A 47,749-nucleotide genomic window follows, 5' to 3' on the forward strand; every position below is an offset into this window, starting at 1 on the left:
AGCGCGCTGTGCATCATGAAGCTCGGCGGCCCGACCGTGTTCTTCTCCAGCCGTCAGGGCATCAGCGAATCGGTGCAGGCCAGCGGTCTCGCGGGCAGCGGCGGCGACAGCCATGTCGGCTCGGCCTTCATCCGCGGCTTCGGCACCGTACCGGCGCTGCTGGCCATGCTCTTCCTGATCCGCTGGATGATCACGTCCCGGATCGCCCGCCGCAGGCCGCTGGCCATCGCCGCGCTCACCGGCCTGGTGCTGATCAACGTGATCGTGAACAACCCGATCTCCAACCCGCGGTACTGGTTCCTGACCGTCGTGTTCTCGCTGCTGTTCACGGCCTTCCCCAAGAGCCCGGTGATGTACCGCACGGCCCTGGTGACGGGCGTGGTGGCGGCGCTGCTGCTCTTCCCGTTCCTCGACCGCTTCCGGTACGACTCGGGCGGCTACCACCCGGTGGAGACGACGTCGGCGCTGGAGCCGCTGACGCTCAAGGACTACGACCAGATCGGGATGTTCGCGAACACCATCACCTTCGTGCAGTCCGGCGAGGGCCACTCCCACGGGCGGCAGCTCGCGGCGGACGTCTTCTTCTTCGTGCCGCGTTCGATCTGGCACGGCAAGCCGCTGGACTCCGGTGTGCAGGTCGGCCAGTGGATGGGCATGACCAACACCAACCTGTCGTCGCCGCTGTGGGCGGAGCTGTGGCTGGACTTCGGCCCGGTCGGCATGACCGGCGGCTTCCTGCTGCTGGGCTACTTCTGCGCCCGCGGCGACCGCAGATACGCCCAGCGCACGCTGGAGGACGGCCGCCCCGGCACGGTGATGGCCGTGGTGATCCCGCTGGTGTGCGGCTACTCCTTCATCCTGCTGCGCGGCCCGCTGCTCCAGGCGTCGGGCCGGATCGGCATCGCGGCGGTGTGCCTGCTGCTGGTGACGACCTTCAGCGCGGACCGGCGGAAGATCCTGCGGTGACGCCCTCGGCGGAGGCGTCCGGCGCCTGAGGGTCGGTGGCGGCGGCGGGCGCGCGCTTGACGGCGACGATCCGCAGCCACAGCGCCACCGCCTTGAGCGCGGAGCCCAGGGCCAGGCCCCAGGCGGCGCCCATCACGCCGTCCCACTGGTAGCCGGCGAGCATGAAGACCACGGACGCGAGCGAGAAGACCACCTGGATCGGCAGCGTGGCGCGGGGCCGCAGCACGCGCAGCGTCAGCAGGGCGCTGGTGCCCAGCGCGATGCACGCGTACTGGCTGCCGGAGGCGGCCAGCAGCGCGGACGACGACGCCCAGGTGTCACCGAGCAGTTGGCGGCCCACATGGGCGGGCAGCAGCATCAGCACGACCGTCCAGGACACCGCGATCCAGGCGAGGACGGTGGCGAGGACGGCGGTCGCGCGCACCTTGTCGTCGGAGCCGCGGACCCGGTTGAGCAGCGGCGGCCCGAAGGCGGTCGCGGAGTTGAAGAGCACGTTCATCGGGCCGAAGAGCGTGGTGGCGCCGCGCAGGGCGCCGACGGCCAGCGGCGCGGCGAACAGGCCGAGGCCGACGACCGCGAGCTGACTGGTGGCGTTGCCGACGCCGAACTCGATGACGAAGCGCTGCCCGAGGTGCCCGCGGCGGACGAATTTGCGCAGGTCCACGGGCGCGCCCTTGACCTTCGGCCACAGCAGGGCGGCGCCCACGAGCAGCGCGGGCACGGCGGACACGCCCCAGACGGCGACGAGCCGGACCGCGCCCGCGCCGTGCGGCTGCATGGCCAGCGCCGGTACGGCGACGGCCAGTCGTACGGTGTCGGCGGCGAGCGCGTAGTGCGGCAGCCGCAGGGCGGAGAAGCAGTACCGCATGCCGTCCTGGGTGAGCACGATCGGCAGCACCAGGCCGAGGACCGCGAGGCCGCGCGCGGTGCCGCCGGGCACGAAGGCGAGCCCCGCGGCCATCGAGAAGCCGATCACGGTGGACGCCACGGCGGTGAAGGTGGCCGCGCTGCGGCAGGCCGCCCGCACCTGCGCGGCGCCGCGCTCCAGCACCAGCGCCTGTCCCACGTAGGAGACGCCGACGCCCAGCAGCACCGTGAACACCATGTAGACCATGGAGAACACGGAGAATCCGGCGGCGCTGGACAGCCGGGCGGCCACGACGAGCACGATGATGTTGGTGAAGGCGGCGACGCCCTGGTCGGCCACCGAGCTGATGATGGCGGCCTTGGTGCCGGGCCCGCCCTTGGACGTGCCGGACCCGGCCGGGTCGCCGGACTCGTCCTCGCCGTCCGCCGACGCGTCGGTCGGGGCGGACGGCGCTGAGCCGCCCGGGGGATCGGGCGGGCCGCCGTACGCGAACTCGGCCCCGGGGCCCACGGCCGCCGTCGTGACCGGGTGGGTGACGGGGCGCCGCGGGTCGGGGCCCGTCAAGGGACCGGGTGTCGTTCCGGAGCGGCCGGGCTGTGGGCCTGGGCGGACGGCTCCCCGTCGTGGTGCCGGGGCTGCTGCGGTATCCCGCCGCCACCGCCGGAACCGCCGCTCCCGGTGCGGCCGGTGGCGGCCCTGCGGCGGCCGAGGCGGAAGCGGCGCCCGCCGCCGGTCTCCGCGGCCGAGTGCAGGACCACGCCGAGCACGGCGCCGCCCGCCGCGTTGACCAGCTCGCGGACGCGGACGAGGTCGGCGCGGTGCACCTCGCGCGGGTCGCAGACCACGACCACGCCGTCGACCCGGTCGGCGAGCGCCAGCGCGTCGGCGTAGGCGAGGACCGCGGGGGCCAGTACGACCACGGCGGCGCCGGGGGTGTCGGCCTCGGAGAAGAGCCTGGTGGCCGGGGCCGAGGTGAGCGCGCGGGCCACATTGCGCACCCGGCGGCCGGGCACGAGGTCGAAGGAGCCGGACTCGCCCGCGTCGATGGAGACTTGCAGCCCGGCGGGCCAGCCGCCCTCGCCGAGGCCCGGCGAGCGGGCCCAGCCGGGGCGCGCGCCGCCGTCGGCGGTGCGCAGCCGGGCCGACAGCGACGGGGTGCGCAGGTCGGCCTCGACCAGCAGCACCTCCATGCCCATCTCGGCGAAGGACGCGGACAGGTTGACCGCGACGCCCGCCGCGGTGTCGCTGCTGCCGCGCGGCGCGACGACCAGCAGCCGCCGCCGGTCGGCGAAGCGCTTGTCGTGGGCGAGCCGGAAGCCGACCGCGCGGTACTCCTCGGCGAGCCGTCCGCCGCTCTGCCCCTCGGCGAGCAGCGACGCGGGGCCGCTGCCGCGCCGGCGGCGGCCGCGCGGCAGCGTGCCGAGCACCGGGGCGCCGAGCGTGCGCGTGACCTCGCCCTCGGAGCGGACGGTCGGGTCGAAGACCAGCCTGACCCAGGCGCCCAGCAGGCCGAGCGCGATACCGACGCCGCCGCCGAGGCCGAGCATCATCGGCAGTCCGGGACCCGCGGGGGCCTTGGGCGCCACACCGGGCCTGATGATCGAGCCGGGCGTGGTGTCCAGGGCGCGCAGGCCGCTGATGTTGCCGTTGAGTTCGAGGATGCGCGAGAGCAGGTTGGTCTGCTGGGTGGTCAGGGCGCTGATCACCTGGGCGTTGACGGTGTTGTCGATCTGCTTGAGCAGGTCGTCGCGCTGCTTGTTGAGCGGGTCGAGCTGGGCCTTGTAGCCGTTGACCATCGTGTTGATGGTGGATTTGGTCTGCGCCTGCCGGTTCTCCAGATACGCCTTGGTGAAGGCGTTGACCCACAGCGCGGACTTGGCCGCGTTCCCGGTGCTGCACGTGAAGCGCAGGACGAGGGTGTTGGGCGGGTTGGTGACTTGGAGGCAGTGCTCCATGGCGTCGGCCGGCGCCTTGACGATCTTCGCCGCCGCGTCGGAGACGGTGCTGCTGACCGCGGTCTGCCGCTCGGAGCCGATGTCGATGCCCTTGTCGGCGGAGGCGCCGGTGGCGAACGGGTCGACGGTGGCGGCCCTGATCCGTACCTCGCTGGTGGCCGCGTAGGAGTCGGCACCGGTCAGCGCGAGCCAGGCGCCGCCGAGGAGGCCGACCAGCACACCGGCCACGATCAGCGCCCGGTAGCGGATGAGCTGGCGGAACTGGTCGCGGAGCAGATCCGGTTCGTCCTGCGCCTCGGTGGCGCGCGTCGTGTCGCTCACTTGCCCACTGCCCCCTCGATCTCCCCGGTTCCCCCGGCCGTCCCGGGCTCCCGGGCCTCCCCGTCCTCAGGAGGCGTCTCGCGGGGCGCCCCCAGCGCCTCCGCGAGCAGTGCGTCGATCCGCGCGAGACCCGCCTCGCGGCTGAGATGCGCGTCCACGTACTCGGGCCCGCGCGCCCCCAGCGCGTCGGCCCTACCAGGATCATCGGCCAGAGCGCGTACTACGTCCAGCAGTGCACGCGGATCCTCCGGCGGGACGACGATTCCCGCCTCCGAGCGTTCCACTTCCTGGGCGGTGCCGCCCTCGGCCGCGACGGAGGCGACGACCGGCCGCCCGGCGGCGAAGTAGGAGGTGAGCTTGGAGGGGATGCTCATGTCGAGCACGGAGGCGCGCTGGGTGACCGCGAGCGCGTCGGCGGCGGCCAGCATGTCGGGGAAGTCGTCGTCATCGGCGGGGGGCGCGAATTCCAGGTTGGGCAGGCCGCCAGCCAGCGAGCGCAGGTGCTCGCGCTGGTTGCCGTCGCCCATCAGCACCACGCGCAGCGCCGGGTCGAGGCGCGCGGCCTCGACGAGCACTTCGAGGCCCTGTTTGAGGCCCATGTTCCCGGAGTGCAGCAGCACCGTCTGGCCCGGACGCCAGCCCAGCCTGGCGCGCATCTCCTCGCGCGGCCTGCTCGGGCGCTTGACGTGCGACCAGTTGGGCACCAGCCGTATTCGCTCCTCGGGCACGCCCATCGCGGCGACCTTGGCGACGAAGCTCTCGTGGATGACGCCGACCAGCGTGGCGCGCTTGAGCGCGTACGCCTCGACCGCGCCGGCCGCGGAGGCCGCCCTGCTGCCGCCGCGTATGCCGCTCTGCGCCGCCGCCGCGCCCATCAGGTCCTGCACGACGGGGATGTACGGGACGCCGTGCCGCCGGGCGATCCGGGCGCCGACCAGGCCCCCGCCGAGGCTGGGCATCTGGGCGATCACCGCGTCGGGGCGGTTCATCGCGGGCGGCGCGAGCAGGCCGTGGCCGAGCACGGTGGCCTCGAACAGGGCGCGGGTGACGGCGCTCTGGCGCGGCGGCACGAGGTGCTTGCGGCGGTGCACGCTGACCCCGGCGCGCCGCTCCTCGGTGCGCCACACCCGGGCGTACTCCGGGTCGAGCCGCCAGGCCGGGTAGTGCGGCATACCGGCCAGGACGTGCACCTCGTCGCCGTTCGCCGCCCAGTGCTCGGCGATCTGTGTCGCGTACGGACCGATCCCGGCGTGCTCAGGCGCGTAATTCGTGGAGACCAGCAGCAGACGGCGGCGCGCGCCGGACTCAGCCACGGAGTGTTCCCTTCCCCCGGCGTCCCCAGACCCCCCAGAGACCGCCAATGACGAACAAGTGCCCACCCTAGCTGTTCACCAGGAGAGCACACGCCCGCTTACCATCGGTTGTACTTTCGCTAATCGCCGCTTGACCGCAACACGGCACGGCTATCGTCTGAGACTCCGCGACGCTGGGGAGCGTCGCACAGCTCACCGTACGACCGGGGGGTCGTTTTATGTCACATCGGGTCGGTTACGCGCCTGGGGTCTACGACCTCTTCCACGTGGGGCATCTCAACATCCTGCGGCACGCCCGCAGCCAGTGCGACTACCTGGTCGCGGGCGTCGTCTCGGACGAGATGGCGCAGCTCGCCAAGGGCCGCAGTCCTGTGGTGCCGCTGGTGGAGCGGCTGGAGATCGTCCGCAGTGTGCGCTTCGTGGACGCGGCCTTCGTCGAGACGGTGCCGGACAAGCTGGAGACCTGGCAGCAGGTCCGCTTCGACGTGCTGTTCAAGGGCGACGACTGGCGCGGTACGGACAAGGGGCGCCGTCTGGAGCGGGACTTCGCGACGGTGGGCGTGGAGATCGTCTACTTCCCGTACACCGTGCACACGTCGAGCACCCAGCTCCGCAAGGCGCTCGACGTGCTGACCGAGCCGGCGCAGCCCTCGGTCAGACCCTCCGAAGCTCTCTGAACCACTTGGTGAGGAAGGCCGCGAGGAAGAGCGCGTGCACGGCGAAGAGGACCAGGTATCCGGTCCTGAAGGCGCTCTGGCTGCCGAGCAGCAGGAAGACCAGGCAGAAGACGCCGTAGTCGACGGGCAGCAGGGCGACCGCGCGCAGCCGTGAGGGCGGGGGTGACGGCGCGGGGGCCGCCCCCTGGCTCTTCGGCTCCTTCGGCTTGAGCTTGTCGGTGAGCAGGCCGCCGAAGAAGATCAGGACGGCGGCGAGCTGGAAGCCCAGCGGCAGCAGCAGCCAGCCGTCGCCCGGCAGGTCGAAGTGCCGGTAGAAGGTGATCAGCACGGCCGCGTGCACGGCGGTGATCTTCGCGCAGTCGACGACGTGGTCGAGCCACTCCCCCGCCGGGCTGCCCGCGCCGAGCAGCCGGGCGAGCTGTCCGTCGGCGGAGTCGAAGGCGAAGCCGACCACCAGGCCCGCCCACACGGCGAGGGCCAGCGGCCACGAGGGGCGGCCGAGCGCGAGCGCGGCGACGGCCACGCCGCTGAACACGGCGCTGACCAGGGTCACCTGATTGGGCGTCAGTCCGATCCGGTACGCCCCCGCGGCGAGCACCCGGCCGACCGGCCGGTTCACGTAACGGGAGTAGAGCGACACGCCCTTGGCGGTCTTCTGCGCGGCGCGCAGCCGCCGGACGGCGGTCAGGAATCCGGCGTCGCGGACAGGCGCGGTACGCGTGCCGCGCGCCACCACCGGGCCCCCCGCACCGTCGTCCGTCGCGGCGGCCGGACCTTCGCCCGCACCGCCGTATGTCCCCGGCGCGGTCCCGGCACTCGCGGCGCTGCCCGCGTCCATGCCCACGCCGCTACCGGCGCCCGTGTCGGCGCCGTCGCCCGCACGGGCATCCGTGCCGTCGTCCGTCCCGGCACCCGTCCCCGCCGTTGTCCCGGCCACGCAGCCCCCCACGCACCTCTTCGCGGTCACCCGCGGTCCACCCCCCGGTCACCGCGGCGCGGTGCCTTCGTCGGCCCATGATGGCAGGCGGCCCAGCGGACTGACTCATCCGTGCGACTCCGCGCGACGCGGGCCCGGCGACATGGGCCGAAAGTGGCGTTACGTCATAAGGTGATGCCCGATGTCCATCTCCCGCCGAAATCTGCTGCAAGTGACCGCGTCCGGGGCGCTGCTGGCCGGGTGCTCCGACGGCCGTCCGTCCGGCGCCGCACCCGCCCCCGCGCCCGGCACGTCGTCCTCGCCCACGTCCCCCGCCCCCACCGGCGCGCCCTCGTCCCCGCCGCACGCGCCCGCGGGGGAGCCCGCCACGTCCGCGCCGCCGCTGCCGCCCGGCCTGCCCGACCAGATCGAGCACGGCCCGCGCGACCGCGAGCGGCTCGCCCTCACCTTCCACGGCCAGGGCGAACCGGCGCTGGCCACCGCGCTGCTGGCCGAGGCGGAGAAGGCCGGGGCGCGGGTGACCGTGCTGGCGGTCGGCGCCTGGCTCGACACGTATCCGCGGCTCGCCCGCCGGATTCTGGACGGCGGTCACGAACTGGGCAACCACACCCAGACGCACGGCGACATCGGCGCGATGGACGCCGCCGCGGCCACCGCGGAGATCGAGGGCTGCGCCCGGCGGCTGACCGAGCTCACGGGCTCGCGGGGCCGCTGGTTCCGCCCGTCCCAGGCGCGGATGGCGACCCCGCTGGTGGTGAGACTCGCCCGCGAGGCGGGCTACCCGCACGTGCTGTCGTACGACGTCGACCCGCTCGACTACACCGACCCGGGGGCCGACCGGGTGCGCGCCGCGGTGGCCGCCCAGGCCCGCGCGGGCTCGGTGGTCTCCCTGCACTTCGGGCACTCCGGCACGGTCGCCGCGCTGCCCGGGATCCTCGACGACCTGCACCGCCGGGGCCTCCGCGCGGTCACGACCTCGGAGCTGCTGACCTGATGCGCCGCATCCCGTTCCGTTCCCCGCACCCGGCCCCCGGCCACTCCCGGCCGCCCGCGGTCTCCGCCCGCACGCTCCTCGTGGCGGGCGCCGCCACCGTCGCCGTACTCGCGGGCGGTGTGCTCACCGCGGGCTGCGGTACGACGGCCACCGGCGGGCACCCGCACGCGACCGCCTCCGCCAAGGCCGCCAAAGCCGCCGCCGGGGCGACACCGCAGTCCGCGCCGCGCGTCCCGGCCGCCGGGCAGGGCCTGCCGGGCATGCCGCCGCCGCTCGACCCGAAGGACGTCTACGCCGCCGACCGGCCGAACGCGCTGTCCCCCGTGGTGCGGAACTTCCCTTCGCGGGTCTACGTGCCGAACACCGACTCCAACACGGTCTCGGTCATCGACCCGAAGACGTACAAGGTCATCGAGACGATCCCGGTCGGCGAGCAGCCGCAGCACGTGGTGCCGTCGTGGGACCTGAAGACGCTGTGGGTCAACAACGACGTCGGCAACACCCTCACCCCGCTCGACCCGGCCACCGGCAAGGCGGGTCCGACGGTCGACGTGCACGACCCGTACAACCTGTACTTCACGCCGGACGGCAAGTACGCGGTGGTGATGGCGTCGCTCGACCGCGAGCTGGTCTTCCGTGACGCGCACACGATGGCGGTCAAGAAGACCGTGCCGGTGAGCTGTTACGGCGTGAACCACGCGGACTTCTCGCCCGACGGCCGGTACTTCATCGTGTCCTGCGAGTTCTCCGGCGAACTGCTGAAGGTCGACACGGCGGAGATGAAGGTCGTCGGCCAGCAGCGGCTGCCGTTCGAGGGCGCGATGCCGCAGGACGTGAAGATCTCGCCGGACGGCAAGACCTGGTACATCGCCGACATGATGGCCGACGGCGTGTGGGTGATGAACGGCGACACCTTCTCCAAGCCGACGCTGCTGCGCACCGGCAAGGGCGCGCACGGCCTGTACGTCTCGCGCGACTCGAAGGTGATGTACATCTCCAACCGCGGCGAGGGCTCGATCTCGCTGCTCGACTTCGCCACCGGCAAGCTGGTCCGCAAGTGGCACATCGAGGGCGGCGGCAGCCCCGACATGGGCGGGGTGTCCGCGGACGGCAAGGTGCTGTGGCTGTCCGGGCGGTACGACGGCGAGGTGTACGCGATCGACACCGCCGACGGGCGCACCCTGGCGAAGATCCCGGTCGGCTCGGGACCGCACGGCCTGGCCGTCTACCCGCAGCCGGGCCGCTACTCGCTCGGCCACACCGGCATCTTCCGCTGAACGGCCGCACGGGCGTCGTCCGTTGAACGGCCGCACGGGCGCCCCGCATTGAACGGCCGCACGGGCGTCTCATGTTCAACGGCCGCACGGGCGCCCCGCGTCGAACGGGGCCGCTACACGGGCCCCGCGGTTCCGGCCTTGAGGATCGCCCTGGCCAGTCCGGTCGCGGCGGCGGCGCGTGGCGCGCTGCCGTCGCGCCAGGTCCTGGTCGGGTGGACGGAGTTGGCGAGCAGCACGAGAAAGCTGTCGCTCTCCGGGTCGACCACGAGGCTCGTGCCGGTGAAACCGGTGTGCCCGTACGCGCCGCGCCCGGCCAACTCGCCCATGAACCACGCCTGGTCGGTCTCGAAGCCGCCCCAGGGCCCGCCCCGGTCGAGCAGCGCCCGGCAGAACAGCGCCAGGTCCCAGGCCGTCGAGAACAGCCCGGCGTGCCCGCTGACCCCGCCCATCGCGTACGCGTTCTCGTCGTGCACGCTCCCGCGCACCATGCCGCGGTCGAGCCTGCCCCACGGCCGCCGCTGGTCCTCGGTGGCCGCGATCCGCGACAGCGCGGCGGACGGCGGGTTGAAGCCGGTGTCGAGCATGCCGAGGGGGCCGGTGACCTCCTCGCTGATCAGCACCGCGAGCGGGCGGCCCGTGGCGGCCTCCAGCGCGTACTGGACCGCGATGAGGTTCAGGTCGGAGTAGACCCGCAGGGTGCCCGGCGGGTGCACCGGCTCCTCGTCCCACAGCATCCGCGCCCGGCCCTGCGCCGTCGGCCGGTCGTAGAAGGGCAGTTCGGGGCGCAGGCCCGAGGTGTGGTCGAGGAGCTGCCGTACGGTGATCGCGCCCTTGCCCGCCGCGCCGAACTCCGGCACGTACGCGGCGACCTCCCGGTCCTGGTCGAGGTGGGTGGCCGCGACGGTGGCCGTGAAGAGCTTGGTGAGCGAGGCCAGGTCGAAGACGGTGTCCTCGCGCATCGGCACCCACTGCCCCGGCGGCAGCTCCACGCCGACGTCCGCGCTCTCGTCGTACGCGCCGTAGCGCACCGCCCAGCCGACCGCCTCGTGCAACGCGACGGTCCTGCCCCGGCCGGCCAGCACGACGGCGCCCGCGCACCAGGGGTGCGCGGGCGCCGGGCGCGTGTACGCGGCCAGCGCGGGGACGATACGGCTCAGCTCTGCGGCGTCGAGACCCGCCTCAGGGCAGGTACCTCTCGACAGCGGCGGCGCCATGTTCCTCCAGTGCTCTGCGGGCCTTCTCGATCCGTTCCGGCGTGGGCTCACGGCCGGAGAGCAGTACCAGGTCCTCCGGGCTCACCGAGCCGTCGGCCGCCCCCTCCGCGCCCGTGCGCAGGGAGCTGTCGGCGCTCTTGAACGCCCATGTGCGCTCGTCGTCGCCCGGCTCGGCGAGCCGGTCGGTACGCGCGCCCACGCTCTTTCCGGGGCTCTCGTCCGCGGTATCGGACATCGCATCCTCCTGATGGCCCGCGGGCCTCCTGATGGTCCGCGCCGCGAGCCGCCTGATGGCCCGCGTGCCGCCTAGGGTCCCTCCACGGTACGACGCCCGCGCACGCACAGCCCGACGAAACAGGCGACGGCCACGAGTGCGCAGGTCAACTGCACGAGGGCCATCGGCACCGCGGTGCCGTCACCGGCCACTCCGGCCAGCGGCGACGCGAGGGCGCCGATCAGGAAGGACGAGGTGCCCACCAGCGCGGACGCCGAGCCCACGTCCCGCTTGACGCGCAGCAGCGCCAGCGTGTTCGCGGTGGGCAGGGTCAGGCCCATCGACGCCATCAGCACGAAGAGCGCGGCGGAGACGGCGGGCAGTCCCGCCCGGCCGAAGACGCCGGTGGTCAGCAGCACCAGGGCCACCGAGGCGGTGGTGATCAGCGCGAGCCCGATCGTGAGGATCTTCTCCATCGCGACCCGGCCGACCAGCACCTTGCCGTTGAGCTGGCCCACGCCGACGATGCCGATGGAGTTCAGCCCGAACAGCAGGCTGAAGGTCTGCGGCGAGGCGCCGTAGATGTCCTGGATGACGAAGGCGGACGCGGACACGTAGGTGAACAGCGCCGCGAAGGCGAAGCTGCCCGAGAGCACGTACCCGGTGAAGATCCGGTCGCCGAGCAGCCGCTTGACCGCGCCGAAGGTGCCCAGCAGCCCGCCGGAGTGCCGGCGCTCGGGCGGCAGCGTCTCGTGCAGCCAGCGCCACACCACCAGGGTGAGCAGGACGCCGATCACGGTGAGGACGGCGAAGACGCCGCGCCAGTCGGTGATCCGCAAAATCTGGCCGCCGATCACCGGGGCGACGATCGGGGCGACGCCGGAGATCAGCATCAGGGTGGAGAAGAAACGGGCCATCTCCACGCCGTCGTAGAGGTCGCGGACGACCGCGCGGGCGATGACGATGCCCGCCGCGCCCGCCAGGCCCTGGATCAGCCGGAAGGTGATCAGCAGGCCCGCCGAGGGCGCGAAGGCGCAGACGGCGGTGGCGAGGATGTAGATGACCATGCCGGTCAGCAGGGGACGGCGGCGTCCCCAGCGGTCGCTGAGCGGCCCGACCACGAGCTGGCCGAGCGCCATGCCCGCGAGGCAGGCGGTGAGGGTGAGCTGCGCCGTCGCCGCGGTGCTGTGCAGGGCGTCGGTGACCTGGGGCAGCGCGGGCAGATACATGTCCATCGACAACGGCGGCACCGCGGTGAGGCCGCCGAGAACGAGCGTGACGAGCAGGCCGGTACGGCGCTGCGTGCCGATGGTCGGGGTAGGGGTGGTGGTGTGGGTGGTGGTGACATCGGTGATGTCAGCGGTGTGCGCGGGTATGGGCGGCCCGGCGTCCTGCACGGCACTCTCCGTAGGTGGTAGTTGAACCGTTCTCTATCCTTCCAGTGATCGCGCACGACCGAGACCACGTTTTGACCCTGACCGACGAGTGGGAGACCGACCGATGAGCGACGACGGCGTACGGACCATCCGCTGGGGCATCCTGGCGACCGGCGGGATCGCCGCGACCTTCACCGAGGCGTTGCTGACGCTGCCGGACGCGGAGGTCGTCGCCGTGGGCTCGCGCACCCTCGAGGGCGCGAAGGCGTTCGCCGAGCGGTACGGGATCGCGCGCGCGTACGGCTCCTGGGCGGAGCTGGCCGCGGACGACGGGGTCGACGTGGTGTACGTCGCCACGCCGCACTCCGCGCACCGCGAGGCGACCGGGATCTGTCTGGAGGCCGGGCGGGCCGTGCTGTGCGAGAAGGCGTTCACCATCAACGCCCGTGAGGCGCACGAGCTGGTGGACCTCGCCCGCGACCGCGGCCTGTTCCTCATGGAGGCCATGTGGATGTACTGCAACCCGCTGATCCGGCACATGCTCGCGCTCATCGCCGAGGGCCTGATCGGTGAGGTGCGGGACGTCTCGGCCGCCTTCGGTTTCTCCGGGGACTTCCCCGCCACCCACCGGCTGCGCGACCCCGACCAGGGCGGCGGCGCCCTGCTCGACCTCGGCGTCTACCCGGTCTCCTTCGCCCAGCTCCTGCTCGGCGAGCCCGACGAGGTCCGGGCGTGGTCCCACCTCACGCCCGAGCGCGTGGACGACAACACCGGCATCGTCCTGGGCTGGAACGACGGCGCCGTCGCCACTTTGACCTGCTCCATCACCGCCGACACCGGCGCCCGCGCCGTCGTCACCGGCAGCGCCGGCCGCATCGAGCTTCCCGAGGGCTTCTTCAACCCCGAGCGCTTCGTCGTCCACCGCCAGGGCGAGGAGCCCCGCACCGTCCTCTTCTCCGACGTCGTCGCCGACGGCCTCACCCGCGGCACCATGGCCTACGAGGCCGCCGAAGTCATGCGCTGCCTCCGCGCCGACGAACTCGAGTCCCCCCTCGTCCCCCTCGCCGGCTCCCTCTCCATCATGCGAACCCTCGACACCATCCGCGAACACACCGGCGTCACCTACCCCGGCATCGACTAGGGCCTGTCCGGGACGTGCCCCGTCACGGGCGCCGGGGGCGCCTCCCGGCCGAAGGCCGGGGGAGGAACCGCGCGAGCAACCCGCCACCGGCGGGTGGTCCGGAGACCACCGGACTGCCCCGCCGGGGCGGGTGGTGACCCGCGGGAGCGCCGCGGCTCAGGCGGCGGAGTGGGCCGGGGCGATGGCCTCGATGCGGGCGGCGAGGTCGAAGTCCTTGGCGGTGAGGCGCCCACCGGCGGCGTGGGTGGTGAGGGCCACCGTCAAGGTGTCGTAGCCGAGGGTGAGTTCCGAGTGATGGTCGAGCTCGGCTTGGATCCCCGCGATGTGCAGCGCGAAGATCGCGGCGGGAAGGTGCGCCAACCGGTAGACCCGCCGGAGCGAGGCGGCCCCGTCACCACCGGGCAGCACCTCCCAGCCGGGAAGCCCGGCGAGCCGCGCGGCCACCTGGTCGGACGAGAGCGGTTCGGCGTAGGGCATCCGGGGGCCTCCACGGAAAAGGGGCGGGCGGGTGGGCGGGCGGGCGAATTCATCCTCGCACCGCCCAGCGCATAACCTGCGGTGCCATGAGCGAGAACGAGCGAGTCGCGGTCGTCACGGGTGCGGGTTCGGGCATCGGCCGGTCCGTCGCGGTGGAACTGGCGGCGGCGGGCTGGACGGTACTGCTGGCGGGCCGCCGCGAAAAGGCGCTGGCCGAGACGGCGGAGCTGGCGGCGGCCGGCCCCGGACGGACACTGACCGTACCGACCGACGTCACCCGTCCGGAGGACGTGGAGCGGCTGTTCGCGTGGGACACCGCCCCCGGCCGCCTGGACCTGCTGTTCAACAACGCCGGAATGTTCGGCCCGCCGGTCCCGGTCGAGGACCTGTCGTACGACGAGTGGCGCGCCGTCGTGGACGTGAATCTGCACGGCGCGTTCCTGTGCGCGCAGGCGGCGTTCCGGCGGATGAAGGACCAGGACCCGTCCGGCGGCCGGATCATCAACAACGGCTCCGTCTCGGCCCACGTCCCGCGCCCGCACAGCATCGCGTACACCGCGACCAAGCACGCCATGACCGGCCTGACGAAGTCGCTGTCGCTGGACGGCCGCCCGTACCGCATCGCCTGCGGCCAGATCGACATCGGCAACGCGGCGACCGAGATGACGGCCCGGATGCGGACCGGGATTCTCCAGGCGAACGGCACCACGGCCGTCGAGCCGGTGATGGACGTCGCCGACGTGGCCCGTACGGTGCGGCACATGGCCGAGCTGCCGCTGGAGGCCAACGTGCAGTTCGCGACGGTGACGGCGACGGCGATGCCGTTCATCGGACGCGGCTGAGGGCGCGCCGCGCCCGGCGGCGACAGCCACGGGAATACGCGCGGGACGGCGCCGGGTTGGAGCGGTCATGACGACACCCTCGGGGCCCGACATCCTGCGCTACACGGCCTTCTCCGACGACCCCGAAGGCGGCAACCCCGCCGGGGTCGTCCTCGACGCCTCGGCGCTCGACGCCCCCGGCATGCTGGCCGTCGCCGCCGACGTCGGCTACTCCGAGACCGCCTTCGTCACGGCGACGGACGGCCGCACGCTGACCGTGCGGTACTTCAGCCCGAAGGCGGAGGTCTCCTTCTGCGGCCACGCCACCCTCGCCACCGCCGTGGCGGTGGCGGACCGACTCGGCGCGGGCGACCTGCTGTTCCGCACCCGGGCGGGCGACGTCCCGGTCACCGTCTCGACCGGCCCGGACGGTACGCCGCTGGCGACGATGACCAGCGTCGAGCCGTACGTCGAGGACATCGCGCCCGACGCCCTCGCCGAGGCGCTGGCCGCCCTCGACTGGCCCGCCGCCGACCTCGACCCGGCCTTCCCGCCCCGGGTCGCGTACGCGGGCGCCCGCCATCTGGTGCTGGCCGCGGCCACCCGCGAGCGGCTGGCCGACCTCGCCTACGACTTCGACCGGCTCGCCGCGCTGATGACCGCCGTGGACCTGACCACCGTCCAACTCCTGTGGCGCGAGAGCCCGTCGGTCTTCCACGTCCGCGACCCGTTCCCGGTCGGCGGTGTGGTCGAGGACCCGGCGACCGGCGCCGCCGCGCTGGCCCTGGGCGCGTACCTGCGCGACCTCGGCCTGGTCGCCCCGCCGGCCACCCTCACCCTCCACCAGGGCCACGACCTCGGCCGCCCGGCCACCCTCACGGTCACCGTCCCGCCGCCCGCGACCCCGTACATCCAGGTCACGGGCACGGCCGTCCCGATCCCGGCGTAAGGCCACCGTCCCGGCGGGTCAGACCGCTTCCTTCTCCCATACCGAGACGTGCCGGGTGCTGTCCTGCGTGAACGGCTCGCGCGACCAGCCCGCCCACCGCTCCCGCAGCCGCATGCCCGCCAGTTGGGCCATCAGGTCCAGCTCGGCGGGCCAGACGTAGCGGAACGGCGTCGAGGTGACCTGTCCCCTGCCGTCCTCGGTGACCGTCACGTAGTGGCAGGTCGCGTCCTGCGTGACCGTGTCGTAGACGGTGTACGAGCAGCCGTCGGGGCCGGTGTGGAACGGCACGACGTTCTGTCCGTGCGGGATCTTCCGCAGTTCGGGGACCATGACCTCCACGACGAACCGGCCGCCGGGGCGCAGGTGCGCCGCCGCGTTGCGGAAGCAGGCGACCTGTGACTCCTGCGTGGCGAGGTTCATGACGGTGTTGAACACCAGGTAGGCCAGCGCGTATCCGCCGCCGTCACCGTTCCCGTTCCCGTCTGCGGTCCCGTCCGTGCTCGCGTTCCCGCCCGCGATCCCGTCCGTGCTCGCGTTCCCGTCCGCGGTCCCCGCCGCGTACCCTTCCGCCGTCGTCGTCGCGATGTCCCCGATCGTGACGGGGATGTCCCGTCCGCCGGGCTTGGCCCGCAGCCGGGCCACCATCGCGCGCGACATGTCGATGCCCGCCACCGGCACACCGCGCTCGGCGAGCGGCACCGCGATCCGGCCGGTCCCGATGGCCAGTTCCAGCGCCCGCCCGCCGCCGGCCTGGTCCGCGAGGAAGTCCACCGTCCGCCGCACCACGCCCGGATCGAACTCCTCACTCGTGTCCGCGTCGTACCGCCCGGCCACGTCTTCGCCGAAGTACCCGTCGTCATGTCCGTCGTCGTGTCCGTCGTCGTGTCCGTCGTCATTGCTCACGCGCCGGACGCTAACCCGATCCCCGGGACGGCCGCGCCCGATTATTCCCGGCCACCGCGGCCTGCACCGGCCTGCTCCGCCGCCCCGGCCGCCCGCGCTGTCCGGGCCGAGGGGGGCGTGAGGTGGGCGGATACGGCGTGGATAGAGTGCTGGACGGTCCGCGCGAGCGGGCGTCCGTCACGACGAGGGGGAACTCGCGCATGCGCAGCACGACCGGGGCACGCAGGGCCGGAATCGGGGCCGAGGCCGGGCGGCGGGTGCGGCTCGGGGCCGCGGTCGTGGTCACGGCGGCGCTGGGGCTCGGGCTGGCCGGGTGCAACGGGTACCAGAGCACGTCGCCGTCGGCCGCGCGCAAGCATGTGGCGGCGGACGGCACAACGGCCGCCTTCGCGCAGGGTGCGGACGGGCCCGTGGACTGCCGGAAGGCGAAGTGCGTGGCGCTGACCTTCGACGCGGGGCCGAGCGTGCGGGCGCCGCAGATCATGAGCATTCTGCGGAAGTACCACGTGCACGCGACCTTCTTCACGCTCGGCAAGAACCACGTGATGAAGCACCCGCAGATGGTGCGGGACATGGTGGCGCAGGGCGACGAGGTGGAGACGCTGACCTGGTCCCACCAGATCCTCACCAAGATCAGCTCGTCCGAGATCCGCAAGGAGATCACCGAGGGGCGGGACGCGGTGCAGAAGGTGACCGGCGTCCGGCCGATGCTGCTGCGCCCGCCGCAGGGCCGTACGAGCAGCAAGGTGACGGCCATCGCGCGGGACCTGGGCATGGCGGAGGTGGTGTGGAGCGCCAACGGCCAGGACTACCGGACCACCGACTCCGCGCTGATCGCCAAGCGCATCCTCCAGCAGACCAAGCCGGACGGCATCATCCTGCTGCACGATCTGGTCGACCCGACGAACAAGGGCTACAACGGCACGGTCGCCTCGATCGCGCCGATCGTCTCCACGCTCCAGGCCCGCGGCTACACCTTCGTCACCGTCTCCCAACTCCTCGCGCCGGGCACACCGCAGCCCGGCAAGGTCTACAAGTAGCCACGCCCCGAACGACGTTCACAGCGAAGCCCTGACTGACGAAGGCGGACCCGATGGCCCTGTTCGACCTGCCCCTCGACGAACTCCGCGCGTACCGCAGCCGGTCCGCGGAGCCCGCCGACTTCGACGCCTTCTGGTCGCAGACCCTGGAGGAGGCCCGCGCGCACCCGCTCGAGGCGCGGTTCGAGCCGGTACGGACCGGGCTCTCGACGGTCGACGTGTACGACGTCACCTTCGCGGGCTTCGGCGGCCAGCCGGTCAAGGGCTGGTTCGTGGCGCCCGCCCACGCGGCCGAACCCCTGCCGCTGCTGGTCGAGTTCGTCGGCTACGGCGGTGGGCGCGGCCTGCCGCACACCCATCTGCTGTGGGCCTCGGCCGGTTTCGCGCACCTGGTGATGGACACCCGTGGCCAGGGCAGCGGTTGGTCCGTCGGTGACACCCCCGACGAGGCGGGCAGCGGGCCCGCCGTCCCCGGTTTCATGACCCGTGGCATCGAGGACCCGCGATCCTTCTACTACCGCCGGGTGTTCACCGACGCGGTGCGCGCCGTCGAGGCGGGCCGCGCGCACCCGTTGACCGACGCCGCGCGTACGGTCGCGCTCGGCACCAGCCAGGGCGGCGGGATCACGCTGGCCGTCGCGGGCCTCGTACCGGACCTGGCGGCCGTCGCCCCCGACGTCCCCTTCCTGTGCGACTTCCCGCGCGCGATCCGGCTCACCGACCGCGACCCGTACCGCGAGGTGGGCCGCTACCTCAACACCCACCGCGCGAGCGTCGACCGGGTCACCCGGACGCTGTCCTACTTCGACGGCGTCCACTTCGCGGCCCGCGCCAACGCCCCCGCCCTCTTCTCCACCGCGCTCGAAGACCAGACGTGCCCGCCGTCCACCGTCTTCGCCGCCTTCAACGCCTACGCGCACGCCGACAAGCAGATCGAGATCTACGACTTCAACGGTCACGAGGGCGGTGGCCCTCACCAAGAGGCCACCCGCCTCGACTGGCTCCCCAACCACCTCACCCCCCGCCACCCGGCCTCGGAGGACGGGAACCCCGCCCCGTCGGGGCCGTGAACCCTCGCCTCAACTGCGCGCAGGAGGACGACCTGCGCGACGCCCCGGACCTCGGCCCGTTGGAGGAGGAGTAGCCGCTCCACGGAGAAGAGGCAGCGCGACGACGAGCCCGCGCACCGCGGTCGCGGTGGCGCGGGCTCGTCGTCGTCGCCGCTGTCGGCCGCGGTCAGCCCGTGCAGGTCAGGGTCGGATTGACCCAGTCCCCGTGGTCGTTGCCGTTGCCGTCGCCTCCGTCGCCGACGCCCAGGTCGATGACCTGGCCGCCGGTGACCGGCACGTCGATCGCGACCGGGGCCGAACCGCCGTTCAGCACGGGCGTGGTGGTGAGCGCCTTGCCGTCGAGAGTCACGGAGAAGGTGACCGTGCCCGGATCGCCGTTGTCGACGCCGACCAGGGCGGTGAACCTGGTGCAGCGCCCGTCGAGGTAGATCTGCACGTCGCTGGGCGAGTTGATGCCCAGGCCCTTGGCGTAGGTGACGCCGCCCAGCTTCAGCGGGGTGCCGTCGCCGGACGCGGTGTTGCCGACGCTCTGGTCGCGTTCCACCGGTCCCCAGCCGTTGGTCGCGGACAGGAACTCCAGGTCGCTGACCTGGTTGTCCCCGGCCGGCGGCGGCGCGGGCACCGCCCCGACGATCCGTACGTCACGCGGGGCCGTGGTGGACCGGCCCTGCGTCAGACGGGCCTTCACCGTCAGGGAGTTGACCTTGGCGGGGCTCTGCGGCGCGGTGACCTTCCAGGTGAAGGCGGCCGAGGAGCCGCCGTGTATCCGGTCGACGACGGCGGGCGCGGACCGCGGGCTCACGGTCCACCCCGGCGGTACGTCGAGTGCCGCCGTGACCTTGGTGGCGGTCGGGCCGCCCTTGGGCACGGTGACCGTCGCGGTCGCGGTGAACGTCGCGCCGCCGCCCACCGATCCGGGGACCTGGAGGGAGACCGCGGAGGCCGGGGCGCCCGGCATCGCGTAACGGGCCTTGTCGTAGCGGGGGCTCTGGTTCCGGGCGACGGTCAGCGAGGAGGCGTAGCTGCCGTAGTCGGTCAGCGCGACCTTGCCGAGTCCGCCGGTCGTGCCGTCGAGATTCCACACGGCGAGGCTGACGGTGTTCCTGCCGTGCGGGTCGATGACGCCGTTGGGCAGCGGGAAACTGTGCTGCGGGCCCACGTAGTTGACGTAGTTGCCCATGTTCCAGCCGTTGACGTAGATCTCGACGCGGTACTTGCGGGACGGGTCGTCGGTGAAGGTGAGGCCGAGCGAGGTGTCCTGGCCCTTGGGAAGGTCGAGGTTGACGTCGGTGGTGTACCAGGAGACGCCGGGCGTGGTGTCGGTGGTCGGCAGGGTGACCGGCGTCCAGCCGTCGGTGGGGTGGCCGGGTAGCGGGTATCCGGCACGCTCGCCGTACAGGCCGCCGGAGTTGAGCGGGCCGCGCACGGTGTCGACGGGGGTCTCGCCGCCGCGTACGCCCTGGAGCCGCCAGGTGATCGTGTCCAGCGGCGCGCCGGCCAGTGAGGCGCCGGTCAGGCCGCGGGCGGCCTTGTTGCCGTTGGGCGGGTTGTAGTCCTCCTCGTGGCCCATGTTGACGGTGAGCACCGAGACGACGTTGTCGCCGGTCGTCTTGAGCACTCCGGCCGGGAACGCGTACGTCTTCTGGCCGTCCGCGGTCGCGCTGCCGAGGAAGGTGCCGTTGAGCCAGACCGAGGAGGCCGCGGCGCCGCCGCCGCTCTGCGCGGACAGCGTGATGCCGGTCTCCTTGCCCGTGGCGGTGAACCGGCCGCGGTACCAGGTGCTTCCGGTGTGGAAGCCGTAGTCGTCGGCGAACAGCACCGGCAAGGTGGCGGGCGTGGTGCGGCTGTTCGAGGTGGTCTTGTCGGCCACCTGCCAGGTCGAGTCGTCGAAGCCGGCGGCCGACTCGGGCGACTCCTGGATGTGCTTCCAGCCGGTCAGCGCGGGCAGGCTGACGGCCGCCGCGGTCGGTACGGTGCCGGTCCTGCTGCCGGTGGCCGTGGTGGCGGTACGGACGCTCCTGCCGTTCCACGTCACGGAGTCGGCGGTGCTGAAGACCTCGATCGCGCCGTCGGTGGCGACGTCGCCGGTCAGGGCGAGCGCCGAGCCGTTCGAGACCGCGCCGCGCAGCAGGTGGGTGCCGCGCACCAGCACGGGTCCTGCGGCGGTGTCCTGCCGCCAGAAGGTCTTGGCGGTGTCGGTGTCGGCGAGCAGCAGGAGCAGCGGGTGCGCGCCGCCGCTGATCCGCACGCGGGTCAGGCCGGTGTGGGCGTAGTTGAGCCGCAGGTCGCCGGTGGCCGGGTCCCAGGCGGAGGTGACGGCGCCGCCGGTGGCGGTGACCGTCGGGCGGGTCGCGTAGTGCAGGACGGTCTCGCCGTCGGAGCCGTGGTCGCCGTAGAGCACCGCGACATCACGGCCGCCGATGGTGGCGTTCGTCATGATCTCCGAGGTGCTGTACTGGAGTTGGTTACCGCCGAGGCTGTAGTCTGCGACGATGATCTTGCTCTGGCGGCCGTTGAGGGTCAGCGCCGTGCCGGGCTGCTGCGGGACGGTGTAGACGGGGGCGGTGGAGCCCTGGCCGTTGTCGACGTCGATCGCGTCGATGGTGACGAACTGCCCTGACGCGGCGGTGTTCTTGGTGCCGGTGGCCACGATCTTCAGGGTGTGCGCCCCGGCGGCGAGCCCGGTCGCCCGGTAGGCCACGTACTGGTTCTGCTTGGTCGCGCCGTACAGGTCGACGGTCTTGACCTTGGCGCCGTCGAGGTAGACGTCCGCGATGCCGTGGTTGCCGTCGAGGTTGGTGACCCACTTCACGCCGGTGCCGGTGAAGCCGACCGAGACGCTGTCGCCCGCGGTGTCGGAGAACGACTCGGTGTGCTGGTAGTCGCCGCCGGTGTAGTTCTGTTCCGCGCCGACGTGCGACCAGGCGCCGGTGTACGCGAGCGCCGGGTCGACGTCGTCGTACGTGTAGCCGGGGTGCGCGCCGAGGTCGATCGTCACGTGCCCGCTGTCGGTGGTCGTCGCGGTGGAGTCGGAGTGCCGCAGCACGTGGAACTGCGTGCCGGTGTCGGGGTTGCGGCGCGCGGTGTCGACGATCTTCGCGTTGTCGGTCGGGGTGGCGGGCAGCGCGTCGGTCTTGGTGAGCGGCGCGAGCGCCTGCGTGAAGTAGCCGATCAGCTTGTCCTGGTCGTACTTCGGGTCGAGCTGCCGGTTCTCGCGGATCGCGGCACCGTAGTCGTACGACGTGTAGTTCTGCGGCTCGCCCAGCCAGCCCCAGTTGGTGCCGCCGTAGAGCATGTAGAAGCTCTGCGAGGTGGCGCCGACGGCGATGTTCTGCTTGTAGAACACGTCCGCGAACTGGTCGTTGATGAGCTGCGCGCACTTGTCGTAGCCGGGGCCGCCCCACGGGTCGAAGGCGCCGCCCTGGAACTCGGCGGTGGCCAGCGGCTTGCCCGGGACGTGGTCGTAGCTGATGTCGGGCACGCCGTTCCACCGGGTGGGGTTGGAGCAGTTGAAGCCCTGCGGGTAGGAGTCGGCCGCGTCGACGGCCAGTTCGGCGTCACCGGAGTTGAAGGTGCCGTTGTTGTTGCCGACCAGCGGCACCTTGATGCCGTCCGCGGTGGCCTTGTCCTCCAGGTGCTTCATGTAGGCGCGGCCCGCCGCGCTGCCGTCGTAGTACTCGTTCTCGACCTGGTACTCGATCACCGAGCCCTTGCCGTCGGTGAGTTGGTGCCGGGCGATGATCCGGTCGATCTGCGTCTGCCACTCGTCGCTGTACTTCAGATACGCCGGGTCGCCGGTGCGGGTGTCCCCCGCCTTGGTGGAGAGCCAGCCGGGGAAACCGCCGCCGTCCACCTCGGCGTTGATGTACGGGCCGGGTCGGGCGACCACGTAGATGCCGAGGTCGTCGGCCATGTCGAGGAGCTTGTCCACGTCGCGGACGCCGGTGAAGTCGTAGACGCCCGGGGCGGGCGAGTGGTAGCCCCAGTCGAAGTAGAGGGAGACGGCGTTGAATCCGGCCGCTTTCATCTTCTGGAGCACGTCCAGCCACAGATCCTGGCTCGGCAGCCGGTAGTAGTGGAACTCGCCGCCCCACAGGTAGGTGCGCTTTCCGTCGATCATGAACGAATAGCCGTCGTAGGTGACCGAGTGGGTGGCGTGCGGGGCGCCCGCGTGCGCCGTGCCCGGCGCCCGCGCCGGCGGTTCGGCGGCGGCCCCCACGCCGACGCCGAGACCGACCATGAGCGCGGCGGTGACCCCCAGGGCCAGACAGCGCCGCAGCACCCATCGGTACGTGCGATGAACAGCCATTCCTACCTCCACGTCACGTGCGGGAGTGGTCGCGAGCTTCAGCGGTCGCTCATGAACAGCCAGGAAAGAGCAGATTCCCTGTTGATATATGTGCGAACGAGTCGCATAGCGACGGGAAGTGTCGCAGTCTCCGATGGGTGACGCAACCATTCGGGCCGAAACGATTCAGCCGGATTCGAAGGAGGGCGGCGCCACGCGGCGCGGCCCCCGGACGGCCGTGCGTCCGGGGGCGGAACAGTCCCTGATCGGCGGCTGACCGGCGGGCGGGCGGCCAGTGGCCCGGCGACGGCCGGGCGGCGGTCGGTCAGCGGCGTGGCGGCGGGCGGCCAGTGGCCCGGCGACGGGCGGGCGGCGGCGGGGCGGTGGCCGGTCCGCGGTCGGTTGAATGCCGGGTCAGCCGCGGCGGGCCACGCTTCTCGCCCGCAGCCGGTCGGCGGTGATGGCCAGCCCGAGCACACAACCCAGCACGATATTGGTGTAGTTGGAGTTGATCTGAAGCGTCGTCAGGCCGTTGTTGATCAGTTCGAGCAGGATCGTGCCCGCCACGATGCCGAGAATCCGGCCCTGTCCGCCGACCAGGCTCACCCCGCCGATGACGGCCGCGGCGATGGCCGACAGCTCCCACCCGACTCCGACGCCGCTGGCCGAGCCCACACCCATCCGGCCGAGCACGAAGATCCCGGCGAAGCCGGACAGCAGCGAACTGGTCACGTACATCGAGACGATGCGGCGGTCGCCGCGGATGCCCGCCAGCCGGGCCGCCTCGGGATTGCCGCCGACCGCGTACACCTGGCGGCCGGTGTAGGTGCGTTCCAGGAAGAACCACGCCGCCACGGCCACGACCGCGAAGACGATCAGCGGGAGGGGGATCTGCGCCACGTACGTCTGTCCCAGGTCGCCGAAAGTGCCGTCGATGCCGGTGATGGAGGTGCCGGAGGTGATGGCCAGCGTGACGCCCTGCGCGACGGTGTAGGTGACCAGGGTGACGACGAAGGGCGGCATTCTCAGCCGGGTGACGGCGAGGCCGTGGACGAGGCCGACCGTGCCGGTGACGGCCAGCGTGAGCAGGATCGCGAGCGGCGCGGGCAGTCCCGCGCGGACGTTGAACCAGGACATCAGGATGACGCTGGTGCCCAGCAGCGCGCCCACCGACAGGTCGATGCCGCCGGTCAGGATGACCAGGGACTCGCCGATCGCGATCAGCCCGTACTGGGACAGGTCGAAGCCCATGCCCTGGAGGTTGACGGCGCTGGCGAACGTCGACTTGTCCAGCGCGAGCGCGACGAAGACCACGACGCAGGCCGCGACCACGCCGACCTCGGGCGTCTCGGCCAGGCGGCGGACCGGCGACGTACGGCCGCCGCTGGCGGCGTCCTCCGTGGCCTCGATCGGTGCGGTGCTGGTGGTCATGGCCTCGCCTTCCCGTGAGTGCCGACGCCGACGGCGGTCATCGGCAGGGGCCTGTTGTCGTTCATGCGCGTGCCTTGCCCTGACGGTCGGCGAGGCGGCCGGTGCCGGTCCGCGGCCCGAGCGTCCCGGCCTGTTCCCCGGTTCCGTCCCGCGCCCCGGCCCCGTCCCTCTCGCGCGTGCCGGGCGCGCCGTTCCGCGTACCGGCCGCTGCGGTCATGATCGCTTCCTTGCCGAACCGGTCACGGGGAAGGTCGGCGACCACCCGGCCGTGCGCCATCACCACGATCCGGTGGCAGATCCACAGCAGTTCCTCCAGCTCCGAGGAGGCCACCAGCACCGCGAGGCCGTCCTGCGCCGCGGTGTCGATGAGGCTGTAGATCTCCGCCTTGGCCCCGACGTCCACGCCACGGGTCGGCTCGTCCAGGAGCAGCAGCCGGGGCTCGGTCGCCAGCCAGCGCCCGAACACCACCTTCTGCTGATTGCCGCCCGACAGGTCCGAGATGAGCTGTTCCTGGCTGCGCAGCCGCACCCCGAGGTCCTGGACGATCCGGGCCGCGTGCGCCTTGTCCGCCCTCGGCCGCAGGACTCCACGCGCGCTGATCCGGCGCAGCGTGGCCAGCGTGACGTTCCAGCGCACCGAGTGCGCCGGGAGCAGCGACTGGACCTTGCGGTCCTCGGGCACCAGTCCGATCCCCGCCTCCACCGCGTCGGCGGGGTGGCGCGGGCGGAAGTCGGCGCCGTCGAAGACGACCGTGCCACCGGTACGCGGCTGCGCGCCCATCAGCGTGTGCAGCAGGCGGCTGCGCCCCGAGCCCATGAGCCCGGCCACGCCGACGATCTCCCCCGCCCTCACGTCGAGGTCGACGGGCCCGAGGCCGTCCGCGGTCAGCCCGCGTACCGACAGGGTCGTCGTGCGCTCGACGGAGGACGGCGGGGCCAGGTCGGCGCGGGCCAGCTCACTGCCGACCATCTCCCGGATCATCCGCTCCTCGCTCGCCTCCGCCGGGGCCAGATCGGCCACCATCCGGCCGCTGCGCAGCACGATCACCCGGTCCGCGACGGCCTGGACCTCGTCCAGGCGGTGGCCGATGAACAGCACCGCCCCGCCGGCCGCCGCGTGCGTACGGGCCAGGCCGAGGACCCGCTCGGCCTCGACCGGGCCGAGCGAGGAGGTGGGTTCGTCCAGGATCAGCACCAGCGGATGGTGGCCCCACGCCTTGGCGATCTCGATCATCTGCCGTACGGGGACCGGGAATCGCTCCACCGGCCGGTCCACGTCCACCCCGCTGACGCCGACTTCGGCGAGCAGTGCGCGCGCCTCCGCCCTCGTACCGGCGCGGTCGTAGACGACCCGGCCCAGGGTGCGGGACGCCGCCCGCGCGGGACGGCGGCCCAGCAGCAGGTTCTCCGCCACGCTCAACTGCCCGACGAGCGGGAACTCCTGGGCCACCAGGGCGACGCCCAACTCCTTGGAGTGGTCGGGCCGTCCGGCGTGGAGCGGCGTACCGGCGATCTCGATGCTGCCGGTGGTGGGCGTGACGGTGCCGGACAGTACGCCCATCAAGGTGGACTTGCCCGCGCCGTTCTCCCCCACCACCGCGACGATCTGTCCACGGGCCAGGTCCAGGCTCGGGATGTCGAGCACCTTCACCGGCCCGTACGACTTGCTCACCGACCGCAGCCGGACGGCGACCTCGGGGGCCGGGGCCGCGTCCGGGGCGGAGGCCGGGGTCTGAGCCGGGGCCGGGGACCGCGGGGCCTCGTACGGGGCCGGACCCGAAGCCATCAGCCGATGCCCAGGTCGGTCAGCTTGGTCTGGTACGCGGCCAGGTTCGCCTGGGTGACCAGGCCGACGCCCGAACTGAGCGTGGTGCCGTCCGACTCCAGATACGGCTTGACGATCCGGAGGGTGGCCTCCTTGCCGAGCACCTTGAACGCGGCCAGCAGATAGGCGCCGGTGTAGCCCTGCTGGTAGGGCTGTTGGAGGACGGTGGCCTGGATGACACCGGCCTTGATGAACTTCAGCGTCTGCGGGTCGCTGTCGTCCGAGATGATCTTCACCCGGCCCGACTTCCCCGCGGCCTGCACCGCCTGCCCGGCTGACGGTCCGTCATAGGAGTAGACCCCGTACAGGCCGTTGATGTTCGGGTTGGTCTGGATCGCGGTCTGCGCGTTGGTGAGCGCCTTCGCCGCGTCCATGCCGTCGCTGAGCTTCTGCGCGACCTTGATGCCGGTGCCCTTGAGCGCGTCCTCGAAGCCCTGGATCCGCTCCACCGCGTTCGACGTGGTCAGCGAGCCGACGAGGACGACGACCTGGCCCTTGCCGCCGAGCGCCTGCTTCATGGCCTCACCGGCCTTCTGGCCCGCCTGGTAGTTGGGCGTGCCCAGATACAGGTCGGCGCCGTCCTCCGGCGGCAGCGGGGAGTCGATCGCCAGCACCGGTATCCCGGCGCTCTTCGCGGACGCGATCGGCGCCTTGATCGCCGTCGGGTCGATCGCCGACACGCTCAAGCCCGTGATGCCCTGGCCGCGCAATGTCTGGATGAGGGAGAGCTGCTGGTCCAGACGGCCGTTGGCGGGCGCCTGGTAGACGCCCTTCACGCCGAGGTCGGCGAGGCCCTTGGTGAAGCCGGACTTGCCCGCGTTCCAGTAGTCGACCGCCACGTTGACCACCATGGCCTCGTGCAGCTTCGACAGGTCCTTCCCGGCCAGCGCGGCCTTCAGCGCCGCGTCCAGCTTCGCGAGATTCGCGTCGTTGAACGCGATGTCGCCCTTGATCGTCACCGCCGCGGGGCTCCCGCCGCTCGCCGCGTCCGCCGCGGACGAGTCACCGGCACCGCTCTTACTGCACGCCGTCGCGGAGAGGGCCACCGCAAGCGTCACCGCTGCGGCTCCCCATCGTCCGTGCCGGGCAAGGGCCTTTCGGGCGTCGCGCATGGCTGCATCCTGTTCGGGCAGTGGCCTCTCAGCCAGTTTTGTGAGCGCTAACAATGAGTGAGGAACAGAATCACGCAGAGCGGGACATCTGCTCTCTCCTCGCGGTAACTCGCCGATCTCTTACGGCGCCGACGGGTGTTCCGGCTGCTGAGCGCGCCGCTGAACAGGCCGGACCCACTGACCCGATCGCCAGGCGCGCCGTCAGCTGTCGCCTATGAGTGTTAGCGCTCACTGATCGGTCGTCAAGACGTTGCACAGAGAAAAACCCGCCTCCGGCGCGGTGGCCGTCGCGGTGCGGCTCCCCCCGCGGCGGGGCGCGCGGACAGGGCCGCGCCCGCGGACGCGGTCGGCCGTACGGCGCGGGGCGGGTGCGGGGGTGAGGGCAGCTCTGACGGTGGGTCAGAGGCCGCCCGCCAGGCGGTAATACGCCTGATTCCAACGGATCTCCTGGGTGAAGCGGCGCAGTTGGGTGTCGTGGTCGATGAGGAGGAGTTCGGTGCGGAGCATGTCGGCCAGGTCGGCCAGTTCCTCGGCGCCGACGGCGCTGGAGAGCACGGTGTGGTGCGGGCCGCCCGCGGTCAGCCAGGCTTCGGTGGAGGTCCGCAGATCGGGCGCGGGCCGCCACACCGCGCGGGCCACGGGCAGTCGGGGCAGCGGTTCCGCGGGCGCGACGACCTCGATCTCGTTGGCGACCAGCCGGAAGCGGTCGCCCATGTCGGCCAGGCCCACGACGACCGCGGGCCCCGGCCGGGCGTCGAAGACGAGCCGTACCGGGTCCTCCCGGCCGCCGATCCCCAGCGGGTGGATCTCGCACGAGGGCCGGTGGGCCGCGATCGTCGGGCAGACCTCCAACATGTGCGCGCCCAGGATCACTTCACCGCCCGGCGTCAGGTCGTAGGTGTAGTCCTCCATGAAGGAGGTGCCGCCCGGCAGACCGGCCCCCATGACCTTCACGGTGCGCAGCAGCATCGACGTCTTCCAGTCGCCCTCGCCGCCGAAGCCGTACCCGTCGCCCATCAGCCGCTGCACCGCGAGGCCCGGAAGTTGCCGAAGGCCGCCCAGATCCTCGAAGTTGGTCGTGAAGGCGGAGAAGCCGCCCTCGGTGAGGAAGGCGCGCAGACCCAGTTCGATCCGGGCCGCGTACCGCAGCGCGTCGTGGCGCTCGCCGCCCGCCGCCAGCTCGCCCGCCAGCCGGTAGGCGCTCGCGTACTCCTTGACCACCTCCGAGACGGCCGCGTCGTCCACCTCGTCCACGACGGCCACCAGGTCGTTGACGCCGTAGGTGTTCACCGAGACGCCGAACCGCAACTGCGCCTCCACCTTGTCGCCCTCGGTGACGGCGACGTCGCGCATGTTGTCGCCGAAGCGGGCCACCTTCAGACGGCGCAGCGCGTCGTGTCCGAGGGCGGCGCGCATCCAGGTGTGGACGCGGGCCACGACGGCGGGATCGGAGACATGGCCCGCGACCGTCTTGCGGGCGATGCCGAGCCGGGCCTGGAGATAGCCGAACTCGCGGTCGCCGTGGGCGGCCTGATTGAGGTTCATGAAGTCCATGTCGATGGTGGACCACGGCAGTTCGACATTGGCCTGGGTGTGCAGATGCAGCAGCGGCTTGCGCAGCAGGTCGAGGCCCGCAATCCACATCTTCGCGGGCGAGAAGGTGTGCATCCACGCGATCAGACCCACGCACGCCCGGCTGGAGTTGGCGTCGACGACCGTGCCGGTGATGCCGGAGGCGTCGGTGAGCACCGGCTTCCACACGATCCGCACCGGGCCGCCGGGGGTGGCGGCGAGCCGGTCGGAGATGGCGCGCGACTGCTCGGCGACCTGCCGCAGCGTCTGCTCGCCGTACAGGCCCTGGCTGCCGGTGAGGAACCAGACCTCGCGCTCGTCGGACGGTGTCATGCCAGGGCTCCTCGGTCGGCGGGGGCGGCGGTATCCGCGGGATCGGCGGTGTCAACGGGGGCGGCCGGACCGTCGCGCACGACGGCCTGCGGCTCCTGGCCGGCGGGGGGCGGCCCGGCGGGGCCGCCGGAATCGGCGCTATCGGCGGCATCAGCGCGATCGGCCGCCGCCTGCTGCCCGTAGACGTTCTGGTAGCGGTCGTGGAGCCGGTCGATGTCGGCGCGGGTGAGGGGCAGCGGATCGCCCAACTGCCGGGAAATGTGCACGGTACGGGCCACGTCCTCGCACATCACCGCCGCCTTCACGGCCGCGCGGGCGTCCTTGCCGATGGTGAACACCCCGTGGCTCTTCATCAGCACCGCCGGCGAGCGGTGCCCGGCCAGCGTCTCCACGATGCCCCTGCCGATCGAGTCGTCACCGATCAGCGCGAACGGCCCGACCGGGATCTCGGCCCCGAACTCGTCGGCCATCGCGGTCAGTACGCACGGCACCGGCTCGCCGCGCGCCGCCCACGCGCACGCGTACGTCGAGTGGGTGTGCACCACCCCGCCGACCTCCGGCAGGTGCCGGTAGACGTAGGCGTGCGCGGCGGTGTCCGAGGACGGCGACAAGTCGCCTTCCACCACCCGCCCTTCGAGGTCGCACACGATCATCGCGTCCGGTGTCAGCCGGTCGTAGTCCACACCGCTCGGCTTGATCACGAACAGGCCGTGCCCCGGCACGCGCGCCGAGAGATTGCCCGCCGTCCAGACGACCAGCCGGTAGCGGACCAGCTCCTGATGCAGGTCGCTGACCTGCTGTCGCAGGCGTACGACGGCCTCTGCGGCAGGGGGCGGAAAGGGGTGACTGCTCATACGGGACCTCGGCAGGGAGTGAGCGTTAACATTCTGGGTGAGCGCTAACAAAGAGCGGTGCCACGAGACGCCGCCCTACGGCTGAGCCGGGGTGTCCGCCTGCGCCCGCCCTCGGAGCGTCCGCAGGCGGTGCATGACATCGCTACCGCCCCGGCCGAAGTGGTCGTGCAGGGCGCGGTATTCGGCGTAGAGGTCGTCGTAGGCGGCGGCGCGCGCGGGGTCGGGCAGATAGGCGTTGCGGCGCAGGCGGCCCATCGCGGCCGAGGCGGTGCGGATGTCGGGGTGGGCCCCCGCCGCGACGGCCGCGTGGATCGCGGCGCCCAGCGCCGGGCCCTGCTCCGAGGACAGCACGTTGACCGGCCGGTTCAGCACATCGCTGTAGGTCTGCATGAGGAAGGTGTTCTTCGGCAGGCCGCCCGCCGCCGTGAAGTCGGTGACGGGCACCCCCGCGCCCTCGAACGCCTCCACGATGGTCCGCGTCCCGAAGGCCGTCGCCTCGACCAGCGCCCGGTAGATGTCCTCGGGGCGGGTGTCCAGCGTCAGCCCTACCAAGAGCCCCGACAGGTGGTGGTCCACCAGCACGGAGCGGTTGCCGCTGTGCCAGTCGAGCGCCAACAGCCCGTGCCCGCCGACCGGTTGGGCGGCGGCCTTCTCCGTCAGCAGCTCGTGCGGGCTGATGCCGCGCTGCCGGGCCTCCAGCGCGTACGGCTGCGGTGTCGCGGTCCGCACCGCCCAGGCGAAGATGTCCCCCACCCCGCTCTGGCCCGCCTCGTAGCCCCACAGGCCGGGGACCACGCCGTCGCGGACCACCCCGCACATGCCCGGCACTTCGGCGAGCACGTCGGAGTTCATGATGTGACAGGTCGAGGTCCCCATGATCGCCAGCAGATGGCCGGGGTCCAGGGCCCGCGCGGCGGCGCTGGTGACATGCGCGTCGACGTTTCCGACCGCCACGACCGTGCCCGCGCGCAGCCCGGTCAGCGCGGCGGCCGAAGCACTCAAACCCCCGGCGGCGGTGCCCAGTTGGGACAGCGGGTGGTCCAGCTTCGCCGTGAAGCCGGCGAAGTCCGGGTGCAGGGAGGCCAGGAACGCGGCGTCCGGATACCCGCCGTCCTGGTGGATGCCCTTGTAACCGGCCGTGCACGGATTGCGGTTCTCGGCCCCGGTCAACTGCCAGACGATCCAGTCGGCCGCCTCGATCCACCGGTCGGCCGCCGCGTAGACCTCCGGGTCCTCCCGGAGCACCTGCAACGCCTTGGCGTACTGCCACTCGCTGGAGATCCGCCCGCCGTAGCGGCCGAGCCACGGCTGCCCGGACTCCCCGGCGCGGCGCACGATCAGCTCCGCCTCCGGCTGGGCCGCGTGGTGCCGCCACAACTTCGGGTAGGCGTGCGGGCGTTCGGCCATGTCCGGCAGCTCGCACAGCGGCGTGCCGTCCGCCGTCGCGGGCAGCACCGTACAGGCGGTGAAGTCCGTCGCCACTCCCACGACCTGCTCCGCCCGCACCCCGGCGGCCTCCAGCGCGCGCGGCACGGCGAAGCGCAGCACGTCCCGCCAGTCCTGCGGAATCTGCAACGCCCAATCGGGCGGCAGCTCACGGCCGTTCGGCAGCGCGCCGTCCACCACCCCATGGGTGTACTCGTGGACGGCGCTGCCCAGCTCCTTGCCGTCGTCGACCGCCACGACCAGGGCGCGCCCGGACAGCGTGCCGAAATCGATGCCGACGGTGACGGCGGGAGGATCGGTCATCATGCGTGTCTCCCCATGCGCCGGGGGCTCCGGCAGCCGGTCGCGTACCGATTGCCCTGCGGTGTGAACTCTGCGGCGGTGCGGTCCTGTTCTGTCCTGCGGGATGTGCTGCGAGAGGTGCTGCGGGATGTTCTGCGGGACGTGCTGCCGGACTCGGTACCGGTCCGGTGGCCGGACCTGTGGCGACGCGTGCTGCGATCCGTGCCGCGGTGCCGTGCGCCGCCCGTACGGACCGCCGCCCTCAGGACGGGTTGCTGCTGCTGCGGACGATCAGGCGCGGTTCGATGACGACGCGTTCGCCGCCGCGGGTGGTGCCGGACTCCAACTGGTCGACCAGCAGCCGGATACTGGCCTGGCCGACCGCGGTGAAGTCCTGCCGGACGGTGGTCAGCGGCGGCGCGAAGAACTCGGCTTCAGGGATGTCGTCGAAGCCCGCGATGGCGACCTGGCCCGGCACCGAGAGACCGGCCTCACGGAAGGCCCGCAACACCCCCAGCGCCATCTGGTCGTTGGCCACGAAGACGGCCGACACCTCGGGTGAACCGCGGCGCCCGGAGCCCGCCGAGACCCGGCCCGCCAGCTCCTGTCCCGCGCGGTAGCCCGACAGCGGCGTCCAGTCCCCCACCAGCGGCGGCGGCACCTCGACGCCCGCCTCCTCCAGCGTGGCGCGCCAGCCCTGCACGCGGGCCTCGGCCTCCAGCCAGTTCTGCGGGCCCGCGACATGCCAGACCGTGCGGTGGCCGCCGGCCAGCAGATGGCCCGTGACCAGCCGCGCGCCCAGCTCCTGGTCCACCGAGACGCCGGGGATCGGCAGGCCGTGCCCGCCCTCCACCGTGACGACGGGGAACGGCAGCTTCAGCTCGGCCAGTGCGGCGACGGCCTCCCGCTCCGGCACTATCACGACGATGCCCTCCACCCCCCAGTCGCTGAGGTGGTCGATCGCGTCCGCGAGCGCCTTCGGGGTGTGCCGCCGCAGGGTCACCGCGGAGACCATGTATCCCTCGTCCCGCGCCGCTTCCTCCAGCCCGAACAGCGTGCTCGCCGGGCCGAACAGCGTCGGATTGCACGCCACCACCCCCAGCGTCAGCGTCCGCCGCGTCACCAGCGCCCGCGCCGACGAGTTGCGCCGGTACCCCAGCGCCTCGATCGCCCGCAGCACCTCCGCGCGCGTGGTGTCCCGCACATTCGGGTGATCGCTCAGCACCCGCGACACCGTCTGATGCGAGACGCCCGCCACCTGGGCGACATCCGCCATGGTGGGGGCCCTGCGGGGCGCTGCCGGGTCCGCGGTGCGAGACATGGCTCTCCGTTCCGTGATGCTGCTAAGTGTTAGCGCTCACAGTCCCATCCGTCAAGGCCGTACGCTCGCGCTTGGCGGAGGAAGACGGCCCTTTACCAGGCCCCCCGCCGGGGGCGACCCTCCCAAGGGCTTGGGCCCCTGAGGCGCACGGGGAAGGCGCGCCGCGCTGGCGCAGGGCCTGCTCTTCAGGGGCGCGGGGAACTGCGCGCTCAGCCGAAGCGCTCCCGCACCTCACCACCCGCCCCAACGGGGCACTCGGCCGTCCCCGGACCACCGGCCGGTGATGGGTTACCCGCGCAGTTCCCCGCGCCCCTGACGGGGCACCGTCTCTCGCCCGGACGGCGAGCCGACCTTTTCAGGGGCGCGGGGAACGCTCCCGCACCTCACCACCCGCCCCAGCGGGGCAATCCGGTTGTCCCCGGACCACCCGCCGGTGGGGGGCGCGGGCCCCGGGCGCACGGGGAAGGCGCGCCGCGCTGGCGCAGGGCCTGCTTTTCAGGGGCGCGGGGAACTACGCGCTCAGCCGAAGCGCTCCCGCACCTCACCACCCGCCCCAACGGGGCACTCGGCCGTCCCCGGACCACCGGCCGGTGATGGGTTACCCGCGCAGTTCCCCGCGCCCCTGACGGGGCACCGTCTCTCGTCCGGACGGCGAGCCGACTTTTTCAGGGGCGCGGGGAACGCTCCCGCACCTCACCACCCGCCGGAGGGGGCGGGCGGCGCGGACGGCGCGTCTGTGGGGATACGGTCACAGAGGGAACCTCACGGCGAGAGGCGGGACGGCGCGTGGTGGAAGTGGACGGGCACGGGCACGTGACGGCCGACGCGGAGGTCGTGCGGTGGCTGGTGCGGGAGCAGCACCCGGACCTGGCGGAGCTGGAACTGCGTCCGGTGGACGGCGGTTGGGACAACCAACTGTGGCGGTTGGGCGAGGAGTTGGCCGTACGGCTGCCGCGTACGCCGCGCGCACCGGCGCTGCTGGCGAAGGAGCGGCGGTGGCTCCCGCTGCTGGCGCCGCGCCTGCCGCTGCCGGTTCCGACGCCGGTACGCGACGGTGAGCCGTCCGCGCGCTTCCCGCGTCCGTGGGCCGTCACGAGGTGGGTGCCGGGGAGCCCGGCGGACCTCACGCCGATCGGCCGGGGCGAGCACGCGGCCGACGCGCTCGCGGGGTTCCTCACGGCGCTGCACCGGGAGGCACCCGCCGACGCACCGGCCAACCCGGACCGCGGTGTCCCGCTGAAGTCCTTGGCCGACGGGTTCGACCACGGCGTGGCCGCCCTCGCCGAAGGCGGCCTCGACGCGCGCCTGGCCGACGGCGCCCGGCGGGTCTGGGCGGACGCCGTCGCCGCCCCCGAGAGCACCGCCCCGCCGACGTGGCTGCACGGCGACCTCCACCCCGCGAACGTCGTCGTCACGGACGGCACCCTCGCGGGCGTGATCGACTTCGGCGAGCTGTGCGCGGGCGACGCGGCGAACGACCTCGCCGCCGCCTGGCTGCTCCTGCCCGCGGGTGCGGCGCCCCGCTTCTTCGCCGCCTACGGCCGCACGGACCCGGCCACGATCCGCCGCGCCCGCGGCTACGCGGTCCGGGCCACGCTCGGTCTCATCAGCGTCGGACAGGCGGCCGCGAAGGGCCTGCCCGGCGGAAAGCCCACCTGGGGAGTCGCCGGGCGCGCGGCCCTGGAGCGCGTACTGGCCGACGTCTAGGCCCGGTTGACCAGTCCGGTTGACCAGGACCGGTCGGCCAGCCCCGGTACGCCTACGCCCGGTCGGCCGGTTCGTCGTCGCGCCGCCCGCCCGGCTGCCGGGGCCCGCGGACCTGGTGGCGCGCCCACCAGGTCCGGAAGTCCTCGTCCCGGACGCTGAGTTCACCGACGAGCGCGGCCACCTCGGCATCGTCGGGATCGCGGCCCGCGTCCATCGGCAGCACCGCGACGCACTCGCGGGCGATTCCGCGACCGGTCCGCGTACAGCGCAGCGGTCTGAACGCGGACCGGATGTCGGACGTGGACGGCGTGACGTACACCTCGGACGGCGGCCCGGTGTCGATGGTGCCGTAGGTGGTGTACGACAGGGAGCCGGGGCAACTCCCGCCGCCGATCTGCACGGTACGGCTCGACACGAGCTTGCCGGTGCGCAGTTCGAACACCTTCACCGGGATCGCGATCTTGCGGAATTTCACCTCGCGGGGGAAGTCGGGCAGCAGCTTGTTCTCGTACGGGCAGGTCGTGACCGTCGTGCCGTTGTCCTTGTCGCCGACGCACACCACGAGTACCGCCTTGGTGACGTCGTCGGCCGACCAGGAGCCGGGCAGTTTGCGGGTGTACTCGTCGTCGCCGTAGAACAGCGCGTGGTGGGTGCCCTTGCGGTAGGGCGCGGCGGCGCTGTACTTCGCCGGTTTCGAGCAGTAGTCGGGCTCGGTGTCGGTCGAAGTGCCCAGCAGCGTACGGACGTTGTCCAGCTCGATGGTCAAGGTGGCCTGCTCGACGCCGCTGCGGGCCTTGGCGGCGAGCCGGTCGCCGGGGTACTGGTCGAGCTGCTGCTGGTAGCGGTCGCGGGCCTTCGCCCACTCCTTGGCCTCCATGAGGTCGTCACCGCAGCCGACGAGCGCGGCGGGCGCGGTCTTCGGGACGACGGCCGCCGCCCGGCCCAAGTCGCCCTGGACGGAATTGTGTTGGCGGAGCCAGTCGGTGACCGTGACGGTGTCGCAGGGCACCTTGGTGGGCAGTCGGCCGAGGAAGCCGTTCAGCACGGTGTCGACCATCTTCTCGTGGCCCGGCAGATCCGCGAGTACGGCGGCCAGGCCGTCGAAGCCCGCCGTCAACGCGTGGGTGTCACCGCTCAGTCCGGTGGTCAGCTCGTGCTGCGCCACGCCGAGCCGGTGGCAGGCCCGTACCGTACGGTCGCCGCTCGCGGTCAGCGGCGCGTCGGCCACGCGGGGGCCGAACCAGAGACCGTCCTGGGCGCTCAACGCCTGGGCGCAGTCGCCGCTCCGGCGCGCGGCGGCCACCTTGCCCTCGGTCCGCGAGGCGTCGAGCCGCAGCAGCCCCGCGACCAGCAGCATCGGCAGGAGGACGGCGAGCGCGATCACCCGCTGCCGAAGGACCACGCCCCGGCGGCCGAGCAGCAGGTAACCGGCGCTGAGGAGTGAGGCGTTGGCGAGGGCGACGGCCAGCGGGTCGCGCGAGCGCCCGCCGTCGCCCGCGCCCCTGACGGCTCCGGCGATGGCCCGGCCCGCGCAGCCGTCCCCGTTCCCGTCAACGGGGCCCGGACGCTGCCCCGGCAGATAACCCGGCGGGGGCCCCGGCGGCGGCTTCGGCACGCCGTCCTGTTCGGATACGTGCCGGGGCTCGGGGTCCGGTGCGGCCTGGGGCGGGTGGTCCATCTCAGTCCCCTTCGTCGGGCGGTGGGCGGCGGCCGTCGCCCATTGTCACCACCTGCGCCGGGAGGGGTTCCGGACGCACATCCGCCCTGTTCAGGGGTACTGCTACCGGCTCGCGGCGAAGGCGCCGCTCTCCGCGAAGGCCCGCTCGGCGAAGCGTTCACCGATACGCCGGTGGGTGGCGGCGTCCGGGTGCAGCTCGTCGGGCAGCGGCAGTTCGGCATAGTCCGCCTCGCCGTAGAGTTCGCGGCCGTCGAGGTAGTGCAGGTGCGGGTCGGTGGCCGCGCGCTCGGCGACGATCCGCTCCAGTTCCGCGCGGATGACGGTCAGGGTCAGCTTGCCCGCCGCCAGCTCCGCCGGGTCGCCGCTGGCGCGGAACCGCAGCTTTCCGGTGCTGAGCGCTTCGAGGTCGAAGGCGGCGGGGCCCGGGGTGTTCTCGTGGATCGGGCTCAGGATCGGCGAGACGACCAGCAGCGGGGCGTCCGGGTGGCCCTCACGGATGGTGTCGAGGAAGCCGTGCACGGCGGGGCCGAAGGCGCGCAGCCGCATCAGGTCGGCGTTGACGATATTGATGCCGATCTTCACGCTCACCAGGTCGGCGGGCGTGTCGCGCAGGGCGCGGGCCGTGAACGGGTCGAGCAGCGCGCTGCCGCCCAGGCCCAGATTGATCAGCTCCACACCGCCGAGGGAGGCCGCGAGAGCGGGCCATGTGGTGGTGGGGCTCGCCGCGTCGGAGCCGTGGCTGATCGAACTGCCGTGGTGCAGCCAGACCTTACGGCCCCGGTCGGGGACCGGCCCGACGGGCGCGTCGGTGCGCAGCGCGACAATCTCGGTCGTCTCGTTGTGCGGCAGCCAGATCTCGATGTCCTTGTCCGCGTCGGGCAGTTCGGCGAAGCGGAGGGTGCCGGGGTCGCCGGGCTTGTGCTCGGCGGTTCCGGTGCTCATGTCGACGGTCAGGGTGTGGCCGCCGGCCACGCTGCCCTGGCCCGCGGGGCGGCCGTCGACCAGCAGGTCGTAGAGGCCGTCGGGGCGCGGCGGCGCGCCCGCGTACACGCGCTTGGTGGGCAGCGTGTCCAGCTCCACGGTGGTGGCGCGGGTGCGGAACACCAGCCGTACGCCGGAGGGTTGGGACTCGGCCATGGCGAGCTGGGCGTCGGCGCACTGGGCGCGGGCCCGCGCGGGCAGCCGGTGCGGCAGTACGCCGTGTCCGGTGGGCTCCAACTCCAGCGCGCCGCGCACCAGTTCCGCGCCCTCGGGCGTGGTGAACAGGGTCGTGGTCCAGTCGCCGTGCTCGGTCCGTGCGTCGTTCTCGGTAGGCATTGCTTTTCAACTTCCGTCTTTTTCCGGCCAGTTCTTCAACAGGGCGTCGAGGGCGTCGATGACGCGTTCCCAGGTGTCCTGGGTGTCGGGCGCGCTGTGGCTGAACCCGCCGCCCATCTCCAGGCCGACGTAGCCGTTGAACACGCTCCCGAGCAGCCGCACCGCGTGCGTCTGGTCCGGCTCGTCGAGGTCGTAGCCGCGCAGGATCGCCCGTGTCATCTCCGCGTGCCGCCCGCCCGCGCTCGCGGCGGCGGCCTGCGGATCGAGGCGGAACTGGGCCGCCGCGTACCGTCCGGGGTGCTCCCGGGCGTAGTCGCGGTACACGTTCGCCAGTCCGGCGAGCGCGTCCTTCCCTGCCCGGCCCGCCAGGGCGGCGGCACCGCGATCGGCCATTTCCGCCAGTGCGAGCTGCGCGATCCCGGTCTGGAGATCGTGCGAATTCCGCACGTGCGAATACAGGCTCGCGACCTTCACGTCGAACCGCCTGGCCAGCTCGGAGACGGTCACCGCGTCGAACCCGACCTCGTCGGCCAGCTCCGCCCCCGCCCGCACCAAACGCTCCCGTGTCAGCCCTACGCGCACCACAGCCGTCCTCCTCGTTACCTAAGTCCATCATGCACATACCTAAAGCCTTTAGGCAAATGACCGCAGCCCGATGTAACGGCGGACCCCGCTCATGGTGGGACCGCCGCCGTGAGGCCGCGCGGCGTGGGACCGCTCGGTGTGGGGGCCGCTCGCCGTAGAGCCCGCTCGCCGTGGGACAGAAAAGCCCGGGGCCCGGCTAGGAGCTGTCCGGTCGATCATGTGCGGAGCCAGATGACGAGGGCCGCGACGGTGACGGTGCCGAGGTACACATAGCCGCGTTTGTCGTAGCGCGTGGCCACGGCCCGGGACTGCTTCAGCTTGTTGATGGCCCTCTCGACGGTGTTGCGTTTCTTGTAGCGCTGCTTGTCGAAGCCTGGTGGCCGTCCGCCGCGTGACGCCTTGCGGTGACGAGCGGCCTGGCTATCGGTCTTCTCCGGGATGGTGTGCCGGATGTTCCGTCGGCGCAGGCTGTCCCAGCAGGGCCCATTGCTGTAAGCCTTGTCCGCGGCGAGGCTGTCGGGCTTCTTGTGGGGCCTGCCCGGCCCGGTGCGCGGCACTCGGATCTTGTCGAGCACCGGCTCCAGTTGGGTGCAGTCGGCCCGCTGCCCAGGCGTGATGACCAGGGACAGCGTCCGGCACCGACCCTCGGCGCTCAGGTGGAGCTTGGTGGTGAAGCCACCCCGGGAGCGGCCCAGGCCCTCACCTGCTTCACCACCTCCACCAGGCGGGCGTGAAGGCTTCGCCACGGCGGTTCGCGCTGGTGTTCCACGCCCGCGTCCCCTTTTGGCTCGCCCGGCGCGGGCGGCGGGGTGATGCGGGCTCCCGCCGCATGCTGGTGTGCGCGCACTACCGTGGAATCCACACCGATGTCCCAGTCGAGCTCACCTGCGGCATCGGTCGCGGCCTGCACCTGCTGGAACAGCCGCTCCCAGGTTCCGTCCGCCGACCACAGCCGGTGCCGCTCATAGATCGTCTTCCACGGGCCGAAGTGTTCGGGCAGGTCACGCCAGTGCACGCCGGTCCGCACCCGATGCAAGATCCCGTCGATCACCTGCCGGTGATCCCGCCACCGCCCGCGCCGACCATTTCCCACCGGCAGGAACGGCCGCAGCCGTTCCCACTCCGTGTCCGTCAGATCGCCCCGCCCCATGGCCCAGACAACGATCCGAGGGGGCGACAGTCACACGAGCCGACAATTCCCTGGCTTACGCTCCTGAGCATGACCAAGTTCTTCGCCACGGTGTGCCTCCCGCCGACCACACCACGGAAGGTTCCACAGGCGATAGCCGCAGCCATGGCGCCCTACGACTTCAACCTCGACCCCGAGGGCTGGAATCCGGGTGGCCACTGGGACTGGTGGACCATCCACTCCACCGCGAACAACGCCTACCTCGTATTGCCCACGCACGACGGCGACCCCCGACTCCTCACGGCCTCAACCGTGCCACGCGGGAAGGCCGAACTCGATGCCCTCGGGCCGCTGGAATGCTACGGCGGACCCCGGGGTCTGCTCGACTTCGACGCCATGCGCACCCGAGCGGCGAGCAAGCACGACGCCCTGTTCGGCGTCTGGAGTGAGCTGACCGCCGTGCACCCACCGGCCCACCCGCTCACCGACTTCGTCGCTCGCCACAAGGCGGAGCCTGGCAGATACTCCCTTGCCGACGCCAAGCGAGAGCACCTGGCCCAGCCGCTGGTGCAGGACGTGGCCCAGCGGGCCGCCGAGGGAGACCCCTACTTCGACACCTCGTTCCTGCTCAACGACCCAGTCGCGTACTTCGCGCAGGAACACCAGGCCGCCAAGTCGTGGTCGGTACGGTGCGCCGTGCCCGGCGCAGCCTTGATCAGCCTCGATGGCTCATGGATGAACGCCGACCACGACGACTACTGGGATCAGGCCAACCGCTACCTTAACGACCTCGACGCAGAGGCCGTCGTCCTCGACCTCCTCTGTCACTGCTGAACCGCGGGCCGCACTCGGAGAGATCGGCCCGGCACCTCCGGACGGAAGCCCATGATCGGCCGGACAGGCCCTAGTCGATCGGGAAGCGGTAGACCGTCGACTCGCGGGCCCGGAAGGCCAGCCGCGCGAGGGGCCGCGCCGTCGCGGACAGCCGCGGCAGCAGCCGGGCGAAGGCGTCGACGAGCTCCTGACCGGTCTCCGGGCTGATCTCCCGGACGATCTCCACGCGGGCGTCCACGCGGGCGTCCACGCGGGCGTCCACGCGGGCGTCCACGCGGGCGTCCACGCGGGCGTCCACGCGGGGAGCCTGTCCATCCGTTCCGGCCGCACCGACGCGCCGGAGCCGGGGCGGGCTTGGCCGTAAAACCGGTTGGGCGGGCGATGCGCCGTTGGTAGCGTCCGCAGGACCGTCACCCCAGGCGAGGAGGTGGAACCCGTGAAGGCCGGTTCTGACGGGGTGCTCCCTGTCCTCCTCACGGCGTGGACGGCCCGCGTGGACGTCACCGGAGGCGCCGGGATCGCCCGGTCGCTTCCCGAGCGCAACACCGCCTGTCTTCTGTGCGGTTCACCGCGCGGACGACGTCAAAAGGCGTCCGTGAACGAGACGTCGCCATGGGTGAGGTCAATGGCCCGCTCCGGCCGCCGCTTTCCCGCCCAGAACAGCCGGCGCTCGTGCTGCTGGGCCACCTCGGCGGCCCGCACAAGAAGGCGCCGCGGACGCTGGGGCGCGCGCAACGCCCTGTGACCGACGCCGGTTCTCCCGCACCGGCTCCCTTACACCCGCATCGACACCTTGCGACCTCAGGCCCTAGCCCTCGTCGGGCAGCAGCGGGAAGAGCCGTGCGACGACCGCGACCGGACGGGCCGCGGCGGGGCGGACCGCCGGATTCGGCTCCCGGTCGCGGTAGCGGGCGAGGGTCTGCCGGATCGCGTCGGCCACGGCGGCCATCTCCTCCGGGGTCAGATACGCGACCGCGCTGAACGCCTCGTCCTGCCGCCACGGGGCGGGAGCGCTGTCGCGCTGGGTCTGCCAGCGCCGGTAGCTCTCGTCCTCCAACCCGCGGGCAAGCTCAACGAATTCCGTCGCGGGACCCTCCCCCTTCTCCGGGTCCCCCGCCTGCCGGATCCGCCACGGCCGGGCGCGGCCACCGCTGTGCGGGGCCTCCTCGATGTAGCCGTAGCGCGCGAGTTGCCGCAGATGGAACGAGCACAGGCCGGAGCTGTAGCCGAGCCGCCCGGCCGCCTGTGTGGCCGTGACCGTACCGACCTCGGCGAGCAGGCCGAGCAGGCCGCGGCGTACGTCATGGTCGGGCAGACCGCTGTCCGCCGACGTTCCGGTCTCCGCCTCTTCTTCTGTCACTTTGCAAAGCCTGCTACTTTGCAAAGAGCTTTGCAAGCTCCTGGCCGACGCCACCGCTCCGAGGAGAGTGAGCCCCTTGGTCTCCCGCCCCTTCGACGTGTCCGAGCGCGCCGTCGTGCGCGCCATCACCGTCACCGGCGACGACATCCTGCACCGCCCCTGCCGCGAGGTGACCGAATTCGGGACCACGGAACTGGCCGAGCTGATCGAGGACATGGTGCTCACCATGCACGTCGCCGACGGCGCGGGCCTGGCGGCCAATCAAGTGGGCGTCGGCCTGCGGCTGTTCGTGTACGACTGCTGGGACGACGACGGCGTCCACCACACCGGGCACCTGGTCAATCCCGTGCTCGACGAACCCGCGCCTGCCGACCGGCGGCTCGTCGACGACGCCGAGGGCTGTCTGTCGGTGCCGGGCGCGACGGTGGACGTGCCGCGCACCGACCACGCCGTGGCGCGCGGCTTCGACCAGTACGGCGAGCCGGTCGTCATCGCGGGCAACGGCCAGTTCGGGCGCTGCCTCCAGCACGAGACCGACCACCTGGACGGCCGCCTCTACCTCGACCGCCTCTCACGGCGCGACCGGCGCGAGGCGCTGCGTCAGATGGCCGACCGCCGCGAACACGTCTTCGCCCTGCGCGCGGCCAGGGCCGCCGAGTTGGGCCGCTGACCTCCGCGCACGGGGCTCGGGGGACGCGACAGGCCGGTCGTCACACCGCCGGGCCGTCGCCGTCCTCCTCCTGGTGGGTGTAGCGCTGCTCCTTCCAGGGGTCCGCGAGGTTGTGGTGGCCGCGCTCCTCCCAGAAGCCGCGCCGGTCCGTCGTCATGTACTCGATGGCACGGAGCCACTTGGGCCCCTTCCAGCTGTACAGATGCGGTACGACCAGGCGTACGGGGAAGCCGTGTTCCGCGGTGAGCTGGTCACCGTTGTGGTGGGTGGCCAGCAGGGTGCCGTCGGCGGTGAAGTCGGCGAGCCGGAGATTGGCGCTGTAGCCGTACTCCGCCCAGGCCATGACGTGGGTGGCGTGCGGCGCCGGGGGCGCCAGGTCCAGCAGGGTGCGGGCGGTGACGCCGAACCACTCGTGGCCGGTCGAGGTCGTCCCGGACGCGCAGTGCAGGTCGGCGGCGACCGTGGCGCGCGGCAGCGCGCTGAACTCCTCAAGGGACCACGTGTGTTCGCCGCCGGCGGCGGTGGCGCCGAACACCTTCAGGCTCCACCGGTCCGCCCGGAATCTGGGCACGGGTCCGTAGTGCGAGACGGGCCAGCCCCTGACCTTGCGCTGTCCCGGGGGAAGCTCGTCGTTTCCCACTGGGTGATCGTCCTTCCCTGCGGGTCGATGCGGGTCGATGGCACGGCGGCGGTCCCGGTGGTGCGGTGGAGTTCCAGTGGCGCGCTGGAATCCGGTGGTGCGGTGGAGATCCAGTGGCGCGCTGGAATCCGGTGGTGCGGGGAGATCAGGCGTCCGCTCATGCGAGGCCAGACACCGTTAACGATTATCACATGCGGCGGCATCCGGCCCTTTCGCCTCGCATTCGCCGGGCGCCCCACGAAAACCGTTCCCTGGACCCGCTCGCCCCCGGACACGCCCTAGCGCCGCAGCCCGAGCGCCTCGCGGCCCGCGTACCGCGCCTGCGTCCCCAGCTCCTCCTCGATCCGGATGAGCTGGTTGTACTTGGCGGTGCGGTCGGAGCGCGACAGCGAACCCGTCTTGATCTGGCCGCAGCCGGTCGCGACGGCCAGGTCGGCGATGGTGGTGTCCTCGGTCTCGCCGGAGCGGTGCGACATCACGACGGTGTAGCCCGCGCGGTGCGCGGTGCCGACGGTCGCCAACGTCTCGGTGAGCGTGCCGATCTGATTGACCTTCACCAGAACGGAGTTGGCGACGCCGTCGCGGATTCCCTCGCGCAGCAGCGTCTCGTTGGTGCAGAAGACGTCGTCGCCGGTGAGCTGGCAGCGGTCGCCGAGGCGCGCCATGAGCAGCCGCCAGCCGTCGCGGTCGTCCTCGGCCATCGGGTCCTCGATGGACGCCACGGGGTAGTTCGCCACCAACTGGGCCAGGTACTCGGCGTGTTGCTCGACGCTGCGGCGTACGCCCTCGCCGGTGTAGTCGTAGACCCCGTCGCGGAAGAACTCCGACGCGGCGGGGTCCATGACGACGGTGATGTCGGTGCCGGCCTTGTACCCGCTGCGCTCGACGGCGCGTACGACGAAGTCCAGCGCCTCTTCGGCGGTCCGCAGGTCGGGGGCGAAGCCGCCCTCGTCGCCGACCGCGGTGCTGTGCCCCGCGGCCAGCAGGTCGCCGCGCAGGGTGTGGAAGACCTCGGAGCCGATGCGTACGGCCTCGGCGAAGGTGGCCGCGCCGATCGGCGCGATCATGAACTCCTGGAAGTCCAGCGGATTGTCGGCGTGCGCGCCGCCGTTGACGATGTTCATCATCGGCACCGGCAGCAGCCGGGTGTCCACGCCGCCGACGTAGCGGTAGAGCGGCAGCCGGTGCGCGTGCGCGGCGGCCTTGGCGGTGGCCAGGGAGACGCCGAGGATCGCGTTCGCGCCGAGCCGGGACTTGTCGGGCGTGCCGTCCAGCTCGATCAGCGCCGCGTCCACGGCGGCCTGGTCCTCCGCCTCCAGGCCGACGACGACGTCCACGATCGACTCGTTGACGGCGTCGACGGCCCGCCGAACTCCCTTGCCGTGGAAGCGGGCCGGGTCCTCGTCGCGCAGTTCCACCGCCTCGCGGGCGCCGGTCGAGGCTCCGGAGGGTACGGCCGCGCGGCCGGTGGAGCCGTCGGCCAGCTCGACGTCGACCTCGACGGTCGGATGGCCCCGGCTGTCGATGATCTCGCGGGCGACGACGCGGGTGATGGTGTTCCTGGCGGCCATGGCGGTGGTGCTCCTCACGTGCGGTGCGGACGACAACGACGCGGACGACGACGACGCGAACGGCGACGACGCGAACGGCGACGACGCGGATGACGATGACACGGACGGCGACGATTAAGTTCCGAGCGAGAACAAAGTGAGTTCAGAAAGTGAATGTACTCTGTGCGGATGAGGATGCACAACGCCGACGAGGACTGCGGGATCGCCCAGGCCGCCGTGGTGATGGCCGACTGGTGGAACGTGCTCGTGCTGCGCGAAATCGCGCGCGGCCACGTGCGGTTCGACGCCCTGGCCTCCGGACTCGGCCTCTCCCGCAAGGTGCTCACCGAACGGCTCGGCGCGCTCGTCGCCCGCGGCGTCCTGCGGCGCAGCCTCTACCAGCGCCGCCCGGTCCGCTACGAATACCTGCTCACCGACTCGGGACTCGCCCTGCTCCCGCTGCTGGTGGCGATGCAGGACTGGGGCGACCGCTGGGTCCTCGGCGACGGGTCGGCCACGGCGACCGCGCCGCCGGACGGGGCGGAGCACGCACGCGTGCACGCCCTGGCGGGCGGCGGTACCGATACGGGTACGGGTACGGGCGCGCGGCTGCCCGCGGATCTCCGACTGCCCGCCAGCGACGGCGCCGAGCGCCCCGTCGTCGCGCCGGACGCCGCCGCCACCGTTCTGTTCACCTACCCCGGCACCGGCGTCGACTGGGGCGAGGACCCGATCCCCGGCGCGCCCGGCTGCACACTGGAGAACCGGCTCTTCCGCGACGCCTACGCCGACTTCCGCCGCGCCGACGTCGCCGTCCACGGCGTCAGCACCCAACTCCCCTACGAACAGGCGGCCTTCGCCACCGCCGAAGCCGTCCCGTACCCGCTGCTCTCCGACGCCCAGCAGCGTCTGGCCGCCGCCCTGCGGCTGCCGACCTTCCGCGGGGCCGGGCGGCTCCGCCTCAAACGGCTCATCCTCGTCCTCGCCCCCGACCGCACCGTGCGGCACGTCCTCTTCCCCGTCGAGGACATTCCGGCGGCCGTCGAGGAGACGCTTCGCCTGGCGACGGCCGGTCCCTGACCGTCCGCGCAGGAGCTATCCGGCCTGGTCCCGCGACTGGTGGGCGCCCGGCGTATGGCCGAAGGTGCGGCGGAAGACGTCGATGAAGGCGCTGGCGGACGACCAGCCGCACCGGTGGGCCACGGCGGTGACCGGGGTGTTCTCGGCGAGCAGCACCAGGGCGTGATGGAGGCGGAGTTGGGTGCGCCACTGCGGGAAGGTCATGCCGAGGTCGCTCTTGAAGAGCCGGGACAGCGTACGGTCGCTGGCGCCGACCTGGCGGCCGAGGGCGGTCAGCGTACGGTCGTCGGCCGGGTCGGCGCGCAGGATCGCGCACAGGGACCGGAGTTGGGGCGCGGCCGGCCAGGGCAGGTGGAGCGGCTGCTGCGGTGAGGCGCGCAGTTCGTCGAGCAACACCGCGCGCAGGCGGGCCCGTTCGGGGCTGCCGTCGTCGGGGGTGCGGGTGTGGGCGAGGAGCAGTTCGCGCAGCAGGGGGGCGACGGCCAGGACGGTCGGGGTGTCGAGGCCGAGCGGGTTCTCGTTCTCCGGGAGGCCGACCAGGTGGAGTTCGAGTTCGCCGTGGGCCTGGTGGGCGTGGACCGTACCGGCGGGGACCCAGATGGCACGGGTGGCCGGGGCGACCCAGGAGCCCGCGCTCGTGGTGATGGCCAGCACTCCGCGTCCGGCGTAGACGATCTGGTGGTCGTCGTGCCGGTGCGGGTCGATCTCCGCGCCGGGGGCCAGCCGCTCGGTACGGGTCGGCGCGACCGGCTCATGGCGGATTTTCGTCATTGGTTGGCAGTTTATCGGAAGCCCGACATATCACCGCCTGAAGACCATGGGTGACGTGCCGAAAAACACCTCGATCACGCTGCTGTCCTTCGGGCATGCCTGCGTCGACATCTACCAGGGCGCCGTCGCGGCCCTCGTCCCCTACTTCGTCGCCGAACGCGCCTACAGCTACGCCGCCGCCTCCGGCATCGTGCTCGCCGCGTCCGTCCTGTCCTCCGTGGCCCAGCCGCTGTTCGGCCTGCTCACCGACCGGTGGGCGATGCCGTGGCTGCTGCCGGTGAGCACCGTCCTCGGCGGTGCGGGCATCGCACTCAGCGGCGTCAGCGGCTCGTACGCGCTCACGCTCGTCTTCGTCGCGGTCTCCGGCGTCGGCGTGGCCGCGTACCACCCGGAGTCCGCGCGCGTCGCCCGCCTCGCGAGCGGGGGCAGCCACAGCGCGATGGGGTGGTTCTCGGTGGGCGGCAACATCGGCTTCGCGCTGGCCCCGCTCATGGTCGCCGCCGTCGTCGCGACGGGCGGCCTGCGCCTCACCCCGCTGCTGGTGCTGCCCGCGCTCGTCGGCAGCGTGCTGTGCCTGCCGGTGCTGCGCGAGCTGGAACGGCGGCGCTCCACCGGGACCTCGGCCGCCGTCGCCGTCGGGCGCGACGACAGGGCGTCCTTCGTGAAGCTCTCCGTGGCCGTGGTCTTCCGCTCGATCGTCTTCATCGGCCTGAGCACCTTCATCTCGCTGTACGCCAAGCAGCGCATGGGCGGCAGTGACGTGGCGGGCACCGCCGCGCTGTTCGTCCTCTACATCGGCGGCGCGATCGGCTCCGTCCTCGGCGGCTCGCTGGCCGGCCGCTACGACCGCGTCACCGTCACCCGCTGGTCGTATCTGGTCTCGATCCCGTCCGTCGCGGGCGTCGTCCTCGTCCCGGGACCGGCCCTCTACCTCTTCGTCGCCCTCACCTCGATCGGCCTCTACGTCCCCTTCTCCCTCCAGGTCACCCTCGGCCAGGACTACCTCCCCACCCGTGTCGGCACCGCCAGCGGCATCACGCTCGGGCTCACCGTCAGCATCGGCGGCCTCGCCACCCCCGTCATCGGCGCGGTCGCCGACGCCACCTCGCTGCGTACCGCTCTCACCCCGCTCATCGTCATGCCCGCCCTGAGCTGGCTGCTGTTCCGCTCCCTCCCCGAGCCCACCGCGCCCCGCTCGTCCCCCGCCGCCGCGCCGGAGGACGCGGCCACCGACCCCGCCCTCGCGGGCTAATCCGCGACACGTCGACCGGGCCGCCTCCCGCGCCCCCGGGCCACGGCCCACCAGACTGTCCCCATGTCATCCCCCCGCCGCCGCTGCCCCCAGTGCGGCCGAGAGATCGCCGTGGGGGGGGGGGGGGGGGGGCCCCCGCCCCCCCCCCCGCCCCCCCCCCCCCCCCCCCCCCCCCCCCCCCCCCCCCCCCCCCCCCCCC

38 protein-coding genes and 3 pseudogenes (1 of these 41 only partly in view) are annotated in these 47,749 nt (G+C 72.5%); 15 read left to right on the plus strand and 26 right to left on the minus strand.

Annotation, left to right across the window (positions count from 1 at the left end):
* Positions 1–966: the 3' portion of an O-antigen polymerase gene (locus tag ABZX65_RS04740; protein ID WP_355334566.1), read on the plus strand. It extends 549 nt beyond the left edge of the window; 966 of the gene's 1,515 nt are visible here — the last part of the coding sequence; its start codon lies off the left edge, out of view; it ends in the stop codon at positions 964–966.
* On the opposite strand, the gene ABZX65_RS04745 is transcribed toward ABZX65_RS04740, so the two are convergent.
* From ABZX65_RS04745 to ABZX65_RS04755, 3 genes are all read right to left on the minus strand, one after another.
* Entirely contained in the window at positions 935–2,185 is a 1,251-nt protein-coding gene (locus ABZX65_RS04745; protein WP_355334747.1) for a hypothetical protein, read from the minus strand. The genes ABZX65_RS04740 and ABZX65_RS04745 overlap by 32 nt on opposite strands.
* A 209-nt stretch (positions 2,186–2,394) precedes the next feature.
* A complete protein-coding gene (locus ABZX65_RS04750) occupies positions 2,395–4,110 on the minus strand; it encodes a lipopolysaccharide biosynthesis protein (RefSeq protein WP_355334569.1) in 1,716 nt (571 codons plus the stop codon).
* The gene (locus tag ABZX65_RS04755) at positions 4,107–5,423 is read right to left on the minus strand and encodes a glycosyltransferase (protein WP_355334572.1); all 1,317 of its coding nucleotides are present in this window, start codon (positions 5,421–5,423) and stop codon (positions 4,107–4,109) included. Before ABZX65_RS04755 ends, ABZX65_RS04750 begins: the two co-directional genes overlap by 4 nt.
* A gap of 218 nt (positions 5,424–5,641) precedes the next feature.
* On the opposite strand from ABZX65_RS04755, the gene ABZX65_RS04760 reads away from it, so the two are divergent.
* Positions 5,642–6,100, plus strand: a complete 459-nt coding sequence (locus ABZX65_RS04760; protein ID WP_355334575.1) for an adenylyltransferase/cytidyltransferase family protein — start codon at positions 5,642–5,644, stop codon at positions 6,098–6,100.
* Here the strand turns inward: ABZX65_RS04760 and ABZX65_RS04765 are convergent.
* Complete coding sequence (locus tag ABZX65_RS04765) at positions 6,078–6,770, minus strand: CDP-alcohol phosphatidyltransferase family protein (RefSeq protein WP_355334750.1); 693 nt, start codon at positions 6,768–6,770, stop codon at positions 6,078–6,080. The genes ABZX65_RS04760 and ABZX65_RS04765 overlap by 23 nt on opposite strands.
* A gap of 448 nt (positions 6,771–7,218) precedes the next feature.
* Here ABZX65_RS04765 and ABZX65_RS04770 point away from each other — a divergent pair, with 448 nt between their 5' ends.
* Together ABZX65_RS04770 and ABZX65_RS04775 are read left to right on the plus strand one after the other, a co-directional pair.
* Positions 7,219–8,031: a polysaccharide deacetylase family protein gene (locus ABZX65_RS04770; RefSeq protein ID WP_355334578.1), complete on the plus strand. Its 813-nt coding sequence runs from the start codon at positions 7,219–7,221 to the stop codon at positions 8,029–8,031.
* Positions 8,031–9,308 carry a beta-propeller fold lactonase family protein gene (locus tag ABZX65_RS04775; protein ID WP_355334581.1) on the plus strand — a complete coding sequence of 426 codons (1,278 nt, stop codon included), beginning with the start codon at positions 8,031–8,033 and terminating at the stop codon, positions 9,306–9,308. Before ABZX65_RS04770 ends, ABZX65_RS04775 begins: the two co-directional genes overlap by 1 nt.
* Before the next feature lie 143 nt (positions 9,309–9,451).
* Here the strand turns inward: ABZX65_RS04775 and ABZX65_RS04780 are convergent.
* The 3 genes and pseudogenes from ABZX65_RS04780 to ABZX65_RS04790 form a co-directional block, all read right to left on the minus strand.
* A pseudogene (locus ABZX65_RS04780) lies at positions 9,452–10,522 on the minus strand (serine hydrolase domain-containing protein); the annotation flags it as partial.
* Positions 10,488–10,757 (minus strand): hypothetical protein, encoded by a 270-nt coding sequence (locus ABZX65_RS04785; protein WP_355334759.1) that lies wholly within the window; start codon positions 10,755–10,757, stop codon positions 10,488–10,490. The pseudogene ABZX65_RS04780 and the gene ABZX65_RS04785, both read right to left, overlap by 35 nt.
* A 71-nt stretch (positions 10,758–10,828) precedes the next feature.
* Entirely contained in the window at positions 10,829–12,091 is a 1,263-nt protein-coding gene (locus ABZX65_RS04790) for a multidrug effflux MFS transporter (protein WP_355334753.1), read from the minus strand.
* A gap of 145 nt (positions 12,092–12,236) precedes the next feature.
* Here ABZX65_RS04790 and ABZX65_RS04795 point away from each other — a divergent pair, with 145 nt between their 5' ends.
* Positions 12,237–13,253 carry a Gfo/Idh/MocA family oxidoreductase gene (locus ABZX65_RS04795; protein ID WP_355334584.1) on the plus strand — a complete coding sequence of 339 codons (1,017 nt, stop codon included), beginning with the start codon at positions 12,237–12,239 and terminating at the stop codon, positions 13,251–13,253.
* Positions 13,254–13,409: 156 nt separating this feature from the next.
* Here ABZX65_RS04795 and ABZX65_RS04800 read toward each other — a convergent pair whose 3' ends face one another.
* Entirely contained in the window at positions 13,410–13,730 is a 321-nt protein-coding gene (locus ABZX65_RS04800) for a 4a-hydroxytetrahydrobiopterin dehydratase (RefSeq protein WP_355334587.1), read from the minus strand.
* Positions 13,731–13,816: 86 nt separating this feature from the next.
* On the opposite strand from ABZX65_RS04800, the gene ABZX65_RS04805 reads away from it, so the two are divergent.
* Both ABZX65_RS04805 and ABZX65_RS04810 read left to right on the plus strand, forming a co-directional pair.
* Positions 13,817–14,572, plus strand: a complete 756-nt coding sequence (locus tag ABZX65_RS04805; RefSeq protein ID WP_355334590.1) for an SDR family oxidoreductase — start codon at positions 13,817–13,819, stop codon at positions 14,570–14,572.
* Between the two features lie 67 nt (positions 14,573–14,639).
* On the plus strand, positions 14,640–15,500 hold the full coding sequence (locus ABZX65_RS04810) for a PhzF family phenazine biosynthesis isomerase (RefSeq protein ID WP_355334593.1): 861 nt from the start codon (positions 14,640–14,642) through the stop codon (positions 15,498–15,500).
* A gap of 18 nt (positions 15,501–15,518) precedes the next feature.
* Here the strand turns inward: ABZX65_RS04810 and ABZX65_RS04815 are convergent, their stop codons facing one another.
* A complete protein-coding gene (locus ABZX65_RS04815) occupies positions 15,519–16,403 on the minus strand; it encodes a class I SAM-dependent methyltransferase (protein ID WP_355334596.1) in 885 nt (294 codons plus the stop codon).
* A gap of 200 nt (positions 16,404–16,603) precedes the next feature.
* On the opposite strand from ABZX65_RS04815, the gene ABZX65_RS04820 reads away from it, so the two are divergent.
* A complete protein-coding gene (locus ABZX65_RS04820) occupies positions 16,604–17,443 on the plus strand; it encodes a polysaccharide deacetylase family protein (RefSeq protein ID WP_355334598.1) in 840 nt (279 codons plus the stop codon).
* 53 nt (positions 17,444–17,496) lie between these two features.
* Positions 17,497–18,513, plus strand: a complete 1,017-nt coding sequence (locus tag ABZX65_RS04825) for an acetylxylan esterase (protein ID WP_355334600.1) — start codon at positions 17,497–17,499, stop codon at positions 18,511–18,513.
* Positions 18,514–18,679: 166 nt separating this feature from the next.
* On the opposite strand, the gene ABZX65_RS04830 is transcribed toward ABZX65_RS04825, so the two are convergent.
* From ABZX65_RS04830 to ABZX65_RS04865, 8 genes are all read right to left on the minus strand, one after another.
* Positions 18,680–22,822, minus strand: a complete 4,143-nt coding sequence (locus ABZX65_RS04830) for a beta-galactosidase (protein WP_355334603.1) — start codon at positions 22,820–22,822, stop codon at positions 18,680–18,682.
* A gap of 393 nt (positions 22,823–23,215) precedes the next feature.
* Positions 23,216–24,232, minus strand: coding sequence for an ABC transporter permease (locus ABZX65_RS04835; protein WP_355334606.1), 1,017 nt, complete (start codon positions 24,230–24,232; stop codon positions 23,216–23,218).
* A 61-nt stretch (positions 24,233–24,293) separates the two neighbouring features.
* Positions 24,294–26,018 carry a sugar ABC transporter ATP-binding protein gene (locus ABZX65_RS04840; RefSeq protein WP_355334609.1) on the minus strand — a complete coding sequence of 575 codons (1,725 nt, stop codon included), beginning with the start codon at positions 26,016–26,018 and terminating at the stop codon, positions 24,294–24,296.
* Positions 26,018–27,115: a substrate-binding domain-containing protein gene (locus ABZX65_RS04845; RefSeq protein ID WP_355334612.1), complete on the minus strand. Its 1,098-nt coding sequence runs from the start codon at positions 27,113–27,115 to the stop codon at positions 26,018–26,020. The genes ABZX65_RS04840 and ABZX65_RS04845 overlap by 1 nt, the downstream gene beginning before the upstream one ends.
* Positions 27,116–27,568: 453 nt before the next feature.
* Complete coding sequence (gene araA, locus ABZX65_RS04850; protein WP_355334615.1) at positions 27,569–29,074, minus strand: L-arabinose isomerase; 1,506 nt, start codon at positions 29,072–29,074, stop codon at positions 27,569–27,571.
* On the minus strand, positions 29,071–29,928 hold the full coding sequence (locus tag ABZX65_RS04855) for an L-ribulose-5-phosphate 4-epimerase (protein ID WP_355334618.1): 858 nt from the start codon (positions 29,926–29,928) through the stop codon (positions 29,071–29,073). The genes araA and ABZX65_RS04855 overlap by 4 nt, the downstream gene beginning before the upstream one ends.
* Positions 29,929–30,003: 75 nt before the next feature.
* Positions 30,004–31,680, minus strand: coding sequence for a ribulokinase (gene araB / locus ABZX65_RS04860; protein ID WP_355334621.1), 1,677 nt, complete (start codon positions 31,678–31,680; stop codon positions 30,004–30,006).
* 238 nt (positions 31,681–31,918) lie between these two features.
* Entirely contained in the window at positions 31,919–32,977 is a 1,059-nt protein-coding gene (locus tag ABZX65_RS04865; RefSeq protein ID WP_355334624.1) for a LacI family DNA-binding transcriptional regulator, read from the minus strand.
* A gap of 786 nt (positions 32,978–33,763) precedes the next feature.
* On the opposite strand from ABZX65_RS04865, the gene ABZX65_RS04870 reads away from it, so the two are divergent.
* Complete coding sequence (locus ABZX65_RS04870) at positions 33,764–34,684, plus strand: phosphotransferase (protein ID WP_355334627.1); 921 nt, start codon at positions 33,764–33,766, stop codon at positions 34,682–34,684.
* 109 nt (positions 34,685–34,793) lie between these two features.
* Here ABZX65_RS04870 and ABZX65_RS04875 read toward each other — a convergent pair.
* The 4 genes and pseudogenes from ABZX65_RS04875 to ABZX65_RS04890 all read right to left on the minus strand — a co-directional run.
* Positions 34,794–34,925 (minus strand): annotated as a pseudogene (locus tag ABZX65_RS04875) (transcriptional regulator); the annotation flags it as partial.
* 1,539 nt (positions 34,926–36,464) lie between these two features.
* On the minus strand, positions 36,465–37,679 hold the full coding sequence (locus ABZX65_RS04880; RefSeq protein ID WP_355334630.1) for a GDSL-type esterase/lipase family protein: 1,215 nt from the start codon (positions 37,677–37,679) through the stop codon (positions 36,465–36,467).
* A 6-nt stretch (positions 37,680–37,685) separates the two neighbouring features.
* Positions 37,686–38,264 carry a WHG domain-containing protein gene (locus ABZX65_RS04885; protein ID WP_355334633.1) on the minus strand — a complete coding sequence of 193 codons (579 nt, stop codon included), beginning with the start codon at positions 38,262–38,264 and terminating at the stop codon, positions 37,686–37,688.
* 215 nt (positions 38,265–38,479) lie between these two features.
* Positions 38,480–39,414: pseudogene (locus ABZX65_RS04890) on the minus strand (IS5 family transposase).
* 69 nt (positions 39,415–39,483) lie between these two features.
* Between ABZX65_RS04890 and ABZX65_RS04895 the strand changes: the two are divergent.
* Complete coding sequence (locus tag ABZX65_RS04895) at positions 39,484–40,227, plus strand: hypothetical protein (protein WP_355334635.1); 744 nt, start codon at positions 39,484–39,486, stop codon at positions 40,225–40,227.
* A 70-nt stretch (positions 40,228–40,297) separates the two neighbouring features.
* Here the strand turns inward: ABZX65_RS04895 and ABZX65_RS04900 are convergent, their stop codons facing one another.
* Complete coding sequence (locus tag ABZX65_RS04900; protein WP_355334638.1) at positions 40,298–40,525, minus strand: hypothetical protein; 228 nt, start codon at positions 40,523–40,525, stop codon at positions 40,298–40,300.
* Between the two features lie 510 nt (positions 40,526–41,035).
* A complete protein-coding gene (locus tag ABZX65_RS04905; RefSeq protein ID WP_355334641.1) occupies positions 41,036–41,587 on the minus strand; it encodes a winged helix-turn-helix domain-containing protein in 552 nt (183 codons plus the stop codon).
* 76 nt (positions 41,588–41,663) lie between these two features.
* On the opposite strand from ABZX65_RS04905, the gene def reads away from it, so the two are divergent.
* Positions 41,664–42,257, plus strand: coding sequence for a peptide deformylase (def, locus tag ABZX65_RS04910; protein ID WP_355334644.1), 594 nt, complete (start codon positions 41,664–41,666; stop codon positions 42,255–42,257).
* Positions 42,258–42,297: 40 nt separating this feature from the next.
* On the opposite strand, the gene ABZX65_RS04915 is transcribed toward def, so the two are convergent.
* Together ABZX65_RS04915 and eno are read right to left on the minus strand one after the other, a co-directional pair.
* Positions 42,298–42,897: a molybdopterin-dependent oxidoreductase gene (locus ABZX65_RS04915; RefSeq protein ID WP_355334647.1), complete on the minus strand. Its 600-nt coding sequence runs from the start codon at positions 42,895–42,897 to the stop codon at positions 42,298–42,300.
* A gap of 278 nt (positions 42,898–43,175) precedes the next feature.
* A complete protein-coding gene (gene eno / locus ABZX65_RS04920; protein ID WP_355334651.1) occupies positions 43,176–44,468 on the minus strand; it encodes a phosphopyruvate hydratase in 1,293 nt (430 codons plus the stop codon).
* On the opposite strand from eno, the gene ABZX65_RS04925 reads away from it, so the two are divergent.
* Positions 44,449–44,586, plus strand: a complete 138-nt coding sequence (locus ABZX65_RS04925; RefSeq protein ID WP_355334654.1) for a hypothetical protein — start codon at positions 44,449–44,451, stop codon at positions 44,584–44,586. The genes eno and ABZX65_RS04925 overlap by 20 nt on opposite strands.
* A 50-nt stretch (positions 44,587–44,636) precedes the next feature.
* Positions 44,637–45,527 carry a winged helix-turn-helix transcriptional regulator gene (locus ABZX65_RS04930; RefSeq protein ID WP_355334656.1) on the plus strand — a complete coding sequence of 297 codons (891 nt, stop codon included), beginning with the start codon at positions 44,637–44,639 and terminating at the stop codon, positions 45,525–45,527.
* A 15-nt stretch (positions 45,528–45,542) separates the two neighbouring features.
* Here ABZX65_RS04930 and ABZX65_RS04935 read toward each other — a convergent pair whose 3' ends face one another.
* Positions 45,543–46,298: a helix-turn-helix transcriptional regulator gene (locus ABZX65_RS04935; RefSeq protein WP_355334659.1), complete on the minus strand. Its 756-nt coding sequence runs from the start codon at positions 46,296–46,298 to the stop codon at positions 45,543–45,545.
* Between the two features lie 55 nt (positions 46,299–46,353).
* Between ABZX65_RS04935 and ABZX65_RS04940 the strand changes: the two genes are divergently transcribed.
* The gene (locus ABZX65_RS04940) at positions 46,354–47,550 is read left to right on the plus strand and encodes an MFS transporter (RefSeq protein WP_355334662.1); all 1,197 of its coding nucleotides are present in this window, start codon (positions 46,354–46,356) and stop codon (positions 47,548–47,550) included.
* Positions 47,551–47,749: the final 199 nt, after the last annotated feature.

Origin of the sequence: Streptomyces sp. NPDC003300 (assembly GCF_040610915.1) — a bacterium.
Lineage (GTDB): Bacteria > Actinomycetota > Actinomycetes > Streptomycetales > Streptomycetaceae > Actinacidiphila.

Bases quoted from the DNA above. Each gene is read 5' to 3' on its own strand.
- ABZX65_RS04820 (WP_355334598.1), top strand. From the start codon at position 16,604: ATGCGCAGCACGACCGGGGCACGCAGGGCCGGAATCGGGGCCGAGGCC.
- ABZX65_RS04840 (WP_355334609.1), bottom strand. From the start codon at position 26,018: ATGGCTTCGGGTCCGGCCCCGTACGAGGCCCCGCGGTCCCCGGCCCCG.
- ABZX65_RS04935 (WP_355334659.1), bottom strand. From the start codon at position 46,298: ATGACGAAAATCCGCCATGAGCCGGTCGCGCCGACCCGTACCGAGCGG.
- ABZX65_RS04895 (WP_355334635.1), top strand. From the start codon at position 39,484: ATGACCAAGTTCTTCGCCACGGTGTGCCTCCCGCCGACCACACCACGG.
- ABZX65_RS04835 (WP_355334606.1), bottom strand. From the start codon at position 24,232: ATGACCACCAGCACCGCACCGATCGAGGCCACGGAGGACGCCGCCAGC.
- ABZX65_RS04925 (WP_355334654.1), top strand. From the start codon at position 44,449: ATGGTGTTCCTGGCGGCCATGGCGGTGGTGCTCCTCACGTGCGGTGCG.
- ABZX65_RS04785 (WP_355334759.1), bottom strand. From the start codon at position 10,757: ATGTCCGATACCGCGGACGAGAGCCCCGGAAAGAGCGTGGGCGCGCGT.
- eno (WP_355334651.1), bottom strand. From the start codon at position 44,468: ATGGCCGCCAGGAACACCATCACCCGCGTCGTCGCCCGCGAGATCATC.
- ABZX65_RS04830 (WP_355334603.1), bottom strand. From the start codon at position 22,822: ATGGCTGTTCATCGCACGTACCGATGGGTGCTGCGGCGCTGTCTGGCC.
- ABZX65_RS04930 (WP_355334656.1), top strand. From the start codon at position 44,637: ATGAGGATGCACAACGCCGACGAGGACTGCGGGATCGCCCAGGCCGCC.
- ABZX65_RS04825 (WP_355334600.1), top strand. From the start codon at position 17,497: ATGGCCCTGTTCGACCTGCCCCTCGACGAACTCCGCGCGTACCGCAGC.
- araA (WP_355334615.1), bottom strand. From the start codon at position 29,074: ATGACACCGTCCGACGAGCGCGAGGTCTGGTTCCTCACCGGCAGCCAG.
- ABZX65_RS04855 (WP_355334618.1), bottom strand. From the start codon at position 29,928: ATGAGCAGTCACCCCTTTCCGCCCCCTGCCGCAGAGGCCGTCGTACGC.
- ABZX65_RS04775 (WP_355334581.1), top strand. From the start codon at position 8,031: ATGCGCCGCATCCCGTTCCGTTCCCCGCACCCGGCCCCCGGCCACTCC.
- ABZX65_RS04760 (WP_355334575.1), top strand. From the start codon at position 5,642: ATGTCACATCGGGTCGGTTACGCGCCTGGGGTCTACGACCTCTTCCAC.
- ABZX65_RS04805 (WP_355334590.1), top strand. From the start codon at position 13,817: ATGAGCGAGAACGAGCGAGTCGCGGTCGTCACGGGTGCGGGTTCGGGC.
- ABZX65_RS04880 (WP_355334630.1), bottom strand. From the start codon at position 37,679: ATGCCTACCGAGAACGACGCACGGACCGAGCACGGCGACTGGACCACG.
- ABZX65_RS04770 (WP_355334578.1), top strand. From the start codon at position 7,219: ATGTCCATCTCCCGCCGAAATCTGCTGCAAGTGACCGCGTCCGGGGCG.
- ABZX65_RS04800 (WP_355334587.1), bottom strand. From the start codon at position 13,730: ATGCCCTACGCCGAACCGCTCTCGTCCGACCAGGTGGCCGCGCGGCTC.
- ABZX65_RS04795 (WP_355334584.1), top strand. From the start codon at position 12,237: ATGAGCGACGACGGCGTACGGACCATCCGCTGGGGCATCCTGGCGACC.
- araB (WP_355334621.1), bottom strand. From the start codon at position 31,680: ATGATGACCGATCCTCCCGCCGTCACCGTCGGCATCGATTTCGGCACG.
- ABZX65_RS04865 (WP_355334624.1), bottom strand. From the start codon at position 32,977: ATGTCTCGCACCGCGGACCCGGCAGCGCCCCGCAGGGCCCCCACCATG.
- ABZX65_RS04810 (WP_355334593.1), top strand. From the start codon at position 14,640: ATGACGACACCCTCGGGGCCCGACATCCTGCGCTACACGGCCTTCTCC.